48 protein-coding genes (2 of these 48 cut by a window edge) are annotated in these 57,671 nt (G+C 60.8%); 19 read left to right on the top strand and 29 right to left on the bottom strand.

The features are described from left to right. The 3 genes from P9L99_12995 to P9L99_13005 all read left to right on the top strand — a co-directional run. Positions 1 to 95, top strand: the 3' end of a protein-coding gene (locus P9L99_12995) for an Ig-like domain-containing protein (protein MDP8224273.1). 1,315 nt of this gene lie to the left of the window's left edge; 95 of the gene's 1,410 nt are visible here — the last part of the coding sequence; its start codon lies beyond the left edge, outside the window; its stop codon occupies positions 93 to 95. Between the two features lie 116 nt (positions 96 to 211). Further along, entirely contained in the window at positions 212 to 2,296 is a 2,085-nt protein-coding gene (locus P9L99_13000; GenBank protein ID MDP8224274.1) for a hypothetical protein, read from the top strand. After that, a complete protein-coding gene (locus P9L99_13005) occupies positions 2,293 to 3,360 on the top strand; it encodes an SGNH/GDSL hydrolase family protein (protein ID MDP8224275.1) in 1,068 nt (355 codons plus the stop codon). Before P9L99_13000 ends, P9L99_13005 begins: the two co-directional genes overlap by 4 nt. Before the next feature lie 13 nt (positions 3,361 to 3,373). Here P9L99_13005 and P9L99_13010 read toward each other — a convergent pair whose 3' ends face one another. Next, positions 3,374 to 4,525: a hypothetical protein gene (locus tag P9L99_13010; protein ID MDP8224276.1), complete on the bottom strand. Its 1,152-nt coding sequence runs from the start codon at positions 4,523 to 4,525 to the stop codon at positions 3,374 to 3,376. Positions 4,526 to 4,625: 100 nt separating this feature from the next. Next, complete coding sequence (locus P9L99_13015; protein MDP8224277.1) at positions 4,626 to 5,954, bottom strand: serine hydrolase domain-containing protein; 1,329 nt, start codon at positions 5,952 to 5,954, stop codon at positions 4,626 to 4,628. A gap of 153 nt (positions 5,955 to 6,107) precedes the next feature. Here P9L99_13015 and P9L99_13020 point away from each other — a divergent pair, with 153 nt between their 5' ends. Continuing rightward, positions 6,108 to 7,457 carry a hypothetical protein gene (locus P9L99_13020; GenBank protein ID MDP8224278.1) on the top strand — a complete coding sequence of 450 codons (1,350 nt, stop codon included), beginning with the start codon at positions 6,108 to 6,110 and terminating at the stop codon, positions 7,455 to 7,457. On the opposite strand, the gene P9L99_13025 is transcribed toward P9L99_13020, so the two are convergent. After that, positions 7,454 to 8,332, bottom strand: coding sequence for an alpha/beta hydrolase (locus P9L99_13025; GenBank protein MDP8224279.1), 879 nt, complete (start codon positions 8,330 to 8,332; stop codon positions 7,454 to 7,456). The two genes, P9L99_13020 and P9L99_13025, sit on opposite strands and share 4 nt — an antisense overlap. A gap of 77 nt (positions 8,333 to 8,409) precedes the next feature. Between P9L99_13025 and P9L99_13030 the strand changes: the two genes are divergently transcribed. Next, on the top strand, positions 8,410 to 9,069 hold the full coding sequence (locus P9L99_13030; GenBank protein MDP8224280.1) for an HAD family hydrolase: 660 nt from the start codon (positions 8,410 to 8,412) through the stop codon (positions 9,067 to 9,069). Positions 9,070 to 9,117: 48 nt separating this feature from the next. Here the strand turns inward: P9L99_13030 and P9L99_13035 are convergent, their stop codons facing one another. From P9L99_13035 to P9L99_13045, 3 genes are all read right to left on the bottom strand, one after another. Further along, positions 9,118 to 9,807 carry an outer membrane beta-barrel protein gene (locus P9L99_13035; GenBank protein MDP8224281.1) on the bottom strand — a complete coding sequence of 230 codons (690 nt, stop codon included), beginning with the start codon at positions 9,805 to 9,807 and terminating at the stop codon, positions 9,118 to 9,120. A gap of 85 nt (positions 9,808 to 9,892) precedes the next feature. Then, on the bottom strand, positions 9,893 to 10,495 hold the full coding sequence (locus P9L99_13040) for a hypothetical protein (protein MDP8224282.1): 603 nt from the start codon (positions 10,493 to 10,495) through the stop codon (positions 9,893 to 9,895). After that, positions 10,492 to 11,808: a hypothetical protein gene (locus P9L99_13045; protein ID MDP8224283.1), complete on the bottom strand. Its 1,317-nt coding sequence runs from the start codon at positions 11,806 to 11,808 to the stop codon at positions 10,492 to 10,494. Before P9L99_13045 ends, P9L99_13040 begins: the two co-directional genes overlap by 4 nt. Before the next feature lie 225 nt (positions 11,809 to 12,033). Between P9L99_13045 and P9L99_13050 the strand changes: the two genes are divergently transcribed. Further along, on the top strand, positions 12,034 to 13,455 hold the full coding sequence (locus tag P9L99_13050; protein MDP8224284.1) for a radical SAM protein: 1,422 nt from the start codon (positions 12,034 to 12,036) through the stop codon (positions 13,453 to 13,455). Here the strand turns inward: P9L99_13050 and P9L99_13055 are convergent. Beyond that, complete coding sequence (locus P9L99_13055; GenBank protein MDP8224285.1) at positions 13,367 to 14,344, bottom strand: hypothetical protein; 978 nt, start codon at positions 14,342 to 14,344, stop codon at positions 13,367 to 13,369. The genes P9L99_13050 and P9L99_13055 overlap by 89 nt on opposite strands. Positions 14,345 to 14,588: 244 nt before the next feature. On the opposite strand from P9L99_13055, the gene P9L99_13060 reads away from it, so the two are divergent. Further along, positions 14,589 to 16,877, top strand: a complete 2,289-nt coding sequence (locus tag P9L99_13060) for a hypothetical protein (protein ID MDP8224286.1) — start codon at positions 14,589 to 14,591, stop codon at positions 16,875 to 16,877. Here P9L99_13060 and P9L99_13065 read toward each other — a convergent pair. From P9L99_13065 to P9L99_13085, 5 genes are all read right to left on the bottom strand, one after another. Beyond that, positions 16,854 to 19,091: a thioredoxin domain-containing protein gene (locus P9L99_13065; protein ID MDP8224287.1), complete on the bottom strand. Its 2,238-nt coding sequence runs from the start codon at positions 19,089 to 19,091 to the stop codon at positions 16,854 to 16,856. The two genes, P9L99_13060 and P9L99_13065, sit on opposite strands and share 24 nt — an antisense overlap. 350 nt (positions 19,092 to 19,441) lie before the next feature. Then, on the bottom strand, positions 19,442 to 20,023 hold the full coding sequence (locus P9L99_13070; GenBank protein ID MDP8224288.1) for a sigma-70 family RNA polymerase sigma factor: 582 nt from the start codon (positions 20,021 to 20,023) through the stop codon (positions 19,442 to 19,444). Between the two features lie 196 nt (positions 20,024 to 20,219). Then, positions 20,220 to 21,257 carry a DRTGG domain-containing protein gene (locus P9L99_13075; protein MDP8224289.1) on the bottom strand — a complete coding sequence of 346 codons (1,038 nt, stop codon included), beginning with the start codon at positions 21,255 to 21,257 and terminating at the stop codon, positions 20,220 to 20,222. Between the two features lie 17 nt (positions 21,258 to 21,274). Beyond that, positions 21,275 to 23,401: an acetate--CoA ligase family protein gene (locus P9L99_13080; GenBank protein ID MDP8224290.1), complete on the bottom strand. Its 2,127-nt coding sequence runs from the start codon at positions 23,399 to 23,401 to the stop codon at positions 21,275 to 21,277. Next, complete coding sequence (locus tag P9L99_13085) at positions 23,401 to 25,302, bottom strand: GNAT family N-acetyltransferase (protein ID MDP8224291.1); 1,902 nt, start codon at positions 25,300 to 25,302, stop codon at positions 23,401 to 23,403. Before P9L99_13085 ends, P9L99_13080 begins: the two co-directional genes overlap by 1 nt. Before the next feature lie 226 nt (positions 25,303 to 25,528). On the opposite strand from P9L99_13085, the gene P9L99_13090 reads away from it, so the two are divergent. The 5 genes from P9L99_13090 to P9L99_13110 all read left to right on the top strand — a co-directional run bounded on the left by P9L99_13090 (position 25,529) and on the right by P9L99_13110 (position 30,590). Further along, on the top strand, positions 25,529 to 26,575 hold the full coding sequence (locus P9L99_13090) for an ABC transporter ATP-binding protein (GenBank protein MDP8224292.1): 1,047 nt from the start codon (positions 25,529 to 25,531) through the stop codon (positions 26,573 to 26,575). Next, on the top strand, positions 26,572 to 27,432 hold the full coding sequence (locus P9L99_13095) for a sugar ABC transporter permease (GenBank protein ID MDP8224293.1): 861 nt from the start codon (positions 26,572 to 26,574) through the stop codon (positions 27,430 to 27,432). Before P9L99_13090 ends, P9L99_13095 begins: the two co-directional genes overlap by 4 nt. Further along, the gene (locus P9L99_13100) at positions 27,429 to 28,226 is read left to right on the top strand and encodes a carbohydrate ABC transporter permease (protein ID MDP8224294.1); all 798 of its coding nucleotides are present in this window, start codon (positions 27,429 to 27,431) and stop codon (positions 28,224 to 28,226) included. The genes P9L99_13095 and P9L99_13100 overlap by 4 nt, the downstream gene beginning before the upstream one ends. Beyond that, entirely contained in the window at positions 28,216 to 29,409 is a 1,194-nt protein-coding gene (locus tag P9L99_13105; protein MDP8224295.1) for an extracellular solute-binding protein, read from the top strand. Before P9L99_13100 ends, P9L99_13105 begins: the two co-directional genes overlap by 11 nt. Positions 29,410 to 29,558: 149 nt before the next feature. Beyond that, positions 29,559 to 30,590 carry a hypothetical protein gene (locus P9L99_13110; GenBank protein MDP8224296.1) on the top strand — a complete coding sequence of 344 codons (1,032 nt, stop codon included), beginning with the start codon at positions 29,559 to 29,561 and terminating at the stop codon, positions 30,588 to 30,590. An 84-nt stretch (positions 30,591 to 30,674) separates the two neighbouring features. Here the strand turns inward: P9L99_13110 and P9L99_13115 are convergent, their stop codons facing one another. The 3 genes from P9L99_13115 to P9L99_13125 are packed head-to-tail and all read right to left on the bottom strand — an operon-like array spanning position 30,675 to position 34,381. After that, positions 30,675 to 31,214, bottom strand: coding sequence for an archaemetzincin family Zn-dependent metalloprotease (locus tag P9L99_13115; protein MDP8224297.1), 540 nt, complete (start codon positions 31,212 to 31,214; stop codon positions 30,675 to 30,677). Between the two features lie 6 nt (positions 31,215 to 31,220). Next, positions 31,221 to 32,591 carry a sigma-54 dependent transcriptional regulator gene (locus P9L99_13120; GenBank protein MDP8224298.1) on the bottom strand — a complete coding sequence of 457 codons (1,371 nt, stop codon included), beginning with the start codon at positions 32,589 to 32,591 and terminating at the stop codon, positions 31,221 to 31,223. Continuing rightward, positions 32,588 to 34,381, bottom strand: a complete 1,794-nt coding sequence (locus P9L99_13125) for an ATP-binding protein (GenBank protein ID MDP8224299.1) — start codon at positions 34,379 to 34,381, stop codon at positions 32,588 to 32,590. Before P9L99_13125 ends, P9L99_13120 begins: the two co-directional genes overlap by 4 nt. A gap of 245 nt (positions 34,382 to 34,626) precedes the next feature. Between P9L99_13125 and P9L99_13130 the strand changes: the two genes are divergently transcribed. The 3 genes from P9L99_13130 (at position 34,627) to P9L99_13140 (ending at position 40,490) form a co-directional block, all read left to right on the top strand. Further along, positions 34,627 to 37,386, top strand: a complete 2,760-nt coding sequence (locus P9L99_13130) for a zinc dependent phospholipase C family protein (protein MDP8224300.1) — start codon at positions 34,627 to 34,629, stop codon at positions 37,384 to 37,386. 118 nt (positions 37,387 to 37,504) lie between these two features. Next, on the top strand, positions 37,505 to 38,011 hold the full coding sequence (locus tag P9L99_13135) for a hypothetical protein (protein ID MDP8224301.1): 507 nt from the start codon (positions 37,505 to 37,507) through the stop codon (positions 38,009 to 38,011). Positions 38,012 to 38,027: 16 nt separating this feature from the next. After that, the gene (locus tag P9L99_13140; protein ID MDP8224302.1) at positions 38,028 to 40,490 is read left to right on the top strand and encodes a hypothetical protein; all 2,463 of its coding nucleotides are present in this window, start codon (positions 38,028 to 38,030) and stop codon (positions 40,488 to 40,490) included. Here the strand turns inward: P9L99_13140 and P9L99_13145 are convergent. Next, positions 40,466 to 40,597, bottom strand: a complete 132-nt coding sequence (locus P9L99_13145; protein ID MDP8224303.1) for a hypothetical protein — start codon at positions 40,595 to 40,597, stop codon at positions 40,466 to 40,468. The genes P9L99_13140 and P9L99_13145 overlap by 25 nt on opposite strands. A 6-nt stretch (positions 40,598 to 40,603) precedes the next feature. Here P9L99_13145 and P9L99_13150 point away from each other — a divergent pair, with 6 nt between their 5' ends. Both P9L99_13150 and P9L99_13155 read left to right on the top strand, forming a co-directional pair. Next, complete coding sequence (locus P9L99_13150; GenBank protein MDP8224304.1) at positions 40,604 to 42,481, top strand: TonB-dependent receptor plug domain-containing protein; 1,878 nt, start codon at positions 40,604 to 40,606, stop codon at positions 42,479 to 42,481. Between the two features lie 255 nt (positions 42,482 to 42,736). Next, positions 42,737 to 44,614, top strand: a complete 1,878-nt coding sequence (locus P9L99_13155; protein ID MDP8224305.1) for a glycoside hydrolase family 3 N-terminal domain-containing protein — start codon at positions 42,737 to 42,739, stop codon at positions 44,612 to 44,614. Positions 44,615 to 44,681: 67 nt separating this feature from the next. On the opposite strand, the gene P9L99_13160 is transcribed toward P9L99_13155, so the two are convergent. From P9L99_13160 to P9L99_13185, 6 genes are all read right to left on the bottom strand, one after another. Next, the gene (locus P9L99_13160) at positions 44,682 to 45,071 is read right to left on the bottom strand and encodes a hypothetical protein (GenBank protein MDP8224306.1); all 390 of its coding nucleotides are present in this window, start codon (positions 45,069 to 45,071) and stop codon (positions 44,682 to 44,684) included. Positions 45,072 to 45,215: 144 nt separating this feature from the next. Continuing rightward, positions 45,216 to 46,445: a hypothetical protein gene (locus P9L99_13165; GenBank protein ID MDP8224307.1), complete on the bottom strand. Its 1,230-nt coding sequence runs from the start codon at positions 46,443 to 46,445 to the stop codon at positions 45,216 to 45,218. After that, complete coding sequence (locus tag P9L99_13170) at positions 46,442 to 47,356, bottom strand: 4Fe-4S dicluster domain-containing protein (GenBank protein ID MDP8224308.1); 915 nt, start codon at positions 47,354 to 47,356, stop codon at positions 46,442 to 46,444. The genes P9L99_13165 and P9L99_13170 overlap by 4 nt, the downstream gene beginning before the upstream one ends. Positions 47,357 to 47,397: 41 nt before the next feature. Further along, entirely contained in the window at positions 47,398 to 47,865 is a 468-nt protein-coding gene (locus P9L99_13175; GenBank protein MDP8224309.1) for a cytochrome c3 family protein, read from the bottom strand. A 27-nt stretch (positions 47,866 to 47,892) separates the two neighbouring features. Next, positions 47,893 to 48,588 (bottom strand): glycine cleavage system protein H, encoded by a 696-nt coding sequence (locus tag P9L99_13180; GenBank protein ID MDP8224310.1) that lies wholly within the window; start codon positions 48,586 to 48,588, stop codon positions 47,893 to 47,895. 28 nt (positions 48,589 to 48,616) lie between these two features. Continuing rightward, positions 48,617 to 49,273: a glycine cleavage system protein H gene (locus P9L99_13185; GenBank protein ID MDP8224311.1), complete on the bottom strand. Its 657-nt coding sequence runs from the start codon at positions 49,271 to 49,273 to the stop codon at positions 48,617 to 48,619. A gap of 575 nt (positions 49,274 to 49,848) precedes the next feature. Between P9L99_13185 and P9L99_13190 the strand changes: the two genes are divergently transcribed. Next, positions 49,849 to 50,421: a sulfite exporter TauE/SafE family protein gene (locus P9L99_13190; GenBank protein MDP8224312.1), complete on the top strand. Its 573-nt coding sequence runs from the start codon at positions 49,849 to 49,851 to the stop codon at positions 50,419 to 50,421. A gap of 77 nt (positions 50,422 to 50,498) precedes the next feature. Here the strand turns inward: P9L99_13190 and P9L99_13195 are convergent, their stop codons facing one another. Together P9L99_13195 and P9L99_13200 are read right to left on the bottom strand one after the other, a co-directional pair. Continuing rightward, positions 50,499 to 51,380 (bottom strand): hypothetical protein, encoded by an 882-nt coding sequence (locus P9L99_13195; protein MDP8224313.1) that lies wholly within the window; start codon positions 51,378 to 51,380, stop codon positions 50,499 to 50,501. A gap of 107 nt (positions 51,381 to 51,487) precedes the next feature. Continuing rightward, positions 51,488 to 51,868, bottom strand: a complete 381-nt coding sequence (locus P9L99_13200) for a hypothetical protein (GenBank protein MDP8224314.1) — start codon at positions 51,866 to 51,868, stop codon at positions 51,488 to 51,490. Between the two features lie 455 nt (positions 51,869 to 52,323). Here P9L99_13200 and P9L99_13205 point away from each other — a divergent pair, with 455 nt between their 5' ends. Beyond that, complete coding sequence (locus P9L99_13205) at positions 52,324 to 54,069, top strand: thiamine pyrophosphate-binding protein (protein MDP8224315.1); 1,746 nt, start codon at positions 52,324 to 52,326, stop codon at positions 54,067 to 54,069. A 525-nt stretch (positions 54,070 to 54,594) separates the two neighbouring features. Here the strand turns inward: P9L99_13205 and P9L99_13210 are convergent. The 5 genes from P9L99_13210 to P9L99_13230 all read right to left on the bottom strand — a co-directional run. Continuing rightward, positions 54,595 to 55,257, bottom strand: coding sequence for an ABC transporter ATP-binding protein (locus P9L99_13210; GenBank protein ID MDP8224316.1), 663 nt, complete (start codon positions 55,255 to 55,257; stop codon positions 54,595 to 54,597). After that, positions 55,233 to 55,997, bottom strand: coding sequence for a cobalt ECF transporter T component CbiQ (cbiQ, locus tag P9L99_13215; protein MDP8224317.1), 765 nt, complete (start codon positions 55,995 to 55,997; stop codon positions 55,233 to 55,235). Before cbiQ ends, P9L99_13210 begins: the two co-directional genes overlap by 25 nt. Next, a complete protein-coding gene (gene cbiM, locus P9L99_13220; GenBank protein MDP8224318.1) occupies positions 55,994 to 56,605 on the bottom strand; it encodes a cobalt transporter CbiM in 612 nt (203 codons plus the stop codon). The genes cbiQ and cbiM overlap by 4 nt, the downstream gene beginning before the upstream one ends. A gap of 3 nt (positions 56,606 to 56,608) precedes the next feature. Beyond that, positions 56,609 to 56,947 carry a hypothetical protein gene (locus tag P9L99_13225; protein ID MDP8224319.1) on the bottom strand — a complete coding sequence of 113 codons (339 nt, stop codon included), beginning with the start codon at positions 56,945 to 56,947 and terminating at the stop codon, positions 56,609 to 56,611. 103 nt (positions 56,948 to 57,050) lie between these two features. Then, positions 57,051 to 57,671, bottom strand: the 3' portion of a protein-coding gene (locus P9L99_13230) for a hypothetical protein (GenBank protein MDP8224320.1). 243 nt of this gene lie beyond the right edge of the window; the window shows 621 of its 864 coding nt (coding positions 244–864); its start codon lies off the right edge, out of view; its stop codon occupies positions 57,051 to 57,053.

Here is a 57,671-nt window from a genome sequence, read left to right on the forward strand (position 1 = left end):
AAATCGAGGTCTACGACGGCGATACCTTCGCCTTCCTGCAGAGCTACGACATCAGCGCCTCCGGCTCCTCGCCCGGCGGCATCGCTTCCTGGTAGCTAATCTTCGAACGACGCAGCGGGCCCGGCTTCGGCCGGGCCTTTTCATTTCACGCCGGCGGCTGCGGATCCGGGTGAGGTCTCGCGCCTGATTGTGCTACTCTTTACAATGAACCATGAACACGTCATCGACATCACATCGACCCAAGGCGGTTACCGAGCGGCCCGCGCTGTGGTGGGCGGCGTTGTTCGTCTTCGCAGTGCTCGTCATGGTGCGCGCGCTCGGCCCCCTGCCGACGCAACTCACCTTTCCGCGGTACGAGGACGTCGACGCCGGCAATATCACCAAGGATATTCTCGACGGCACACTGGTCACCGGCGTGCTCGAATACGCCAACGCCCCGGCGTATACGCTGGTCAAAGGATTCCTGGCGCTGCCTCTGTTCGCCCTCTTCGGCAAGACAAACCTTTGCCTGATCGCTTTGACCTTTCTGATTTGCCTCGCGGCGCTCGCGATCATCTTGGCGCTGATTCGACGGCACGACCGCCCGACCGCGGCCCTTTGGGCGATGCCCGCCTTGGTTCTCATGCCCGACCTCATGGCGGCCAATTTCGTCAATTTCGACGCCAACCACTTGGAGCAATTATTGTGGACGGCGATGCTGCTCGCGTTGCTGTGGGCTTATTGGCAAGACGCTCGTCGCTGGTGGGCACCGCTGCTCTTCGGCCTGGTGGCAGGCCTGGCGTTGTTCAGCATCCTGTCAAACCTTGTGACCCTCGCCGTGCTCGCCGTCTTGGCGTTGGCCCTACTGGATAAACGGCGCGTCTTCCTATTCACGTGCTTCGCCGCTCCCGGCCTGGCGTTGTTCCTGTTGTTGCGGCTCGGCGTCGAGCGAAGCGCGTACGGGTTCCTGCCCGGCGACGTCGGCGGCTTGTTGACGAGGTTGACCACGACCGTCACGCAGGGTTTGCCCGCCGTCTTCGGCCGCGTGCCGACGCAACCGATCGCCGTGGCAGTGACTGTCGTTCTGGCCTTGTTTTGGCTGGCGCTGGCGGTGTTGCGCGGCCGCGACATACTGACCGCGCTCGGCAATCTCATTCGGCTGAAGCCCAAACCCATCGAAGCGTCAACGGCGATCGACCTGTTCCTGTTGCTTTTCGTGCCCGCCTGGCTTGCCGCCGGCGCCGTGCACGCCTGGGGCGTCGATTCCGCCAATGCCCGTTACCTGGTCCAAGCCGGTGTGGCATTGCTGATTATTCCGGGGCGGGTTGTGGCCCGCACGCGCTGGGCGGCGTTGGCGCTGGTTGTGCTGCTCGGCTTGCAGTTGGCGTCGATTCAAACCCGGCCCAGCGTGGCTGCATTCAACACGCCGGAGTTTCGGTCGTCCACACTTTTCGACGCGCGGGGCGTGCGCGGCTACTTTTACCCGCTGTACACCAAACGGGGCCTGGCCGCGCATATCGTGAGCGCCCACACGCCCGAGGAGAAATTGGCGGTGCTGCAGCGGGTTCCGGATCCGTGGAAAACCTGGGCGCTGCGCGACGCGGCCCATCGCGCCGCATTCGACGGTTACGAGCCGCTGGGCTTCGAATCCTTTGATCTGCCGCCCGCCTGGCAAACCGCTTGGCGCGAAGGCACGGCCGCCGGCGTTACCGAACGTGTCTTCGGATTTCGAAAAGGCGACGCCTGGCAGGTTCTGTCGGAAGTCGATCACTATCTCGGACGGTCGACCGCGACCGTCAACGGCCCCTCGGCGGCGGCGTATCAAGGGATGGGCTATGAATTAATGCGCAACGTTATCGGCCTGGGGTCTCCGGATGAGGCGATAGATTGGGCCGCGGGCGGGAGAACTTCGTCACGCTTCACCACCCACCTGGAGCGGGCCTCCTCCTTTATCGCCGCTTTGCCGCCGGACGGGCACGCTGCTCTGGCCATCGGCATGGGACGCTTCGTCGGCGAACGGCGCCTTGACGAATCGGTCTCCGCCGCACTGCTGGCCGCGTTTTTCACGGCGGCGGGCGGCCGCGTCGTCACAACGCCCTTTTACCGCGGCGTGGGTGTGGGACAGGCCGAGACGCAATTCACGCTGCGCCGTCAATGGACCGCACCCCTCGGGCACATGTGCGCCGATGTGCCGCCCGACGCGCAACGAGCTTGCGACGAAGCGATGCTTGACACCCTGGAGCGATACGGTTTCACGGTGTCGATCGAGGATACCCCGCCCGACCGATTCATTCGGCTGGAGGATGAGCCGCAATGAACGCCGCCGCCTACACGTTCCTGCTTGTTGTGTTTTTTCTCGCGTGGTCGGCGCTTTTGTGGTTTCGCCGCCGCCTGCGTTTTGCCGAAATCCTTCTGACCGCCGCCACGCTCGGACTGCTGCTTTGGCTTTCGGCCGGGTTCGACTGGGGCGTGTTCGACGAGGACGCCTACCCGGTGCCGCCGCCCGATCAAACCTGGAACATCGCCGCGCACACCGACCTGCTCAACAACCAGGCCGGATTGAAATTCCGGACGTTCCGCGGCCGCACCGTACGGACCGAAAAGCGAGGCGCGACGCGGCTGGTCGCGCTGGGATCCTCCAGCACCTTCGGATCGGGTTTGCCCGCGCGCGTGCCCGCCTACCCCGCCCTGCTGGAGCAGATCCTGGCTCGATCGGGCGGACGCTCTTTCGAGGTCATCAACGCCGGACTGACCGGCCACCACTCGTTTCAGTTGATGATCTTGCTGACCGAGGTGCTCGCGCACACCCGCCCCGACCTCGTGTTGTTTTACTACGGAAAAAACGAGGGGACGGGCAATTCCGTCAAGCGTTACTACCAGCACGCGGCGGCGATCAAACAGGCCTCGAGTTGCCGGAACCCCGCCTGCCTACGTTGGGCGATCGCGCACGGCACCGCCCACCCGTGGCTTTTGCGCATCGGTACGGCGCTGGAGCGCCTCGGCGGCTACCGATGGCTACGCAACCGCATTCTATCCTGGCGGCAGCGTTATCCGGCGGGCGTCGAACCCGCCCCGCAGGACATGGAACTGCCGCCCAACAGCGACGAAATTCTTGACCGCATGGCGACGGCCGCGCAAGAACACGGGTTTCGCCTCGTGCTCGTGCCCGAATTGCGTCGGGAGGGTGGTCCGGTCAATGGGTCGTACGCGGCGCGGATGGAAAAGCACGCTGCCGTCGCGGGCGTGGAGTTCCTCGACATCAGTGGCGCATTCGGCGTGCACCCCGAGCTATTTCAAGACGACATCCATCCCACCGGCGCGGGCCACCAACACCTGGCCGAGGTGCTGGCCGCGGCGCTGGCCGCCAACGAGTGGCTATAACAGAGTCAATGGATCAAAGGTCCGCGACGAACTTCTTGAGGTAGGAGCCGAGGCGCGCAATGCTCACCGAGTCTTTGCTGCGCCCGGCGAAGGCATAATCGCCGATGGTTTCCAGACGCCGCCGAAGCAAGCGAATCGCGGCTTCCTCCTGCGGATTATCCACGCCCAGATCGCGCGCCAAGCGCACGTTGAGGTAGAGCATCACGTCGGCGTTACCGGCCAATTTGTCCAGGTTCCGGTTGATGTCCGAGCCCATGCGAGACTTGACCCGCACTTGGTAGGCGCTGATGTCGAACGCGATATGAAGCAGATTGAAACGCCGCTGATCAACAAAATGCTCGGCCATTTTCAGGCATTGAAACAGCACGTTGCCCGCCAGCAAGTCATCCAACGACTCGCCGGCGCGACAAAGTTCGCGGTAAGTGTGCAGCGTGTCGTATAGGTCGGGGTAGTCTATGCGCGTGCGGTTGCGCTCCGCGGTGCGGCGATGCAGGTACAGCAAATCCGCCAATTGCAGTTCCATCATCGCACCGGCGAGCTTCGGGGAAATCAGCAAATCGCGCATGGCCGGGGCGACGATGTTCCATTCCAGATCGGTCGCCAGGGTGTGAAATACGCGGTAGGTGCGCTCGTGGTCCAAGGGCACGTTGTCGTTGGTAACATCCAGCAGATACCGCACAAGCGTTTCGATCTTATCGTATTGCAGGTCCGTGTCCTCGGGCGGCAGAATCTCCCGCGCGTCGAGGCTGCTGTATTGCAGCGCGCCGAGGAAAAAGGCGAGCCGCCGGCCGACTACCGCCTCGCGATCGGACTTCAAATACACGTGGCCCTTGTAGAAATCGTTGGGCGTCAAGTCGAAGCGGGTCCCCTTGCGCGTCTCGTGCACGTCGACTTTGCCGACATAACAGTACAAGTCATTCGTGCAAATATAGTTGTCCAGCAACGTGAGGTTGGGCAGCGCGGCAGCGCCTTCCACGGAATACCGGTCGCGCAGCACGGGCAGGAAAAGATGGCTGTAATCGATCTTCCCGGAAGGCAGGTCGACGAAGTAGCCCCGAAGAGTGTGTTCGCCACATACCGGGCAAGTAGCCGATTTCTCACGGATGTGCGGCTTAGGGTCCACCGTGTCGGGCGGGCGGCTTTGGGGCTTGTCCGGCTCGCTCATGTTGACGCCTCACTCGCCTCGGTAATCCTTCACTCCATCATTTGCCCTTATTATGCACAGTTTCTTCGTTTTTTTCTGTACGTGTCAATGCACGACGATATCAATAGTTCATTGTCTCCGGATCATACAGTTGTCGGCCGATGCGTTCGGCGGCCCGAAACAGATGGAACATCGCCCCTTCGATGATCAGCCGTTCCCACAATCCGCCCCAGGCACCGTTGGCCAACAAGACCACGCCCACACCGTCCTCCGGCCGATAAAACATCTTGGAAGCCACGCCCATGCCGCCGCCTTGGTGACCGAAAACTTCCCGACCGTCGTACGCGCCGTAGTACCAAAGCAGGCCCTGGTGCGGCCATCGCTCCGGGTACGGGCGGCGCATGATTTCCGCCACCGCCTCGCGGGAAAGTACGCGCTCACCGTCGATTTCGCCGCCGCCGTGCATCATGATCATCACGCGGGCGAGTTCCGGCGCGGTCGTGCGCACGGTTCCGGCCGGGTAGTACGGCATACCGTAATGCCCCAGCGCCAGGTAACCCGCCGGGAAGAACTCGTACTCGTAGGGCATGGCGACCATAGCCGAGTCCAGGTCACGCAGCCGATAGCTCGAATCGGTCATGCCCAGCGGGCCGAAAACAAATCGCTTGCAATAGGCGGCGTACGGCGTGCCGGTGATTTCCTCCACCACGTACGCGGCCAACGAGGCCCCGATGTTGCTGTACTTCCAGCGACCACCGGGCGGATAATCCCAGAAGTGGTTTTCCTTGTAGAGTTCGCCGTCCTCGGTCAAATAGGCGCGCAGGAAACCGCCCAACGGGAGATCGCTGTCGCCGGGCCCGATCCATTCGCGCATCGTGTCTTCTTGATCGCGGATGCCTGCGGTGTGGGTCAGCAGGTGCCGCAAGGTAATCGTCATCTGGGGAAAGCGTGGATGGCGCACGGCAAACGGCAGGTATTGATTCACGTCCACGTCGAGGTCCACCAACCCGGCGTCCCACAACTGCATCACAGCGGTGGCGATGATGGTCTTGGACAGCGAGCCGACCAGAAACAAGGTCTCGTCGGTCACGGGCCACCCGTTGTCCAAGTCGGCGGTTCCCAAATGAGTCGCCCAGACAACGTGCCCGTCGCGCAATAATGCGGCCGCCAAGCCGGGTAAATGGGTCCGCTCCATGATGTCCAACAGATACTGGTCAAGCGCATACCCTTCACGACGCGAAGTGCCGACGCGGTCGGTCGGCTCATCGTCATCGTCATCGTCGTCGACATTGTCGGTGATATCGTCCGGCGCGAACGGGTCGTCGTCGTCGCCGGTAACGGGCGAGTTGTGGTTATCGTCGGGCGGGGCGCACGCCGCAAGGGCGATCAGTAACATCATGACCAACAGGCATGACAGCGTTGTCTTTTTCCGTTTTCTCAGTTGTCGCACTATGTCATCCCCGGTGTTTCGGTGAGCACGTATCTTAACCCGGCTCATCGCCCCGCGCAATTTGGCCGCCGAAGATTTTGTGCGTCGTTGCTTTTCGGACTGAATATGATATGCCTTTTGTTAGATATTTTATGTTTTATAAAGGACTGAGCCATGATGGAAACAGTGCTGCGGTCCAACGGCCGCGAACTTGTGTGGAAGCGTTTGATTTTTGTTGTCTGCCTCACCCTATTGACCGTCGGCCTATCGGCCGTTCCCGCCCAAACCGAATCGATCTACGGCAACGTCGAGATCACCTGGGCCGACACGCTGTCGGGCGGTCTGAACTTCATTCACAAGGGCATTCGAGTAGTGACAGATCCCGACGGCAATGCCCTTGTCCTGAACCGCATTAGCGGAGCCTTTTTCCAGTTGACCAAATTCGCCGTGAACGGCGTGGAACAGTGGCGGCGGTACGGTGTGTTCGACGAGTCCTACATGTCTCGAGTCAACGATTTGGTAGTCGACAATGCGGGACGATCCTTCATCGTGGGCGAGGCGTTGACGAGTGACGGCATTTGGTACATGTCTTCCATGGGCGCTTCAGCCTACGACGCGGACGGCGACAGAATGTGGTCCGACGGTCAGATGTATGCGTTCGGTAAGACTACCGCTGCCGCACTGAATCCGGCGGGCGACTTGGTCGCCGTGGGTTCCGACGGCATTTTCAAACCCGGCATTCACGTTTTCACGATCCGTAACTACCGCGCCGACGATGGGCGGTTTCAATGGGAGGCGCAGCGCGACCGAAACTACCCGGCGCAGGAACTCGTCGTCGATGAAGCCGGGAATTCGTACGCGATCGGTGGTTACCGGGAATTCTATGTAGCAAAAGCCGACGCCGAAGGAAGCTGGGAGTGGACGTATACGCTCAACGACGGCGAAAAAGCACACCTCATTCCCGTCACCCTTGCCGTCACCGACGACCGGGTTTATGTCGGCGGCGAGGGCGGAGCTCCCAGCGGGCACTCCACGGGCGTTTTCGTCGCCCTTTCACCGGAAAGCGGCGCCGAACGTTGGCTGGTCTATTTCGTTTCGCCCGAGTACAGCGACACAACCATCGTGAAAGTCGCTGCGGCGCCCAACGGCGATGTGATTGTCGGCGGCATGGCAACCAAGTTGAACGGCGACCAGGACATCATGTTGGTGCGCATCACGAAATATGGCCAAACGGTGTGGAGTAAATACTACGACGGCGGCGAGAACGACACCGATACGCTCTCGGACATGATCGTCGGCGATGATGGTTCGATTTACTTGGTCGGCGGCACCCGGCGCGGTATGTACGACGATGCGATTACCGCGAAAATCGGACCGGCGGGCCGCCTGATCTGGGCAGCCGATTATGGCGGCAGCGCGCGCGACGCGAGGGCGTTGAGTATCGACCTAGTCGGCGAGGGCGGCGTGTATGTCACCGGCCGGGTCGCCGAACATGGCTTCGTGATTCGTTACGATGAGTACTAGTCGCTGAGCGCCGCGTCGCGGCCCATAAAGGCCATCAACTCGCGATACGTCTGGCTGAGCGGATCGCGGCCCACCTGCGCCTCGACGTGGTCGTGATCGCAATCGGGAATCTCCACAATCCGCACGTCGGCGCCGACCGAACGCATCGCCCGATAAAACTTGATGCTTTGTTCTTTCATCGACACGCCTACGTTCCAGTCGCGCTCAGCCCGCATGATCAGCATCGGCGGTGCCCCCGCGCGCACATGCCGAATCGGTGAGGCGTCGCGCCATACCGCGGTTCGGTTGGTGAACACCTGCCGCCCGCCCAGCGGTAGGTCGGCTACGTCGTACACGCCGGACATCACCACGACGCGGGTGAGGTCGCGATTCGGATCGAGCCCGACTTTCGCCAAGTGCTTTTTGTCCAACGCCGCCAACGCCACCGGCAGTGCGCCAGCGCTGTAACCGATGAGCGTGAAATCATCGACGTCGGCCCCGCGCTTGCCCATTTCCCGCTTGGTCCAGGCAACGGCTTGCACGACGTCGTTCACCTGCGCCGGATACCGATTCGCCGGGAACAAACGGTAGTTCGGGCACACCGTGGCGATGCCCGCCTGCGCAAACGCATAGCCGATGTTGTCGACTACGCTCTTGTCGTTGGTCACCCACCCGCCGCCGTGTATGACCACGGCCACCGGCCAGTTTTCGCCCTTCACCGGCAGATACACGTCCGCGCTGTGCCGCCACGCATCTTTTGCCTTGCCCTGAAAGTAGCGCACGTCGTGTTGCGGCGTGATGTTGTCGGGGTTGAGAATCGGCGCGAGCGCGGGCGGGCCACAAGCGATCATCCATACGCCGACCAGAGCCGCGGCCAGAATCAGGCGTAGTTGCATGGGATATCCTTCGCGTTTTTCTCTATCCGCTGATCGCGTGTTATATTGCGTCTTCCACCGACCCGGAGGCAAGTGAGATGTCGGGACGCCCGGCCGTTTTTTTTGATTTCGACAAAACCCTGCTGCGCACCGACAGCGGCTCGCTCGGCTTTCGCTACATGTGGGAACAGCGCGAAGTCTCCCTTTCGTTCTTGCTGCGGGTGATCGCCGCCAGCTACCTCTACAAATGGCGCCTGATTTCGGCCGAACGCCTGACGCAATTCGCCCTCGGCCATTACCGCGGCCAACCCATCGCCAAATTCCGCGAGGGGGCGAACGCCTTCTACCAAAACTTGCTGCGGCCCAATCTGTCGCCCGCGATGCTGGCCAAGCTCGAGGAACACCGCGACGCCGGACACGTGCTGGTACTGCTCTCCGCATCGATCGACTACTACCTCGAGCCGGTCGTCGAGGAGTTCGGTTTCGACCACCTCCTGTGCTCCCGCCTGGAAATGGTCGACGGCATTTGCACCGGCCGCTCCGCCGGTCCCTTGATCATCGGCCCGCAAAAGAAAACCGCGGCGATCGAACTATCGCGCGGGCATGAAATCGACCTGCAGGCGTCCTTCGCTTACGCAGACCACCTCTCCGACGTACCGCTGCTGGAAACCGTCGGCCACCCGGTGGCGGTTCGCCCGAGCGCGCCACTGCGCAAAATTGCCGTACAACGCAACTGGCCGATTATCGACGCGGAATAAAAAAACGGGCGCCGTAGCGCCCGCGTCACAACCTTGGTTCGTGAAGGCTTACAGGAAGCCCAACACACCGACTTTCAGGCCGAAGAAGCTTTCTTTGACGTCGAAGTCAACGTCGGACGCGCCACTGTCGGCGGTGCCCGAGCCGCTGTAGTAGCGGAAGAAAAGCGCGGCGTACAGGCCGACGTGCGTGTTCAGATGCCAAGCGCCACCGGCACGCGGTTCCAGGAAAAAGCCGCCGTGGTCCATCGTCTGCTTGCTGGCGCCCTTGGCGTCGGGATCGAATTCGCTGGTCGTTTTGGCATAACCCACGCCGAGCAGACCGAAAATCGAAAACTGACTTGCCACCGGGTAGAAATAACCCGCTTGCGGGCCGATCGCCCATTCGGTGGAAACCGTTTTACCTTTGTCTTCATCTTCGGATACGCGATCCACCATGAGCAGGCCGCCGATCTCCAGACTGTCCATCAGGAAGTAACCGCCCAGCGCACCCATCCCGAAACGGAAAATTTTGTTGTCGGCTTTATCGCCTTGGTCGGGGTCGGTCGTCTCGGTGCCCAATTCAAGCGAGAAATTCAAATCGCCGCCCAGCAGGATGTTGCCCTTTTCAACCGATGCCGCGGCCACCTGCCCGCCGCGAGCCCGCTTACCCTTCTTCTTTTTCTTGGCCATCGCCGGTCCCGCGCTCAAGATCAACAACGCGGATAACAGCACTGCCAGCACGAGTATGCTTCGTTTCATGCCACGACTCCTATTTTGTGTGATGTGCTTCGAAACGATCGTACCAAAAACGCCCGGCGGACCCAAAGGTTATTTCGAGTTGCCCCTATTTTAGTCCCGGCGAGGATTCCACAAAACGAATTTTGATGTCTTCGCCGTACTCGACGAATTTCAACTTGAAATCTTCGCCGTACTCGACGAAGTTCCACTCGCCGCACGAATCGGCGCTGTTGTCCACCTTCTTGACGCGCAAATCCTCGCCGTATTCCACGGCCCGCACTTTGATATCCTCGCCGTACTCCACGACTTTCACTTTGCCCCACAGCCGTTTGTTTTTAAACGTGCAGTCCGACGCAACCTCGTCCTCGGCCGTCACGCGACGACCGCTGGGTAGGCCGGGAAACGCCGTCACGAACTTCACTTTGACGTCGGCGAAGGCCTCCACAAACTGCACCTTCACGTCGCCGCCCGATTCGACCATCTGCCATTGGCCGCACTCGCTGGGAAACGAATTGACGATCTTCACGTTCAAGTCCGGAAAAGCCTCGACAACCTGCACCTTCACGTCGGGAGACGACGTGACGATCTGCACCCGGCCCCAAAGCTGCTTGCCGTTGAAACGACAATTCGAGGCCACAGTCTCACCCGCGCTCGCCGTCGCGGCCCAGCACAACATCACCGGCAAAATCAAAATCAACCACCGCTTCATAAATCGCCTCCGTAACTCTTAATGTTTAATCCACACAGCTCGGCCCACCACCGCGCCCGCCGACCCACATGACCGTAGCCGATCATCCAATGGTGGCCGAGCGCGTGACGCGCCACAAAATCTAAAAACTCACGCCCGCCGCCGGGCAGTCGCACCTTGGTCGGATTACCCGGGAAAACCATGTCCGTGCGCACGGCCTCGCCCTCCAGCACACCAAGCCGATAGCTGTCGCCGCCGCCTACGAGATTCAACAGCGTCACCGGACCGGGCTTGCCCGGGAACAGCACGCACAACCCCTCATCAGCCAGGCGCACCGGCGCCAAACGAATCTCCGCCGGCGATTCGGCCAATGACGGGTGCCCGCAGCCGCAGTGGGAAAACAGCGCCGTGCCCTCCGCCACATCGACATCGAGCAAATCCGTATTGTGCGTGGGGCCACCGGTCAAAAAGTGCGCCGCGACCTGCGCCACCGCGCCGTTGACATCGCCCTCGCACGCCACAACCAAATCTTCGCCCGCCAACTGCGAGGCCGCCAGGCAAAACCGGCCCATGAAGTCCGGGTAGCAATCCACGGCCACCGCGCCCAGGCGATGTTCCGCCATCCAGGCGCGCAAGGTCGCCAGTACACGCCCGGCGTATAACCCGGTTTCGTCGTCCACTTCCACGTTTGCGGCGGCTTGCGCCTGCCGCCACGCCTTGGTCGCCTCCGCCAACGGCGCTTGATCGACCGCCGTCACGAAACGTCGCATGGATAGCGGCACGACCTCCGGCCCCAACCGCCGCCGCAGCCCGATTTCATCGACCGCGATTTCCGTCATGCCGAAGGTGCGGTGTCCCAACAATCCGATCCGCAGCCGTCGCATCGCGGCGGCCAAAGCAGCGGCGAACGCGAAATCCGCCAACGCCGCGGCGGTTTCGGGATCGGCGATCTCTCCGAACCAAAACCGGTACGGTCGGCCGAGTTCCGCCAGCACCATGTCGAGTTGCTGCGTGCCGCAAAGCGAACCCGTTTCCACACCCCGCAACGCCCAGGTAAACACCGGCACACTCAGCCGCTCGACCAAACGCAAGGCGAGAAAATCGTCGCTCCACGTGGCGGTCAAAACCACCAAGCCGTCGATATCCGCGGCGCGCAAAACCTCCCCGGCCGCGTCGGCCGCCGCAATATCACTGATGACGTGGGGTATCAAGGAATTGGTAATCGGTAGCGTGGCGAGCACCGCCGCCGCCTGGTCGCGGCAACTTCCGGCGAGGTCGAAACCCACTTCGTTGGGGTGCCCGATTATCACCAGGCCGATGTGCGGTTTACGCATCGTTGCTTCCTTCTATCGCTGCACTGTGGTTCGCGCCCGACACGTTCATCAAGCGGTCGACATAGAGACTTCATACCAAAAATCACGGTCGCTTGTACATTCCGTGCAGCCGTTTATACTGGTTTTGTTACAGGATAGTAGAGCAACCAACCTTTCGACAGGGTAATATTCATGGCCAAAGCCCTTTTTGTGCGTGCCCATGCGCCATATTCTAGGTGGCAGGTGATGGCAACCTCGCCGATGGGCTTGATGTATTTGTCGGCGATGCTACGCCGCAACGGTCATGAAACCAAAATTATCGACGGCGTGATCGACCCGCATTGGATGGACCATCTGCAAAACCTGGTGAGTACCTGGCGGCCGGACGTCGTGGGCTTCTCCTTACTTAGTTTGGATATCGACTCGGTCGCCGAAAGCGTACGGCGCTTGCGGGAAAGCAGCGTCGACGCCCTGCTGGTGGGTGGCGGACCCGGGGCCGCCTTCGCCGACGAGAAGCAGCGCGAGTATCTGGATCTGGACGCCATCGTGCGGGGCGAGGGCGAGTTTGCGCTACCCGAGATGATCCAAGCCCACCGGCAAGGAGGCGGCCTACGCGGCGTCGCCGGGCTTTGGGTGAAGGCCGAAACGGCGTATGTCGATACCGGCCCCCGCCCCGAGATCGCCGACTTGGACGCCCTGCCCCTGCCCGATCGGGAAACGGTGGATCTGCCCCGGTATTTCGGCAAACCGTCGATGGACCTGATGTGGCGGCATCCGCGGTGGGCGTCGATTCTGACTTCGCGCTCGTGTCCGTTCAACTGCAGCTTCTGCGCCCACGCGATGGGTCGCGGCTACCGCACGCGCAGCGCGGAAAATGTCATGCGCGAGATCGATTGGCTTGTCGACCGCTACGGCATCGGCGAATTGCAGATTATCGACGACCTGTTCAACCTGGATCGCGAGCGCACCGCGGCCATCTGCCACGAGCTGCTCGACCGGCCGTACAAGCTGCACTTGGTATTCCCCAACGGCTTGCGCCTGGATCACCTCGACAATGAGTTGATCCGCCTCATGCGCCGCGCCGGTTTCGACCGCCTGCTGGCGCCGATCGAAACCGCCTCGCCACGTCTGCAAAAGGCCGTGGGTAAAAACCTGAATATCGACAAAGCGCTGGCCGCTATCCGTGAGATGTACCGGCTCGGGGTGTTCGTCCGCGTGACAACCATGCTCGGGTTTCCGACCGAAACCTACGAAGAGATGAAACACACATACCGAACGGCTTTTTCTGTTCCCGCGCAGTGGGTCAGCATCAACCAAGTCATGCCGCTGCCCGGCTCGCAACTGGCCAGGGATTTCGACGCCGAGGTGGCGAACGGCGATTGGCGATACGTCAATTTCGTGCGCACGACGATCAACCTGAGTACCGTGCCGCTGCGCAAAATCAATCGGCTCAAAAGAAAAGTGCTTTACCGCATGCTGTTGCCGCACCGTATCTATCGGTTGCTCCGCGACCTACCCCGAAACAACCTGGCGTTTTATGTGAAAATATTTCTGCTCAAGCTTTTCCAGCATACCGTAGTCAAGCATCCGGCAAAGAAGCTCGACGGCCGGTCGGTCGCCCCCCCTCAACCCATCGCGTTGGCTGCTGATCGTCGCCGAGCTCGATGATCGCGTCGACCGCTTCGCAGCGGCGATCACCCAACACCTGCAAGCCGTGTACGCCCGTGAGCAACATGTAGGGACGAATGAACTCGACCACCTGCGCGTCGCTCATCCCCTCGCCTTTCTGCGCCCGCAGGCTCCGCTCCTGCTTGATCCGCCACTCGACGATTTTCGCCAAACTCGGCACACGCAGCAGCACCAGAAAATCGATCAAACCAAAAAGCGACTCGTAGCCGGCCAAGCGGTCGTTGATGATCCGTCCCCAGTGACCGTCCGGATCGCGCTCGCGCTCGAAGGCCAGCGCCTCGGGCACGTTTTGCTTCAAACGCGCCAACTCCTCATCCTCCAGACGCGACATACCCACACACCAACCTTCCAGAATGAACACGTCCGGCCGGCCCCGCACGGTCGGCCATTGATCCGCCGGTAGAGGGTCACCCTTGCCTTGGTGCCGCGACTTATCGAACGCCGGGATCGGCGTGACGGCCGCCTCGTCCGCGGTGGCGAGATGGGCGATCGTCGCGGCGCCGAGCGCCACGTCGTGCGTGCCTGGGTTGCCGCGCGACACCTGATAGTAGGGGTTGTCCGGTTCCTGTTCCTGCAAGCGACGTCGTTGCGTCCAGGGTAAATAGATATCGTCGATCGACATCGGTACGACGCGCAGCCCCCGTTCTTCGAGGACGAATTGCAGGATCTTCGCCAGGGTCGACTTGCCGGACGCTTGGGAACCGCTGACGCCGACGGTGAGCATCCGGCCGGGCCGGTGTGTTTCCAGGATGCGCTCGGCCAGCGGCAGATGGAAGCGAAGGAACGCGTCGCTGAGGTCCGCGTCGATGCCCAGCTTCTCACGCTGAAAGCGCCGAAATGAGGCAAGCTGTGGGACGGTGTCGGTCATAGTGCGGACGCCTCCTCGGTCTTTTCCATATCTTGATTATTACAACTTTCGCGCGGGCGGTCGCCCCCTCGAGGTCGAGCGGGCAGCCACTTGGTCTTCCTTCGCACACGTGGGCGCGGATCCCCTGGATTCCAATGTAGTTTTCCAGCCCCACAGCGTCAAACCGCAAGTGGGATCGGCCTTTCTGTCGATTGCCTGTTTACATATGAGTATGGTATGTTCACGCCGACGGGAGGGTGTTGCCATGGATAAGGTGCTTACCGCTTTTGTGTTTGTGTTATTTATCGCGACCGCAATGTTGATGACAGGTTGTTTAGACGACGACGACGATGATGACAACGACGATGCATCGCCCGACGATGACGATGATGACGACAACGACGACGATGATAATGACGATGATAATGATGATGACGACGATGACGACGATGATGACGATGATGATGATGACGATGATGATGACGACGATGACGATGATGATAACGACGATGATGATAACAACGACGACGCCTTCGGACCGACCTTTCCAGTAACCCAAAACGGCGTAATGAGCGAAATGGTGGCCGGGGGCTGGTATTACCTCCACGACTTCGCCCATCTCGAGCAGTTCGGCGACTGCGCGCTGACGCTGCTGAGCCGGCGTGTCGTCATGGTTTGCGACGACGGCGCGAAAATCGAGGAGATCCTCGTCGCGCCCGCCGCCACCGAAGCCGACTTTGCGCAGGCGCCCGACCAGAGCGTCCACGTCGCATTTGTTGCCGGCCACGATGCCGACCTGTTTCACGTCGATAACGAAACCGGCGTATGGGACGTGACGAGTATCCCCGGCAGCTACATGAACGGGGACGTCGATATCGCCGTGGGCGAAGACGGCGAGCCGCACATCGCGCGAATCGCCGGCACAACTGGTTATCAAACTGTGCTCGTCGTCAGCCGCCGCGACCAGGATGATTGGACGTCGGAGGAATTGAGCTCGATCGGCGGTTTCAGCTACGTGCCCAATATCGTGGTGGACGGCGACGGCTATGAACACGTGGTGTTCGAATACATCACCTCCAGTCGACCGCCGCAGATGTACGTCGGCTACGCCACGACGGCCTCGAAAAGCTGGCGGTTGTCTTTGTTGCCGAAACGCATGGTCGAAAGCAAAAACGCCTTGGAGGTCGACGCGTCGAACAACGTTCACTACGTCGGCACCGCCCGCTGGCTACCGAATGTCGAGATGAACACCAACGACGGCGAAGGCTGGCAAACCGAAGTCGTAGCTGCCGGCGTCGGGTTCCAAAATACCGGCGCGACGATGGCCATCGCCGCCGACCAAAGCCGGCACGTTTCCTATTTCGCCGGCATCAACCTGCGCTACGCCTATGAAGACGGCGAGGACTGGTGCAACGAATCCATCGCGAACAGCTTGCCCGAAGTGCCGACACACATGATCGACACGGCCGACGGAACCCCCCGCGTTGCGTACAAAGTCTACGATGGCGACACGATCCACCTGGCGCGACGCACGGCCAAGGGCTGGCAGCGTACCACCCTGGCCCGCGACCGCTCCGCCCGCGGCAGACCCGACATCGCAGTCGACGCCGACGCCTTCGTTCACGTCGCGTTCACCAACGAGTTCACCGGCGATTTCGTTTACGCCACCAATCGCGGCGGCTCGTGGCTGCGCGAGGTGATCGACTCCGATCCGGACATGCCGCTCGAGCACGCGATCGCTGCCGATGCCGCCGGTCGGCCCCATTTGGTTTACCTGGATGCCGCCGACGCCTTTCACTACCTGACAAAAGACGGCGACGTTTGGACCCGTGAAGTCATCGAACAGACAACCAACACCGGCCATGACCCCTCACTGGCCTTTGACGCCGAGGGACGATTGCACTTGCTGTTCGCGCGGCTGTACGGACGCGACGTGCAGTACGGCATCCGCGACCAAGGCTCCTGGACCTTCGAGCAGGTTACCGACGATACGGTCTACGCCATGGGCAAAGATCTGGCGCTCGACGCCGAAGGTTACGCCCACATCGTGGAGCGCGACTCCTTCGGTAGCCGCATCCTCTACCTGCACAACCGCGACGGCGATTGGACGATGGAGGAAGTGGTCGCCGATCTCGGTTCCACGAACAGCCGCGTGCAAATCGGGGTGGACGCATCCTTCGCGCCGACCATCGTTTACTACGGCCTGTATCCCGACGGATTGATGCTGGCGGAAAAAGACGGCGACGTCTGGGGGACCTGGGAAATCGACGACGACGGCGAATACAACTTCGCCCTGGCCCTCGACGGCGACGGGAACCGGCACCTCGCCTATGCCACCTGGGATGCCAACTCCTTCCGCTACACCACCGATGCCGGCGGTTCATGGTCGCACACGGATTTCGAACCCTTCAACATCACCTGGGCTTATGCCGGCGAAAACTGGGTCGATATGGTGCTGGGAAGCGACCAACAGGTCCACGTTGTCTACTACATTCACGGCGCCATTTGGCACGCGGCGTTCGCGCAAGGCTCAGTCGTCGCCGGGAACAAGTAACGCCGCCAAGCGCTCCGGGTCGGTCGTGGGTTTCTTGCACACGTACTTCTCACAGACGTACGCCGCCGCGCTGCCGTTTACCAAACCGTAGTCTCGAACGTACGGGGCGAGGTCGGCAATCGCCGGCGCCTCGTCGTCAGTCGGGCGAAACACCACGACCATCGCCGGTTGATACACCTTCCGCGCGGCCTGCAACAACGCCTTGGTGTCCGCCGCTCCTTCGCGGCCCGCAATCACAACTTCAAACGAGGGCCCGTAGGCGAAATCAACGGCGCTGAGAAAGTGCGTGAACTCCCCCGGTGTGCGCTTCACCGAAGATGCGAAGGCGTCGATGGTCTCGGCCGCAACCGCTTCGAGCTTGGCGTCGCCGGTCAAGCGGGCCAGCTTCACGAGCACGAACAGTGCCACGGAATTACCGGCCGGTAGCGCGCCGTCGTTGAGATCCTTGCGACGCACGAGCAGCGACTCGGCATCATCGGCGCTAAAAAAGAACCCGCCGTTTTCGGCGTCGTGGAAATGCGCCATGATGTGGCCGGTCAATTCCAAGGCGCGTTGCAAGTACGCCGTATTGAACGTGGCTTCATACAATTCGAGCAGCCCCCAGGCATAAAACGCGTAGTCGTCCAGAAAGCCGGGGATGTCGGCTTCGCCGTCCCGATAACGGTGCCGCAGGCGGCCGTCCGGTTCGCTAAGCTTCGCCTCGATAAACGCCGCGGCCCGCCGGGCGGTGTCGGTCAGTTCCGGCTCATCCAAAACCTGACCGCCGCGCGCGAAGGCGGCGATCATCAGCCCGTTCCAATCGGTGAGCACCTTGTCGTCCAAATGGGGCCGCACGCGCTTGGCCCGCGCCGCAAACAGCCGCTTACGAATGCGTTCCATGCGGGCTTCCAACTCCGCGTGATCGAGCCCGGTGCGCTTCTCAATTTCCTCCCGGTGGAAGGGCTGGTGCAGAATGTTCGTGCCCGTGGGACCGCCGGCGGCCTCGTCCACAAAATTCCCGCCGGGCCGCGCGCCGAATACTTCGGCGGCGAACGTGGCGTCTTCCTCGCCTAAAATCTCCTGCAATTCCGAGTGGGTAAACACGTAGAACTTGCCCTCTTCCCCCTCGCTGTCGGCGTCCTCGGCGCTATAGAAACCGCCGTCGGGCGAGCTGAGGTCACGCCGCACGTACGCGAAAATTTCCCGCGCCGTTTGCGCGAAATCCGCGCGGCCGGTCGCCTGATACGCCTCAAGATAGGTCGGGGCCAACAAGGCCTGGTCGTAGAGCATTTTCTCAAAATGCGGCACCAACCACTGGCGGTCGGTCGAATAACGATGAAAGCCGAAACCCACTTGATCGAACAAGCCGCCGGCGCGCATTGCTGACAGCGTTTTATCTACGATTTCAAGCGATTGAGCATTTCCAGTGCGCCGCCAATGGCGCAGCAAAAACGTGTATTTGTGGGGTGTGGGGAACTTCGGCCGATCACCGAATCCTCCGTGGAGGGTGTCGAAACGTTCCCACAGCACCCGCGCGCTCGCTTCGAAATGCCGCCGATCGAGTATCTCCGTGCCGTCAGATTGCCCAACCGCCGTCGCGCTTTGCAGATGAACGACGATTTTCTCCGCAGCCTCGTCGGCCTTCTCCCGCTCGTTACGCCACAGGTCGACGATACGTGGGATCAACTCGATCATCCCCAAGCGCCCGTAACGGTTTGCCTTGGGTATGTAAGTGGCTGCAAAAAAAGGCTTTTTATCCGGCGTCATGATGATCGTCAACGGCCAACCGCCGGAGCCGGTCATCATTTGGCAGGCGGTCATATAGAGGTCGTCGATATCCGGCCGCTCCTCGCGGTCAACCTTGATATTGATGAAAGCCTCGTTCATCAGCGCCGCGACCTGCTCGTCTTCAAATGACTCGTGCGCCATCACGTGACACCAGTGGCAGGTCGAATAGCCGATGGAAAGAAAGACCGGCTTGTCCTCGGCACGAGCGCGGGCGAACGCCTCCTCGCCCCAGGGGTACCAATCCACCGGATTCTCCGCATGTTGCTGCAAATAGGGGCTTTTTTCATCCGCCAGGCGGTTTTTTACTTTTCGTTGGAGCTTTTTTTCGTCCATTTCGGTATCCGTTTCCGCAGCTTCGGAAGCTTTTTTCGCGATTAACAGCCCGCCAAGGATCGCCACAATGACAAATACCCCGAGAAGACCGCTCACGATTTTTTTTCTGTTCATTTTTTTCTCTGAGTAAAACTAAGAACCCGCGCCGGCCGGAGCAAGCACGGGTTCGAAAAGAAAATTCTTCCTAATGGGGACTTTTATTTTTCTTGTTGAACGGCAATCTCAATACTTTTCCGGGCTTGATCCGACAAGCAAGGACCCTCGTGGCCGTTATCGGAAATGTGTTCATCCATGTGCGACACAATCGTATGCAAGTCGTGCAACTGCTTGTCACACTCGACGCACGGAGGACAAATTAATTCATGTATTTTCAATGAAATACGCTCCATAAGAGTGAGCGGTCTTTCCATTCCTTCGGATACAAGTTCCGAAGCTCTACGACACGAAATCCACATAGTATCCCCTCATACATTGTCCCTACCGAACCAGTTTTTCTCTAGACACCGGCGCAAGCCCATTCGCGCGCGGTGCAACCGAACCCATAGGTTATTCGGCGTAATATTCATTACCTTACAGATTTCTTCACTGGATAACCCGTCCACTTCCCGCAAAACGTAAGCTTGGGCCGTTTCTTTCGGCAGACCTTCCAGGCAGCTCTGAAGCGTTTCCCAGAACTGCTTTTGGTTGATCACTTCCATGGGATCGGTGTCCCATTTTTGCGGCCCGTCCGCCCAATGGCCGTCGGAGCGGAACTCGCCCTCGAGCGTCACGTCGGTACCCAACTCCTCCACGAGGGCGCGCTCGCGGTAGATTTTGCGCAGGTGATCGATGATCTTGTGCTTCAAAATCCCGACCAGCCAGGTGCGTTCGGAGGATTTTCCCGAGAAATTTTCACGACTTTTAAGCGCTGCGATGAAGGTTTCCTGCACGAGTTCTTCGGCGGTGTCCGGGTTGCCCAGTCGATACATGGCGTACCGGTACAGGTAGTTGCCGTATTGATCCAACCATCCAGAAGGATCGGTCATCGGCACAGGACTCTCGGTCACGTTGCCCTCTCTTCCGTAAAACGGTGCAGCACTGTTGTTGGGTAAATAATAGATAAGTCGCCACGGACCCGTTTTCAAGGAAAAACGCGCGGCGATGACTTGGCTGACTCGCGCTGAAGAAAAATGAGGTTAGCCGATCGCAGAGCGATTCCGGGCCGAAAACCCGCTGTGTGTGCTTACGATACTGACCGGCAACCTAACCGAATATCGCCTCGATGTTGACGTGTTTCTTCACCAGTTCGCAGACGATGTCCATTTTCGGCTTGTCTTCGATCGTCAGCAAGGCTTCGACCTGCTCGATCTTTTGCACGGTCGTGAAGGTGTCCCACGGTACCAGCAACACCGGCACCTTGGCTTCGGACGCCTTGGCCAGGATGTTGCCCGGCGGCAGCAGGTTGTTGGTCAACACGATGCACGAAGTGCCCGACGCGATCGCTGCCAGAATCATATCGCTGCGGTCGCCACTGGTGATGATCAGCTTGTTGCTCTTCTCAAACGACGGATGCCCCACCGCCGAGGATACGCTCATCGCGCCCAGGAAAATATGCTTGACGACATTGTTGATGCCGTCTTCACCGGCCACCACGCGGGCGAAAAGACGCTCGACCAAAAAACGCACCGGCAGGGTTTCCAGTTCCTCACTGCGGGGGATGATGCCCAGGATCGGCAGACCCGTTTGATCCAGTTCCTCTCGGTAGGTCGCTTCGAAATCCTCGAGGTCGGCAACGCGGTTGATCACGAAACCGGCCAACCGAGCGCCTTCGTCGTTAATGTAATTCTTGTAGAAATGGATTTCGTCCAGCACCGACGCTTCCCCGCCGCCGAGCACCAACACCAGCGGGGCGTCGGCGAATTTGGCCAGGCTGATGGCGTCCAAGTGAACCGACGAGCCGAACGCCAGGTTGACCCCCGCTTCGACGAACGCCGTGTCGCGGTCGCCGCCGACGGCCTGAATCATTTCCTGCACCTTGGCTTCGGTGGCGGAGCGGTCGTACATATAACGCAGCTTGCCGTGCTCGAAGCCGATGGTGATATCCTCGGGCTTGGCTTCCATCTTCCACATCTGTGCAAAGAGCGCGGCGTCATGGTCCCACAACCGCTTCTTGCGATACAGCAATCTATCGCCGATGGGTTTGACGTAGCCGCTCGAGCCGCCCATCACTTGGGCCAAGCCGACGATCAGGCTGGTCTTGCCGGCGCTTTTTCCAGTTGAAGCAACGACGAGCTTTTTCATCTTCAGGCTCCTTTAGATCACTGGCGCAACAGGATGCGGGCATCCACGGTCTTCGCGCCCAAACTCTGATCGTACACGACCAGGGGGTTGATTTCGATGTCACCGATATCGTCGAAGGTCTGTAAAACGGCGCCGACACGCAAGATCGTGTCCAGCAGCGCGTTAACGTCTTTCTGCTTTTCGCCGCGCACGCCCATCAGCAACGGGAAGGCGCGGATTTCCTGCACCATGCGCCTGGCCTCTTCCAGCGAAACCGGCAGCGCGCGGAAGGTAACATCTTTCATCACCTCCACGTAAATGCCGCCCAGGCCGAACATGACAATCGGCCCGAAGGACGGATCGCGGCGCGCGCCGATAATCGTCTCGACACCCTCTCTGACTTGTTCCACGACCTCGACGCCCTCAATGGCCGCATCCGGATTGTGCTCGCGGACATTGTGCATGATCGCCTCGAAGGCGTCGAGAACTTCGGCCTTGTTTTCCAAATCCAGGGCGATACCGCCGGCGTCGGATTTGTGGATGACGTCTTTGGAGACGATCTTCATCACCACCGGATACCCGATCTTCTCCGCCGCGATCACCGCCTGGTGAATGTTGCGCGCCAAGAGGCTCTGCGGCATGGAAATCCCGGCCGCGGCCATCAGCGCGCTGGATTCATGGGCCAGCAGGAAGCGACGATCGTCCGCCCGCACCTCGGCGAGAATGCGCCTGATCTCTTGCTGGTCGAAACCGGCGGCCAACTCGGCAATGACGCCCGGGTCGCCCGGTTCGATCTGGCGGTTGCGCCGAACGCCGTAGGCCGCGCCCAAACAGGACACCGCCTCGTACACCTCGTCGAACACCGGCTTAGCTTGCCGGCGCATTTGATCGGTGGCCGTTTCGATGTCTTTGCCGCCGAGAAACGAGAAAACCATCGGTTTGCGGCCGTCGTTGTAGTCCAGGGCTTTATCGATCGTGCGGGTCAAGTTTTTGCCGTCCAACACGGCGGTCTGGCAGCCCAGCACGATGATCGAATCGATCTTCTCATGATCGATTGCCGCGGCGATGGCTTTGTCGTAATCCTCCAGGAAGGCGCCGCCGGTAATGTCGATCGGGTTTTTCATCGACCCGAAATCCGGCGTCGCGTCGCGAAAGATTTTTTCCATTTCCGATACGTCGTCATAAAGATCCACGCCGTATTTTTCGCACGCGTCGGTGGCCAGTACGCCCATGCCGCCGCCGTTGGTGATAATCACCGTGGCGTCACCGGGCGGCGGTGCGGATGTGGCCATGAATTTGCACCAGTTGAGCGCGTCTTGAATGTTCTCGGCCCGCAACGCGCCGCATTGCCGCATGATGGCCGAAAAGACTTCGTCGGCGCCCGCGAGCGAACCGGTGTGCGACGCGGCAGCCGCGGCGCCGCGCTTGGAACGACCGCTTTTGAGTACGACGATCGGCTTTTTTCGCGTGGCTTCCGACAGAACGCGCACGAACTTGTCGCCCTGCTTGACGCCCTCGATGTACAACAGGATCGCCTTGGTATTCGGATCCTCCACCAGATGCTCAAGCAGGTCGGCCTCGTCCAAGTCACACTTGTTGCCCACCGAGACCACCGCGGACAGGCCGATGTTCTCCGACTTCGTGCGCCCCATCATGGCGATGCCCAGCGCGCCGCTTTGGGTGACGATCGCCACGCCGCCGGGCTGCACTTCGCGCGGGCCGAAAGACGCGTTGAGGTCCACCGACCGGCTGTACACGCCGAAGATGTTGGGCCCCAGCACCCGCATGCCGGCCTCGCGGGCGATTTCGACGATGCGCTGCTCGTCCTCCAGGTTGCCCACTTCCGAGAAACCGGAGGTGATGATCGCCACGTGCTTGACCCCGACCGCCGCGCATTCTTTCACCGACGCGATTACGTACTTCGCCGGAATGCAAATGCACGCCAGGTCGATCGGGCCGTCGGCGGCGGCCAAAGAGGGAATCATGGGTACGCCGCAGCACTCGCCGGGCCTGGGATTGATGGGGTAGAAGCCCCCCTTGTACCCGCTGGCCAAGATGTTCGCCACGACCTTGCTGCCGATCTTGTCGGGGTTGGTCGAGGCGCCGACTACCGCGACGCCGCGCGGTTCAAACAAATACTTCATCGAACTGCTGTCGCTGTCCATCATTGATCCTTGAACATCATCTTGAGTTCGTAAACGCCTTCGATCATATGCTTGGAAAGATCGAAGCCGGCCTTCTCAAACAGATGCATCATCGGCTTATTCTCGACCAACACTTCGGCCGTGAAGCCCAGGAGCCCCTGTTTCTTCGCCAAGTAGGTCAGATAGCTGAGCAACTCGGTGCCGATGCCCTTGTTGTGGTAATCGTCCCGCACGACGAAAGACACTTCGGCCGTGTGGCTCAACTCTTCGATGCAATATTGTCCCACTCCCGCGACCAGATCGTAATCCTTGTCCGGGTCAAGGGCGAGAATCACCAACTCCCTCGTGTAATCGATGATCACGAATTCCTGCAACCGCTCGTGCGGCATGTCTTTGCGGACGGATATGAAGCGCCGGTACAGGCTGTTGTCCGATAGATCGTAGAAGAAATCCTTGAGCAGCGTTTCGTCGCTGATTTTCACCGGCCGGAAGAAATACTCGTGCCCCTTGCGCGTCATGCGGAACGATTCGAGATCCTCCGGATATTCACCGCGCTTGCCCGATAGAAACGCCTGGTCCTTGTAGATGATGTGGTTCGCCTTGGCTTCCCGAATCAGCCACGGTCGAAACTTCGGATGGGCGATGGCAATCAACGCCATAGCGCGGTCGCGCACGTTTTTGCCGTGCAGATAGGCAATGCCGAACTCGGTCACGACGTAATGCACGTCGCCGCGATTGAGCGTAACGCCCGCGCCTTCGGGCAACTGAGGCACGATCCGCGAAATCTCGCCGTTCTTGGCCGTGGCGGGAATGGTCAGAATCGACCGCCCGTTGCGCGCCAACACTGCGCCGCGCATGAAATCGGCTTGGCCGCCGATACCGCTGTAGAACGAAGAACCGATGGACTCCGCCGTAGCTTGCCCGGTCAAGTCGATCGACAACGCGGCGTTGATCGCCACCATGTTGTTGTGCTGGGCGATGATCGACGGATTGTTGGTGTAGTCGATACCGCGGAACATGACCATCGGGTGGTCGTGCATGTAGTCGTACGTGATGGGGCTGCCCATGGCGAAACTGGCGACGGTTTTGCCGGGATTCAGGGTCTTCTGCGAGTTGTCGATGACCCCGGCCTTCATCAGCTTGACCAAGCCGTCGGAGATCAACTCGGTGTGAACGCCCAGGTGCTTGCGATCGCGCAGGGCTTCCAGGATGGCGTTGGGCGTCGCGCCGTAACCCACCTGGATCGTGTCCCCGTCATTGATCAGCCGCGCCACGTAATGCCCGATCTCGTGCATCGTTTCAGTATCGCCCGCCGGGGTATAGGTCAGGAGCGCCTCGTCGTACGGGACGCCGTAATCGATGTCGCTGATGTGAATGAAACCCGAGCCGTGAACCCGCGGCATATAGCGGTTAATCTGCGCAATGACGATGTCCGCCGCGCGCGCGGCGGCTTTGACGATATCCAGGCTGATGCCCAAACTCATGTAACCCTGGGCGTCGGGAGGCGACACCTGAATCAGCGCAACGTTCACCTCCACCAGGCCGCGCTTGAACAGACGGGGCACTTCCGACAAAAACACCGGCGTGTAATCGGCCAGGCCTTCGTTGACCGCGCCGCGTGACGGCGAGCCGATAAAGAAACTGTTGTGGCGGAAATTGGCCTTGAACACCGGCGCGGTGTAGGGAGCCACGCCCATCGTCCACACCTGAAACACTTCGGCGTCGAACACGGCCTTGGGATTGTCTTTCACCCATTCGGTCAGAGCCCGGATCAAATACTGCGGTTCGCCGCAGGCAGTGCCGACGAAGATTTTCGCGCCACGATGGATTTTAGAGAATATTCGAGCTTCGGAAACGAATTTGTCGGGATATTTCTGCCGCATAGCGTCCAGACGCTCGGGCTGTCTTGTCTCAACACCCATAACCCATCCTTCCCGGGTCACGTCGTTCGATTTCTTCCCGCCCTCGCCATCTGCAATAGCCACGACGGGTTTAATCGGAACAGACCCTCTTGTCAACCAAAACATAGCGAATTGTTCCCGGTATTTTCGCACCGTTATGTTGGGGGGTCACGTTCCTTTTTCTTCTTTTCGCATTTCATCCGGCAACCGATTTGCTTTTATGTGCGCTTCCGCATAAATTCGCGCCATGGCGAAATCGGTACTCGTTCTGCATGACTTAACCAAGCGTTACGGCGCCCTCGCAGCCGTCGACCGCGTGGCCCTGGAAGTGCGCGAAGGCGAATTGCTCGCCCTGGTCGGCCCCTCCGGATGCGGCAAAACAACGGCCCTGCACCTGATTGCCGGTCTGCTCGCGCCCGATCAAGGCGACATCGTGTTCAACGGCGAAAGCTGGCGCGACCGGCGGCCGGCCGACCGCAACGTCGCGCTTGTCTTCCAAGACGGTGCCCTGTACCCGCACCTGACCGTCGCCGAGAACCTCGCCTTTCCCTTGCGCGCCCGGCGGCGTCACGACGACACAGCGGTCGACCGCATCGCACAACGACTTGAATTGACCGAGCTGTTGCACCGCTTTCCGGACGAACTCTCCGGCGGCGAAAGCCAACGCGTCGCCCTGGGACGCGCTCTGATTCGCCAGCCCAACCTGCTGCTGCTGGACGAACCGCTCACCAGCCTCGACCTGCCGCTGCGCGAAAGACTGCGCGGCCTGGTCCGCGACCTCGTGGCCGAAATCGGCGTCACGACGATCTTCGTCACCCACGATCAGGGCGAGGCGATGGCCGTGGGCGATCGCGTAGCCGTCATGCGTAGCGGTCGCTTGATGCAGATCGACGCGTCGCAGGAGATCTACGACCACCCGCGACACGAATTCGTCGGCCGCTTTTTCGGCACGCCGCCCATGAACATGCTGCGCGGACGCGGCGAGGCGGGGCGCATCGTCGGCCCGTGGGGTTCGCTGCCCGCTCCGGAACGAACCGCGGGCCGCGAAGTGCTGTGCGGCTTCCGGGCCGAGGCGGCTTCGGTGCACGAAGACGACAAAGGCCTGCCGGGCGAACTGGTGCGGGTCGAACCGCAGGGACCGATCAAAATCGCCACCGTGCGCCTGCCGGATCATGAGGTGCGCCTGCGCCTGCACCGAGACAAGAACCTGCCGAGCGTTGGTTCGGCAGTAACGCTGGTGGTCGACGCGGAAGACCTGCATTACTTCGACGCCGTCAGCGGAGATCGGTTGTGATCGCCCCCACGTCGGGCTTCCCCACGAGATGGCTAACCCCGGCGCTCGTGTTGGCGCTGCTGGTATGGGGCTTTCCGCTGGCGTACGCGGTCGGCCTGTCGATGACCGACGCCGGACCGGGCGTAGGCGGAAGTTTCCTCGGCCTGCAAAACTACCTGCGCGCGTTCGCCGATCCGACTTTCGGCCGTTCGCTGGTGGTCAGCGCGATTTTCGCCAGTGGAGAAGTACTGCTCGGCGTGGGGCTCGGCTTCTTTCTGGCGCTGGGTTTTTATCGCGGCAAGCGGACGCGCAACTGGTTGCAGGTGGCGCTGCTGTTGCCGTGGGCGGTTTCCGAAATCGCCGTGGCGCTGGTCTGGCACTCCTTTCTCGGCGAGCAGACCGGGCTCGTCAATTGGTTCCTGGGTGGCCTCGGCCTGGCGCCGATCGCCTGGAAAACCAGCGCAGTGGGGGCGATGACCGCCTTGTGGCTCGCCTCCCTATGGCACGGCCTGGCGTTTTCCGTACTGTTCCAAATGGCCGGCCTGGCCTCGCTGCGCACCGAATTGTTGCAGGCTGCCGAGCTTGACGGCGCCTCGCGCTGGCGCATCCTGCGGCACATCGTGCTGCCGCATCAGCGGCCGACCCTCGTGGCCAACGCCCTGCTTGTCTGGATGAGCGGCATCATCGCCTTCAGCCTGCCCTTCGCGCTGACCGGCGGCGGTCCCCTCGGCGCGACGGAATTGGTGTCGCTGTATTCCTACAACGTCGCCTTCGGCGGCCAATACGAACTGGGCTACGCGGCGGCGTTGGGTATGATCGTCCTGGCGCTCTACGCCGTATTCGCGTTTTGGTACATCCGGCGGCGGAGGGCGGCATGAACCGGATGCAGCGCGTAACGGTCGTGGCGGCGGTGACGCTTTTCGCACTGACCCCGCTGCTGTGGTTGGCACGGCTGTCGATCACCCCCGAGGCGGATATCCACCACTGGCCGCCGACGCTCCTGCCCGCCATGCCGACGCTGGGCCACTACGCGGACATCCTGTCGGCGACGCCGTTCTGGCTGCAGTTGGTCAATTCGTTGGTCGTGTGCGTCGCCTCGACGGCGCTGGCCCTGACGTTGGGCGCGCTGGGCGCTTACGGCTTGGCGCGGCATCGCTTTCGTTGGCGGGACGTGATCCTGACCGGCTGCCTGGCGCTGCACCTGATACCGGGCGTGGCGAACATGACGGCGATCTACCGCGTCGCGGAAGGCTTTCACCTGTTCAACAGCCTGCTTTTCGTCTCGCTGCTCAAAGCGGGCGGCGTCACGCTGGCGATGTGGATCCTGGTGGCGACCTTTCGCAACGTGCCGGTGCGCCTGGAGCAAGCCGCCGAGCTTGACGGTTGCAGCCGCGCGCAGGTGCTCTGGCGCGTCACGCTGCCGCTGGCCGGACCCGGGCTGCTGGCCACCGGCCTACTCTTGTTCATTCAGGCTTGGAACACCTTCTTCCTGCCCTTTTTGCTGTTGGAAAGCCCCCGCAAAATGACCCTGACCGTCGGCGTGTACCGCTACTTCAGCGAACACGGCTTCCAGCCGGGCCACGTGGCGGCCTTTATGGTGCTCTCCATTTTGCCGGTGCTGGCGCTCTTCCTGGCGTTCCGCCGCCGCCTCTGGAGTCGTCTTGCGTTATAGAATGTTCGCCATCGCCCTGCTTCTGTGCCTCTTCGGCTGCAACCGGCCCGCTTCGCCGCCGTCCCACCTAACCGTGGCACTGCCCAGTTGGTACGCGCCTGACCGCGTGCCCGCCGTCGGTGCCGCCTTGGCCGAATTGGGCGACGCGGTCGAAGTCAAGGTGCTGTTCGGCAAGCGCGAGGCCCTGCAGCAAAAAATCCTGCTCGGCGCGCAACGCGGCGATTTCGCCGATGTGGCCCTGGTGCGCAACGAATGGCTCGGTCCGCTCGTGCGTTCCGGCGGCATTCTGCCGCTGCCGGAAAAAACCGCCGCCGCCGCCCGCGAACAAGCTTTACCCGCCCTGCTGCCCGCCATCACACACGAGGGAAGAATCTACGCCCTGCCCTTCGATGCCGACGCCATCGTCGTGTGGTACCGGCAGGATCTGGCCCGGCAAGCCGGGCTGGAACCGACGTTGGATTGGACGATCGATGAGTTCCTCGCCCTGGCCAAGGCGCTGTCGAAAGACAAGCCGATGGTCGCCTTTGCCGGGCAGCGTTACGCCAACGCGGCCCTGACATTTTTGCCCTGGCATTTTTCCTTCGGCGGCACGGTGACGCAGCAGAAACGCCTCGCCTTGTCGCCCGCCGCCGCCACACGCGCCCTCGCCTTTCTGGCTTCGTTGCCTAAGAAGAATCTGGCGCCCCGCGGCGCGGGGGGGATGGCGCAAAACGAAGTGTTTTCCGGTCTGGCAGGCGGTGTCTACGGGCTGACCGTCGGCGGCTCTTGGTCGCGCGGCATGATCGAAAAACAAAGCCGGCTCGCCGATCGGATTTCCTGCCTGCCCTTCCCCGGCAACGGCGAGCACCCCGGCGGGACGGTTGTGGGAGGTTGGTCGCTGGTGCTGTTGGCCGGAGGCGATCCGCAATCCAAGGAATTGCTGGAGCTGTTTTTCAACCCGAAAATCCAACGCGACAAGCTTACGCAAGGCGGATTGCTGCCCGCGCGGCGTGATCTGCTTGATGACCCCTGGTTTGCCGATCACCGCGACGGCCCGACGCTGCGGCGATCCCTGGAACGCGGCCGGGCCCTGCCGCTTCACACCGGTGTCGACGACTTTCTGAACCGGGTTGCCACGGCCCAAACCGAAGTATTGCTGGGCCGCAAAACGCCCTCCGAGGCCGCAGCCGCACTCGCGCCTTGACGATTTCCGGCCCCACGAATCGACCCTCTGCCGTCGCTTTTTTCACTTACCTGCTTGCCTTGACATAAAGGGCCGCCCGACCATAATGTGCATGCCGTAACATATATAACGATGACTCGTTTTATTGAACGATAACCAAGGAGATTCCCATGAAATGGAACCGCGCATTGTTGGTGCTTTTTGTTTTGATGTTGGCTTTCGCGTTTGTGGTCGCCTGCGGTGACGACGACGATGACGACGATGCCGCCGGCGACGATGATGATGACGACACGGCCGGCGACGACGACACGGCCGGTGACGACGACACGGCCGGCGATGACGACACCGGCGGCAACATGTGGGCCGGGACGCAGGAACTTACACTCTCGACCCCGGACGGCGACATCACCGTGTCGCTCAACGGACTGCCGATGACCACCTACACCGACCCGGAAACCAGCGACGTTTTCGACGCCGTGGCGATCCGTGACGTGGTCGAGCCGGCGTTCGCCAAGGCCTTCGACCCGGCTGACTACAAATTCAACTTCATCGCCAGCGACGGCTACGATATCTTGGCATGGAAACTCGACGGCGACTTCCGCGGCCTGCCCGGCTACGACGACTTGACCCTCGGCTGGTTCATTCTGTGCGGCGAAGATTGCGACGAAGACGACGATATCAAGGCCGTGTGGGATGAAAGCTTGGAGTTCCCGAGCCTCCTGAACGCGCGCTTCATGAAAAACGGCACGATGGCGATGGTCGAGGAAATCCTCTTCGACGAATCGGCCACGATTACCGTGCAATATGCGGCCACGAAGGCCAAAGCCACGGTCGATCTAATGGGTCTGCCCGCGTTCTACGATGGGGAAGATTTGGCCGTGTACGTGCACCACATCATTTTGGAAGCGGCTCTGGAAGAATTCGACCCGAAGACCTTTACCTACGCCTTCAACTTCATTGCGAGCGACGATTACAGCCTCCTGGAGCACATTGAGGGATACGGCGACGACGTGACGGACCTCCCCTGGTGGGAAGATTTCGCCGCAGGCAAAGACGTGCATCACGGCTGGATCAAAAACACGACCGATAGCGGCTTCCGCGTGTTCTGGGACGAAGCTTCGGCCCTCCCGAGCAGCTACGGTGTCGGTTACCTGGACGGCGGCTCGATTGAAGCGCACGACATTACCGATCTGATCGAATAACCTCGCAACGACCGATCCTCCCACTCAAGGCGGCCCCCACGGGCCGCCTTTGCTTTATCGGCGACCGTCGCGGCGGGACCGGATTTATCGTCTCGAGAATCGTTCGGAAAGCTTGGTGCGGCAGGAACTGCAAAATTCGGCGGATTTCTGGTCGACGTCTTCCACGTAGGTGGATGAACGCATGACGCAAACCGGGTCGTAGCAGTGAACGAGGCCGAAGGTGTGGCCCAATTCGTGCACCGTCTCCTTCTCGATGCGCTCGGCATAGAGCGGCGGGTCGTGGCGCAGCCCATAGAACTCGTTGTGCAGTCGATAGGTCGAAAGGATGGCGCCGAGGCCCTGTAGTTGGGCCTCCCCGAACACAAATGTGAAGATGGGCAGGAAGAGATCGGCTTCCGTCACGCCGACGATACGCCGGGCGTCGGACGGGGGGTCCTTGATGATTTCCATCAGCAGTTTGGAAACATGGTACTGGTTGCGCGTGCGGTCGAAGGCGTAGGCAATGTCGCGCAGCCCCGGGCCGATGGTGCTCGGCAGGCCGAAGGCGCGCTCGATGGCGGCGCTCATGACGTCCAGTACTACCGGCGCCACCTGCCCCAACGGCATCAGGTAGACAAGCGTCATCGGCCTTTATTCATCCTCGTCGCCACGCAATCCGTATTTTTTGATTTTGTTGTACAACGTGACTCGGTCGATCCCGAGCACCTCCGCCGCTTTCGAGATGTTCCAGTCCAGTCTTTCAAGCGCTTCGGTGATGTGTTCCCGCTCCATGTCGCGTAGCGAACGCAAGTCGGCGTTCTCCGGCGGATCCTCAGGCACATCGGACTCGATGTTGAACACGAAATCGCCCGCGTCGATCGTTAGCGACTTGGCCACGACCATGGCGCGCTCGATGGCGTTGCGCAGTTCGCGCACGTTGCCCGGCCAGGAGTGTCGCATCAGCTTCTCCATGGCGGCCGGGGTGAAGTCCTCGAACTGCTTGCTCATGGACATCGAGTACTTCTTCAGCAGGTAGTGTGCCAACAGCGGAATGTCGGCGCGGCGATCGCGTATGGGAGGCAGCACGATCGAAAACACGTTGAGGCGGTAGTAAAGGTCTTCGCGGAAGGTACCTTCCTTAACCATCGTTTCCAGGTTGCGGTTCGTGGCGCTGATGACACGGAAATCGGTGGAGATTTCCTGCGAGCCGCCGAGGCGGAAGAAGGTTTTGGTCTCCAACACACGCAGCAGGTCCATCTGCATCTTCTGCGAAATGTCCCCGATCTCGTCGAAGAAAATCGTCCCCTTGTTGGCCATTTCCAGCTTGCCCTTGCGGGCGAATTGCGCGCCGGTGAAAGCGCCTTTTTCATGGCCGAACAGCTCGCTTTCCAACAAGCCTTCGGGGTAGGCGCCGCAGTTGATCGAAATCAGCGGGAAGTAGCGCCGCCCGCTGTTTTTGTGGATGGCGCGCGCCACCAACTCTTTGCCGGTGCCCGATTCCCCGCGGATCATCACCGTCGCGTCGGTGCCGGCCACCTCGGCCACCATCGTGAGCACCTTCTTCATCGCCGGGGTTTCGCCGACGATCTCCTCGCTCTCGAACAGTTCGTTGACCCGCTCTTTGAGCGCCAGGTTTTCCGACAACAGCCGCATGCGTTCGATGGCGTTGCGCACCAGGTGGCTGAGTTCGTCGGGGTCGATGGGCTTGCAGATATAGTCGAAGGCGCCGTCCTTGAGCGCTTGGATCGCCGTATCCACCGACGCGAACGCCGTGATGATAATGGTGATGATATTGGGCGCGATTTTCTTGATGTGCCGCTGCAACTCGATACCGTCCATGCCCGGCATTTTGATGTCGAGCAGGATGATATCCCAACTCTCGTTTTGCAGCTTCTTCAGCGCCTCGTTGGCGTCGGCGGCGGTATCGACGTGATACCCGTCGGCTTGAAACCAACTGCACAGCGAATCGCGCACCGAGTACTCGTCATCGACGATCAAGATGCTTACGTCCTCGGGATTCATTCCTCGGCTCCTTCGTTAGAAGTTGGCGGTGAGATCGCTTCTTCCGGCGCCACCAGACCGCTCGGGACGGCGTCCGGCCCACCGATCTCAAACTTTTCGGTGGGTCCGCTGCGCGGCAGCGTGATCACAAACGTGGTGCCTTCGCCCACACGGGATCTCACCACGATGTCGCCGTCGTGCGATTTCACGATTCCGTACACGACCGAGAGCCCCATACCGATGTTCTTCTTCGTGTCTTTGGCGGAGAAGAAGGGCTCGAAAATGCGGGGCAGCACGTGTTCCGGGATACCCTTGCCGGTGTCGACCACCCGCATGGTCACCGCGGCCTTGGCGTCGAAGTCGACTTCGATGGTCAGCTTTCCGCCTTTGGGCATGGCGTCCAGGGCGTTGACTATCAGCGCGACGAGCATTTGCTGCAAGCCGCTGGCATCGCAATAGATCTTGTCGTCGCCGTGGCGAACGATTTCCTTGGTCAAGGCGACGCTTTTCATGTCGGCGGTGTGTTTGATCAGGGCGATGCTCTTATCGATGATCGCCGAAACGCTTTCCCACCGGAACTCGCCGAACGATGACTTCGAAAACATCAGCAGGTTCTTGACGATCTCGCCGCAGCGCTTCACCTCCCCGGCCGAAAGGTCGAGATACTGGTGAATCTTCTCGCCCTGGGTGGGCGGCGTTTCCTCGCGACCCAGCAGCTTCATGGTGAGCTTCAAGTAGCTCAGCACGCCGGATAGCGGGTTGTTGAGTTCGTGGGCGACCATCGCCGAGAGCTTGCCCAGCGACGCCATTTTTTCGGAAATCAACACGCTTTCGTGCGCCTTTTCCAACTCCTCGGTACGCTCGAGCACTTTTTGCTCCAGCGTGCGGCTCCATTCCAGAAGCGATTCCCGCGCCTCGGAAACCCGCTGCACCATCAGGCGGAACGACTTGGCCATCTGGCCGATTTCGTCGTCGGACGCGGTGGGTAGCTCCACGCTGAAGTCACCCTCGGCGATGGCCGTGGTGGCACCGGTCAGTTGCTTGATGGGCCGCATGAGGTAGCGCGAGACGATCAGCGCGAAAACCGCCACCGCGAACACCGTGACCAGCAAGAAGATCACGAGGAACCACAAATCGGCGTAGAAGGGCGCGAGTATTTCATCCTCGAAAACCGCCACGACGATGATCCAGTCGTAGGGTTTGAAGTAACCGAATTTCGCGATTTTACCGCGAGGCGTGCCGTGTTCGTCCGGCCACGGATAGCGCAGGGTCTTGACCGCGCCGGGTTGCATGCCGCCGGTCCGGTCCCGGATTTTCAGCAATTCGGAAATGCCCGTGTCCAGCTTGAATAGGTTCATGCGTTCGAGCTGCGGGTGAACCTGGAACACGCCCTTGGAATCCAGCACGTAGGCGTAACCGGTGTCGCCGACCTGGATGCTGCGGATCAATTCGCGCAACGTCAAGAACCGGTCGCCTTCCTGCCAGGCGGGCGAAGCGCCGGTTTGGGTATCGACTTGCGCCACCGAGGTCTCGCGAATGCGGTCCAACGCCTCCTGCGCCTCGCAAGCCAGCGCGATCATCTTAATAATGCGCTCGAGTTCGCTTTCGGCGCTGCGCAGGCTCACCTGGCGCAAATCGCGCAGGCTCCACGCCGCAAAGCCGATTATGGGCAGCAGCGACACGAGTAAAAACATCAGCGTCAGCTTTTGCCCAAACCGCCCGCGCGGCAATCCGAGTATCTTTTTTCTGCCTTTTTCTTCCGTCATGTTGATCCGGCGACGTTGCGCATACACCACGCGTTTCCAACCCAAAAACCTTCTTTTCGTACCACAGTTAGAACCCTATGGGTAGGCGCTCCGCGACGCGGACTGCCTAGATGAGGCCCGTTTGGCACCTGTCGAAATGATGTCCGTCGCCGCCAAGGCCATCACGCCTAACAACCTCAACAACGCACCGTTTTTGAGACGTCATGTTTTTGCCGATTCCGGAAAGCGCGTCGCTATACTATCATTCGGTGTTTCGCGCATCCGGCTGTTGCACAAGGAGAGTTCGGAGCATGCACATCTTCTCACCGCGAAGTTGGACGGCGGCCATCCTGATCGTGACGGCTTTTGCCGCCATCACCCAAGCCGCCGGAATGAGCGTTCACTGCGAAGTAAGCACCCGCGCCGCCCACTATTTCGACTTCGACCAATACCCCGCCTATCGCGATATCGTGCAAGCGCACCCCGAAGCCTATCAGGCCGGATCTCCCTTCCCCGATTGGGGCTACGCCTTCGGGTATCACGACCCTTCCGAGGACGCCCATTGGCCTCCTTTTCTGATCACCTTCGCCGAATACATTCACGATACCTATCCCAAGCCCTGGGACGAAGATACGAAAAAACTCGTGGCATTCCTCGCGGGCGTAATTTCCCACGCCAATGCCGACCTGGATTGGCACGGGCTCGGCGGCGTGGACGAGGGCACCATCGACGTGATGTCCGAGCAGGAATTCCACGGTGACTGGAACGCCGCGCACGGCATCGCCGACACCGGCGGCGAATTCATCGACCGCTACGAGCGCGACATGGACTGGCTGGAACTGCGCTGGTATTTCCCCTTCGCGGACATCGTCGCGGTGTACGAGCGCTACGGCTACGAGCCCGGGTACATCACCGAAGAAGTGTTGCGACCGCGCACCTTCATGCTCTTTCTCGGCGCGCTGGCCAATCGCCTCGGCGGCTGGCTGCTCTACCCCGATTACGCGCGGCAGTCGCCCTTTTTGGTCGAGGAACTCAACGATTATTTCATCGGCGGCCTCGACGGCATGGCGATCCGTGTGATGTGGCAATGGTGGGATTACTTCACGATCATCGAGGAAGGCGGTTCCGACGCGCTGTCGCCCGCCGTGGCGTGGGGGGAAGTGGAGCGACACGAAAACCCGCTGCTGCCTCCTCTCGAACAACTGCTCTTCGTCGCCAACCTCGCCGACATCGAAATTGAACGAGGCGAGCGCGGCGTGACTTACATCGCCCGCTTGCCCCGCCCCCTGGTGCGCAACGACCAGATCGATAAGCCCGACATCGAGCCGGTAACGCCGGCCGTGTCTTGGTTCGCCGACGAACCGTACCGCTACGTGGGGCACCGCTTCGCGCGCGGCGATTTCAACGGCGACGGCACAGCCGATCTGGCCCTGGGCGGACACGGCTACGGCGAGCCGGGCCTGCCGCAACTGGGCGAGGTGTACGTGTTTTTCGGCGGTGCGCCGCTTCTCGGCGAGGTGTCAATCGAGGAAGCCGATCTCGTGCTGCAAGGTGGTGAATCCCACGGCCGCTTCGGCTGGCAATTGGCCGTCGTCGATCTCAACCGCGACGGCGTGGCCGACCTTGCCGTCTCGACGCCCACCACCCAAGCCGACGCTACGGAATACCGGGGCGAAGTGTCGGTGTTCTTCGGCGGCGGCGATTTCGGCGGCGAGCCCGACATCATCGTGGCGGCGGCGGAAACCTACGCCAACCTCGGCCACAGCCTCGCCGGGGGCGACCTTAACGGCGACGGGTTCGCGGATTTGATCGTCGGTTCGCCTTATGCGCGAAGCAGCGGCTCGCAAAACGGGTTGGCTCTCGTGTTTTTCAGCGGCCTGGCGGCGGGGACGTACTCTCCTGCCGACGCCGATTGGCTTGTCTTTGGCGAGCAGCCCTACGATTGGTTCGGGTACGCCCTCGGACACTACGAAACGCCGACCGGCAGGCGCATGCTCGTGGTCGGCGCGCCGGGGTGCGACACCGACGACCGGCAGGCCACCGGCACGCTCTACGCCTACGACTTCACCGGCGCGATCCCGACGGAAGCGTTTCTGGAACTCAGCGGCCGCGACGAATTCGACAAGGTCGGAAGCGCCTTCACCTTCGGCGCGTACTACGGAGACGGTGAGCCGTGGCTCGCGGTCGCCGCCCCAACCCGCAGCGACGGAAGCCTGACCCACACCGGAGCCGTGTATTTGCTTCAACTCTCGTGGCTCGCCGGTGCGCAATCGATCGACGACTTCGCCGGCGCACAAATTCTGTTCGGCGAAGCAAACTGGTCGCGGCTCGGCCGCCGTTTGGTCACCGGCGACGCCAACGCCGACGGCACGGACGATCTGTTGATCGTCCAACCGTGGCACGGCACATGGACCAAACGCATGGTCGGGACCGCCTATCTCTATCTTGGAGGGCCGGGTTTTCTGGGCGACCACACTCTCGCCGACGCCACGTGGACGATCCCCGGCCAAACCCATCAGGCAATGCTCGGCGACGCGGCGCACATGTGGGATGTCGACGGTGACGGCCACGACGATGTGCTGCTCGGCGCCCCCCGCGATTCCCGCCACGCCAGGCACGGCGGCACTGCCAATATCTACCTCGCCCCGGTGCCGCGCCCGGCTGTCCTCACCCCGGCCGTGGCCTCTCCCGGCGACGAAGGGCGCTTCACGTTGACGGGAGCCGGCTTCTTCAACGGAGAGCTGACCCTGACCTTGGGCGGCGGCGACGTCCTGAAGCCGCGCAACGTGCAGATTGAAAACGTCGAAACCGTATCCTTCGATTTGCGGATTCCCGCCCGCGCACCGCTGGGCGCGTACGAACTGACGATGGAAAACGTCTTCGGCCAAGGCTTGCTGCCCGACGCCCTGACCTTGGTGGACGACCCACCCGCCGATGATGATGACGATGACGACGACGATGATAACGACGATCATGATGACGACGATGACGATGACAATGACGATGACACGGTCGACTACACGATTCACGGCGGAGACGAAAACAACAAGGAAGACGGCTGCGGTTTCTGAGATGGACGCGCCGCCGCACACTCGCCGCGCGCTCGCTGCATAACATCGCCTGATTGACGCAACGCATGTGCTCGCCTAATATGCCCGCCGAGACATAAATACACAAAACGGATGGCGCATGCGTCGCGTATTGATGATCTGCATAACCCTGGCCTGGTTGGCGGCCCTACCGGCGTGCGGGCCCGGTTGGGAAGGGTATGACGACCAATACTCCGACCCCGGTCCGGTTCCCGCCGAGCCCTGGGAAGGCGAGGAAAGCATCTTCGTCGAATTGGCTGATACCAGCGTGGAAGTGCCGCTGGCGGGCCTGGATACGCGCGACTACCTCGGCGTGCGTGCCGTGCTGATGGCTGATTTGATCGTCGCCTCCGGCCTGACGCCGAATCCCGAATCGTACTGGTACGATTTCACCGCCACCGACGGTTACAACCTTTTTCGCAAGCGTTACGAGGACGCGACGTTACTGCCGAGTTGGGCGGAAATGACGGTCGGATACTTGTACTTCGACGCACGTTACGACGATTTAGCCGCGGGCTGGAGTCAATACCCCTGGGGCAGCGCGCTTTCGGCTTATCAAATCAAGTGGATGAACGGCGGCACGATCACGCTGCTGCCCGTCGAGTAACATCATGAGGTATGCAATGAGAAGCTTGGTTCGGTTGTTCTTGATTCTCTCGCTGTGTTTCGCCCTCGCCTTCGTATTGGGCTGCGCCGAGAAAAGCTCCGGCAACGACGATGACGACGACGAAGGCGACGACGACACGCCGCCCGAATCCGGCGTCGGCTCCTACACCATCCACTTGAATATGGTCGCCACATTGATCGGTGAAAGCCTCGAGCCCACCGGCCGCGAAGTCTACGACGCCGCCGGCGACACGGCCAACGTGGAGGCCATCGCTCTGCAAGATTACCTCGCCGCGCTGACGCCTTTTGCCGAAGATGCCGACGGCTTCGACTACCTCTTTCTAACCGAATTCGAAGACGAGCAGGTCGGCCCGATTTCCTATGCCGACCTCGCCGATGCCGTCTTTTATGAAGACACCGCGGCCGCCGCGCTCTGCCTGGGCTTCCTCAGCGCGGGCCACGAGACGCAAAGCCTGTGCGGGCTCGAACTCGGCTGGATCGTCACCGTGCCGCAAACCGACGCCTTCGATTTCGTCGCGCTGTCCGACCTCAACACGCGCACCGGCGAGACGCCCGACCATTTGGGCGAGACCGTCGCCGTGCAGGCCATCGTGCATACGGGCACGAACACCGTGGTGTCGGGAACCTACGTCAAAGCCTATCTGCAGCAGGACGGCTACGGCGTGAAAGTGTTCGCCGACGCGGGCGCGACCGAAACCAACCAGGGCTACGACGGGCAACTGGTGACCGACATCGAAACCTTCATCGGCGACGAAGTGTTCGTGCTGGGCCGCGTCACGGTGCACGACGGCATGATCGAACTCGTGCCCAAAAGCGGCTACCACCTCGCGGTGGTGTCGATCGGTAATGACGTCGCGGCCCCGTCAACATTGACGATCGACGAACTCGCGGCCGATCGCTATCGCTACGCTGCCGCGTTGGTGCGACTCAACGACGTGGAGATCGTCGACGTCAATCCGGACATCCCCACGACCGACTGGCCGATGTACGGCACGAAGTCGAAGGACATCTCGATTCGCCACACGAGCGGCGGCGCGAAAATGGTGCTGCCGGTTTACGAGAACACCGGCCTGCCCGGTTCGGACAAACCGGCGGCGGGCTTCGATCTAGCCGGCGCATTTGAAGTGAGCGGCAGTTCGAATCAGGTCTACCCGCGGCGCATCGAGGATATCAATCCCTCGGCCGAACGCCTGGCGGGACAGATCAAAGTCAGCATCAACGGCGAAAACAAAAGCGCCGTCCTGCAACTGGACGACTTCCCCACGGGCTTGCAGCCCATCGGCGACGGCGGCGCGTTGGTGCCGGTTGTGTCGCTGGCCGAAATCATCCGCACGGCGGGACTGACGCGCAACCCGCGGGTCATGACCTTCAAACCCGTTGCCTACGACGACCGCCAACCCTTCCAAACCGCCATCTGGGAAGAGATGAAAAGCGGTATGGTGTACCAGGGCACGCGGGGAAGCGCCGACCAGCCGGACCCGATGCTCAACAGTTACTTCTGGCCACAGATGGGCCTCTCGGATATCTACTACCTCAACGGCGTCAACCGGGTCGCGGGTTTCCGGACCGTCGAACCGCCCGAAGAAGGCGAAGCGGATTACGGCGAGGGCATGACGCTGATCATCAACGGCACGTCCTTCGCCGTCCCCTTTGAAGGGTTGACCAAAACCGAATACGACGGTCAGGAAGCCATCGCGGTTTCGCAACTGATCAGCGACGGAGTGATCGAGCTGTTCACCATGAGCGGCAGCTTCACGACCGATCAAATCAAGCTGCTGTACGACTACCGCTTCGTGAATCAAGGTGGCAACGAAGACGTTGTGGTGCGCTTTGCGGACCTGGCCGGCGGCTACTTGCTGCTCGGCGACGACCCGCGGATCGTCTTCCCCGAACTGGGCGATTCCTACACGCTGGATGAGGTGCTCACCGTCGATATGATGCGCTACATTCAGGTGGAATTCGGTGACGGCAGCGACCCCGTCGTCGTTTACTTGCGCGATTGCGACACCGAATCGGTCGAAAACGACGCCGGCGAGACGGTCGAAGCTGTCTTCTACGACACAGTTGCCGTCGCGGCCGGCATCGAAGACACCGATTTCAACAAGTATCTCTACGATTACTGGCTCGTCTCCGCCGACGAATTCGTCTCCACCTGGAGCTACGGCCACGGCCACTTCGACCACCTGTACATCATCCCGTATGAGAATAGCGGCTTCACCACCGACTTCGGCGAGCACAGCGTCGGCGCCTACGGCGGCCGAGCTTCGACCAAAGCCGTGTACGAAATCCAACTCGCCGAGGTGCCGCGGGAAGCGCCCTCGATTCCGGTCGTCAGCATGCTCGACGGCGAAACCGTTATCTGGGGCACCGACGCCAACACCTGCGAAGGCTGCCACTGGAAAAGCGGCGAACTGCACTTGGAGGAAATCAACTGCTACTCCTGCCACGCCGAACCCTGAGCGCGGCGCTTAAAGCGCTGCTGATCGTCCTGCTTTTCGCCCTGCCCGCCGTCGCGCAGGACGACAAGGAAGACGACTCCGCCGACGACGCGCCCGTCTTCACCCAAGGCGAGGTGATCGTTACCGGCAAGCGTTCGCCCGCGGAATTGACCGCCTCCAGCCAGGAGATCACCGCAGACGACATCCGCGCGCTGGGCGCAAAAAATGTCGCCGAAGCCCTGCAACTGGCCACCGGCATGCGCGTGGACACCGCGCCCAACGCCCTGTCGGCCAACGGCAAACAGGAAACGCTGGCCGGGCTGCGCGGCTTCGACCCCCGCAACGTGATCGTGCTCATCGACGGCATCCCCGTCTACGAACCCTATTTCCGCGTGCTCGACCTGCGGCAGATCCCGGTCGGCGATGTGGCAAAAATCAAAATCATGAAGGGCCCCACCAGCGTGCTGTACGGCCCCAACGCCTTGGGCGGGGTGATCAACATCATCACCAAGCGCGGCGCCGGACCGGCCCGCGGACACGTCGACGCCTCCTACGGCGACGTGGAAAACTTCGCGGGTAACGCCTCGGTGCGCGGCGGGGCGCGCGGCTTTGAATACTTTCTGGCGCCCGGTTTCGCCAAGAGCGAGGGCTACCGCGTCTCCGACGACTTCGAGCGCACGCGCAACGAAGACGGCGGCCTGCGCGAGAACTCCGACTTCTCCGACTACTACGCCTCGGGCAAGGTCGGCTACTTCCGCGGCTTGACCGGCCTGACCCTCGCGGCCAACCACTACGAATTCACCGGCGGCGTGCCCTTCTCGATGGAAGCGGTCGAACCCTCGACGCTGTGGCGCAAGTTCTGGCGCAAAACCGGCGTCGCTATCTATGGCGACTGGGCGCCGGTCGACTTCCTCTACCTGCGCGGCAAGGCTTTTTACACGCGTTTCTACAACACGATCACGACCTTCGAAGACACGGCGCTCTCCACCATCGCTGCCGACGGCGACGCACTCAGCACCTACGATAACGACGTCTTCGGCTACCAGCTCATGCCCGAATGGCTGCTGGGGCCGGCCGGTTCGATCACGATGTCGCTGCTCTACAAGCAAGATCGCGTCGGCATTCAAGACGAAAAGGGCGGCGAGTGGACCGACTATGCCGCCGAAACCTACTCCGGCGGCGCCGAGTACGGCGTGTCGGCGTGGAAGCTGTGGCTGACCACCGGGGCGGCGTATCACTTTTTCCGCCGCGTGGAAACGCCCGGCGACGATTTGGGTAAAGACGACGGTGTGGCCGATTACCAAGCGGGCCTAGCTTTCGTGCCCCACCCGGCCATCGAACTGCACGCGGGCGCCGCGCACAAAACGGCCTTCCCGGATCTAAAATCGCTCTACGGCTCGCAGGGCAATCCGGAACTCAAGCCCGAGGCGGCGCTGAACGTGGACGCGGGATACCGGGCCTTCCCCCTGCCGCAGCTTTCCTTCGCTTCGACGTGGTTCTACTCCGACATCACCGACCTGATCGGCAAACGGGAACTGGGCAACGAGTTCGTCCTGGAAAACATCAGCGCGGCCACCATCACCGGCGTGGAAAACACGCTGGACCTGACTTTCTTCGACGACATCCTCACCGGTGGCTTCGCCTACACCTACCTGAACACCCGCGACGAGCGCGACGAACGCCACCTCGAGCGCCTCGATTTCCGGCCCGAGCACACCGCCTCGTTCGACGGCCGCGTCACCGCGCCTTTCGGTACTTCGCTCGCGGCGCAGTTCGTGTGGGTAAGTGAGCGGCAGTACGAAGAGCCGGGAAAGGACCGCGACAAGCAGGCGCTGCCGGAATACGGCTTGCTCAGCGCCCGCCTCGCGCACCGCCTCACCTGGGACGCCGGGCGTACGACGGCCGAGTTTTTCCTCGAAGGCAAGAATCTGCTGGATGTGTATTACGAATCCGCGCCGCAGAAAGCCGCCTCCGGCCGCATGCTGAACGGCGGCGTCGCCGTCGATTTCTAACGGGAAATATTCCCACCTCCCCCGACCGTGACAACACCGGCGCCGAACTCGTCAGGCAACGATCGAATCGTCGAGATATTTGATTCGTAACCGCAAATCGCCTACCGTTCGAGGGATCAGAAAAACCCACCTGGTCGAGGTGGATTCGGCATTATGAGATCGCTTTCTTTACCATTATGCTGTGACCTGTCGCCTTCCATCTCACGACGTGTAAAGGGGACCGCCATCAAGACTTTTTCCATCAAGATGATGTGGGTGTTGTCGCTTTGCCTTTTCGCCTTCTGTTTCGCTTGCGGCGGAGCGGACGACAATGACGATTCCGCCGAAATTACCGGCGACGACGATACCGGCGCAGAGAACGACGAAATGGAAGCGAACGATTTCGGCCCCCGCTTTTGCAAAGTCGACGAAGAGAAGGTGGAAGACGTCCTCGCGGGCATGACCCTGCGCGAGAAAGTCGCGCAACTCTATTTCGTCGGCATGCAATTGACTCCCTGGTTCGATTTACCGGAGACGCAAGCCTTGGTCCGTGACTTGGGCGTCGGCGGCGCGTACATCCAGGCGGTCATCGGCGTGGGGTTCTCCACGGAGTGGAGCGTCGCGAACATCAATCGCCTACAATCTATGGCTCTTTCGCGCGAAAACCCGATTCCTCTTATCATCACCATCGATGACGAAGGAGGCATCCCGCAAGCGCTAAACGCGATGATGGGCGGCACCGACGAGCCCGGCAATATGGGTCTTGGTGCGACCTTCGACCCGGACGCGACCTACGCCTCCCACCGGACCATCGGTCAGGAACTGCGGGCATTGGGAATTAACGCCAGTTGCGGGCCCGTCGCCGAACTCATGAACCGTCACGACGAATACTCGATGTACACCCGCTGCTTCGGCGAATCGTCGGAGGAAGTTTCGCAACACGTCGCGCAGGCGGTGCGCGGGCTTCAGGGACGTCTCGTGATGGCCACTGCGAAGCATTTTCCCAGCCATGCCACCGCACCGGGCGACGAGCATTTCATGCTGCCGGTGAACGACGCGGATGAGGAAACGGTGCGCCGCGAGTATCTGCCCCCCTTCATCGCGGCCATCGAGGCGGGAACCGACGCCATCATGACCACCCACGCCGTCTATCGCGCCTGGGAGGATACCCTCCCCTCCACGTTCAGCCGCCGCATCGTGACCGACCTTCTGCGGGATGAACTCGCTTTCGACGGCCTCATCATGACCGACGACCTCAACATGGGGTCGATCACCCTCACGGAATGGGACGAAGCGCCCGACGTACTGGCCTTCGCCGCGGGCGTTGACGTGATCCTTGACTGTTTTGGCAACGGTGAGTCCATGTTCGGCTACGCGAACGGCAATCTCGCATGGCCTTATCGAGTTGCGGAGCAGGTGGACACGGTGGTGGCCGCCGTGGAAAGCGGGCGTCTGAACGAGGCGTCGATCGACGAATCGGTGCGGCGCGTGCTGCGCACGAAGATGAAATATTGCCTCTTTGAAAATCCCTTCCCCGATAAAAACGAAGCCAAGCGCGTCGTGGGGAGTCAGGATCACGCGGCGGAATCGCGCCGCCTCCACGAGCGGGCAATCACTCTGGTGCGGGACGATGCGCATCTGCTGCCCCTGCCGGACGACGGGTCCGCCCGCGTGCATGTGGTGTGCCCCGCATTTGCCCAACTCGAGATGTATCCCGATGGGGCTTGGGGCAACATCGCTTCGACGGATCTGCTGCAGGAAATGAAGCGCCTTGCGCCTGACACGACCGGTGACGTGTTTCTCGTCAGCCCGTGGCCCCTCAATGCCGACCGCATCGTGGAGCGGGCGGAAGAATCGGACGCGGACGTTCTCGTCATTGGGACCTATAACGCCGCGAGCTACGAGTCGCAGATTGATCTCGTCCGCCGCCTGCTCGATCTGGATAAGCCGACGGTTGTCGCCGCGCTGGCCATGCCCTACGACCTTGTGGCATTCCCCGATGCTCCGACGTACATTGTGACCTACAGCAATCGGGATATGGCGCTGGCGACACTGGCTCGGATTCTTCTGGGCCGGTCGGAAGCGGAAGGACGGCTACCGGTCTCGATCCCCGGCTTGTACGACATCGGTTGGAGTGTCGGATACGCGCCTTGAAGCTGCCGCGGTTTTATTTCGCTTCCGCACGGTTTTTCCGACAAAGTGTGGGTAGGCTGGAAATTTACTAAAAAATTATCGAATCGCGCCACATCAATATCGCAAACATCATAATATTGATAAACATCAACGGAATAAGAGCAAGCAGCAATAAGCGGAACCGCCACCGATTGTGGCGGATATATCCAAATAGCACCGTGATGCCGAGAATCAGGACGAGGCCCAACGCACCGGCCGCCGTCCAGATGTGATTCGTCGTCCATACGGCTACGTGCGTGGTGAGCGGCCACATGCCGCCCCAATCGCCCATCATTTTTCCGTAGTACGATCCCCATCCGACGAAGGCGAAAAAGCCGATGGCAACGAGTAGCAAATCGACCCACATCAGCTGCACGCACCCCGGGCTGACCGGCTCGCGATTCGGCGGATTCAACAAGCCTCGGTAATCACTTCGCATGTCACAGGCCCCAGGTTGGAGTGACCATGGCCCCTCGTTTCTCTTCATGAGGATTGTTTCTCATTCCGTACCACACCGCAAACCATACATAAAAAACCCGAAGCCAGGCGGCTCCGGGTTCGTGAAGGTATCGCGTACGAGGATCTAGTGATCTTCTTCGGGGAAATCCGGCAGGCGGTAGAGCACCGGCATGCGGTTCATCACCCACTTGAACACGAGGACGCCGACCGTCACCAGCGTCAGCGAGACGACGATCTCCATCCAATGCGGCACGTAGACTTCCGGCGCGTCCCAGTTCAGGCAGATGATCACGACGTTGAAGCGGTTGAGCAAGATGCCCAGCACCGCAATGCCGCTCGCCCAACGTACCAGCGAAGCGCTTTCGCGGCGGACCGCCATCGTGTAAATCACCAGCGGCAACAGCACGCCGAAGCCCACTTCGAAGAGCTTCCACCAGCCCCAACCGGTGCCGAAAAGCATGCCCCAGTTATAGCCGCGCACCATCGAAAGCACCAGGAAGGCGAAGTAGGCGAACAGCAAAAACGCCGCCGCTTTGCCCAACCCGAGGGTGAGGCGGTCTTGCGTTGCGTGATCGGCTTTCTCGACGTGTTGGCCGAACACGCGGTGCGACAGCATCGACTCGAGCACCAGCATCGCCACGCCGCCGACCAGACACGAAACGAAGAAGAGCCACGGCAGCAGGTCGGTGTACCACAGCGGGTGCAGGCGCGTGGGCATCAGCAGGAACATCGCCCCCAACGCCGACTGGTGACCCATCACCAGCACGCTGCCTAAAATGACCAGCGCAATGTGTATCTTGCTCAGGAATTTGTGGATCCAGCGCAGGTTCAACCATTCCACCACCGCGGGTAGGAATTCGAAAAACTGGATCAACAGATACAGCGCCAAATGCTCGGCCACCAGGAAGAGCACCGACGCCGTACCTAGATAATAGAACGGCAGCGGCAGTGCCCAGTAGCGGCCCAAGTCCATCGCCAACCCGGCGATCGCGAAAAAGTAGCCGAGAAAACCGGTCAGAATCGCCGGGCGCACCATCGGCTGGTAATCCTTGCGGCCGAAGATGTAGACGCCCACGACCATCGCGAAACCGCCGGTGGCCACGGCGACGCCGAAGAACATGTCAAAGCCCAGCCACATGCCCCAGGGGTTGATGTCCGACAGGTTCGTCGTGGCGCCCAGGCCCTTGATGAAGCGCAGGGCGAAAACCGGTATGCCGACAGCCAGGATGGCGGCGGCGACCAGGTTCCACGGTGTGATCAGGCTGCGCACGTAATCCTTGACGGTCATGTCCAGCAGGATGTTTTTCTTGAACCAGGAGGATTTGCCTTTATCTATCGTCGTGCTCGCACTCATTGGCCGCCCTCCTGTTTCGCCTTGGCGGCCTTGGCGATCCCGCGGGTCATCACCCAGAAACCGGCCAGCAGCACGGGCAAGCCCATGTGCATCACCGGAATCGTCTTGAGGTAACCGTAGGTCAGTTTCGGCATGGCCGTGGTGCCCACATGCGTGTTGAAGCCGATTTTTTCAAAGGGCACCTTGGAGATGTACATCCAGCAGGTGCCGCCGACTTCCTTCTCGCCGTAGATGTGGTCGACGTAGCCCGAATCCTTGCGCCCGATGCGTTCGCGCGCGACTTTGATCAGGTAGTCGCGCCGTCCGAAAATCAGCGCGCCCGAGGGGCAAGCGTCGACGCAGCCGGGCACTTGCCCTTCGGTGAGTCGCGAGTAGCACATCGTGCACTTGCTGACCCGCGGCGTGAAGGCGTCGTGGTACTCGTACGTCGGGATGTAGAACGGGCACGCCTGTATGCAGTAGCGGCAGCCGATGCAGTGCCCGGCGTCGTACACCACCGCCCCTTCCGGGGTTTTGGTAAACGCCTTGGCCAGGCAGGCCGCGAAACACGCGGGTTCGTCGCAGTGCATGCACTGGGTTTTCACGAACGTCACCGCGCCGCCGGTTTCCTCTTTCCCATACCGATTGACCACGGTGTAGCGCGAGTAGTCGTTGCGTCGCCGGGCGTCGAATACGCTTTGGTCGTCGAAGGGTTTCTCCTGCTCCGGAAGATCGTTGACTTCGTTGCAGGCGGCCTCGCAACTGCGGCAACCGATGCACAAGCTGCTGTCGAACAATACGCCGAAGCGGTCGGGGTATCCCTCGAAGTCGTGCGCCGCGTCGGCTTTGCCCGGCACCCCGGCTGCGGCGGCTGCGCCTGCCGCGCCGGTTCCGACGGCCAGTTTAAGGAAGTTTCTGCGCGATATAGACATGATCTCTGGCTCCCTTGTCGACTCAGGGTTTCATTTTGGAATTACTTGGCTTCTTTCTTTTTGGCCGGCTGCTTTTTGGCGTGGCAGTCGGTGCAACCCATCGGTCCGCTGCCCATATCTTTGTGACAAGCCATGCACTGCTGATGGAATGCCGCTTTCAAGCCGGGCGATTTGTCGTCGCTCCGTACCCCGTTCTGCCCCTGGGCGGGTTTCAGAATTTTGCGGGATGAATGGCATTCGCTGCAGGCGGGATATTCACCGGCCGGGCTGTGGTGGTGGCACTCGGTACAATTCCCGGTGTACTCCACGTGGGCCTTGTGCGTGAACTCGGCGGGTCCGTACAGATTCTCCAGACCGTTAATTGATATTTCCTCCAGACCCATCTCAGTAAGGTCCGGAGGATTATCGGCCTTTTCGCCTTCGGCAACGGCTGCCACCCCGTAAAGGAGCAAGGCCGTTGCGAGAAGGAGGAGGATAACAACGGGCCGGCCACGGTTTGACGATCTCATGGCGCCTCCTCAACTTTCGAACAGTTGTTACTTAGTCAGGAAATACTCCTTGGCGATTTCATCCCAGGCTTTGACGTCGATCACTTTCGCCATGCCGCTGATCGGCGCACCGCCATCGGCCGCGACCGCGCCGAGTTGCTGGTTGGCGCGCGAAAACAGCGCGTCCACCGCGTGCTCGGTCCACGCCTTGGCCACAATACCCGACAACAGGTTCTTGAGATTGGTGGCCATGGACGGGGCCTCGATCTTCATCATCCAACCGGCGCCGAAGGGATCGTCCGCCGCGGCTTTCGCAGCCGTCTCGTTGATCGCCACGACCTTGCCGCTTACCGGCGCGAGCATTTCGACGGCTTTGCCATCGGCATACAGCGTCCAGGCGGGCTCACCCTGTTTGAGCTCTGTGCCGATCTCGGGCAGTTGCACACGATCAATCCGGCCGACCAATTTCGCCGCGAAGTCATCCATGCCGACCGTCGCCATCGCGCCCTCGGGCCGCGCCCAGGTATGGCCGGGATGGAAGGAAATATCCTCGGGTACCAGGATGCCTTTGACCTGCTCCAAAGCGCGGTCGAAAACCGACGCGCGGGCCACCGCGATTTGCGGCTGCGGTTTGTGGAGCACGCGGTAGAAAACCGCGAAGGCCGCCATGAACAAGAAAGCGACGCCGTATTCGAGGATCTTGGAGTCGCGGACAAAATCTACGAAGGTATGAAATTCAGTCATCGTTCTGCCCTCTTCGTACCTGTGTCGGTCACTTCGAACCGAACAGTTTCTTGGCAATCGCTTCCCACTTGTCGTCGTCAAGCTGGCTGGCCGCGCCGTTGATCATCTGCGCGCCGTCGCCATAAGCCATGCCCAGTTCAGGGAAGCTTTCCTGTACCAAGCGGGCTTTTTGCATGTCGATCCACTTGAGAAAGCGCGACGGAGTGTACAGATCAGGTACTTCGCTCGCAAGGGCTTCCGGCAAAATTTTCACGACCCACCCTTGGTAGGGCGCGTCGGCCAGCATGCCGGGGTTTTCCAGCAACTCGTGATTGACTTCAATCACCCGCCCGCTGATCGGTGCCATCTGCGTCAGGCTGCGCTCGCCGAAGTGAATCGTCCAGGCGCGCTGTCCCTTCTCGACCTTGGCGCCGACTTCCGGCACGTCGATCTTCGTGATTGCGCCCACGAAGCGATTCGTGAAATCGTCCAGCCCCACCTCGACCACGGCCCGCAACACGCGCACCCAAGTGTGTCCCTGGTGGAACAACAGATTCTGTTGCTCTTCGACCTTTGGGGCGAGGTACTGATCGATCGCCTCGTTCTTCGCAAGCTCCTTCGCTTTCCTTTCCGCCAACCTTTTGATGACCAATGCGTCCACCGCAATGGCCACCAGGAATGTGGCGAAGATCAGTGCGAATACCATGGCTAGTCCTCCTTATTTTTTCTGCGCGTGTTCATCACATAACTTCTGGTCAAAAGCGCCGCCGAGAATCATTCCCGCCGCTACCGTTACGAAAACCAGGATGGCAACCATTTTTAGCCTCCTTCACTGCGTCGTTCTGCCCCTCTGTAGTACAATGACCGTGCCAAAAAATGCGTTTCTCGAGTTCGCGGGAGAATTACATCAACAAATACAACCTTTTCAATGGCTTACACTGAATGGCCATTCACCCGGGTTTGTTGTATTTTTCTACACACAAAACTCGCTGTGTGTAGAATTTCAACACACTTTCAGAAAGCCCGCCGAAATCAGGTCGTAAGGCACTGTATTCGCTATGCTTTTCCCCATGTGATGAATTTATCAACACACTGTTGAAGTATTCTACACAAAAACCGGGTTTCTTGAGCGGTTCGGTAAACGAGAACTTCGAGCCGGAAAACGAGTGCTTTCGGCCTCAAATCGACAAATTCATCCTTTAATTAAAGGAAGGCACTTTTCCGATAACTCTTTGGCCGTTTCTTCGGTTGTGGCACGATTCGGCTGCCGGTGTTCGGCATTTGGCGCAAATTGCCCTACTTTCGAGGCTGTTTTTCGACTTTTTGGCGCAGTATCCGCAGTTTATGCAGTTACTCGGCGTCGGTTTTGTCTGGATCAGCCTACATTGCGCCGAAATGTGCGGCCCCATCGTGCTCGGCCTCGACCTCGGCGACAGCATGGCTTACCGCGAGTGGGATTCCCTTCGTAAAATCGATAAGTTCCGCCATTCAGCCAAGCATATTACCGCCTACCAAGTCGGGCGCTCGATCACCTACGCGATCATCGGCACGGCGGGCGGCACGGCGGTGCTCGTCTTGGCCGGGCGGGGTTTCGATTTTCGGCGCGAGGTCGGCCTGGCTGAGCGCGGGCTGGTCGTCGGGTGTTTGCGGGATGATCCCGCAGGCCTGCATTTGCTTGAAGATGTCGTCCTGGCGGAATGCTTCGGGGTCGCCGTCGCCGACGACTTCCACGAGCATGGCGTGGACGGGCCGGCACCCCGGGCAGCAGAATTCGCCCTCCCCCCGCACCGGCAACCCGCACAGCTTGCAGGGGCGAGCTGTCCTAGGTTCTGTAAGATCGCCTATGAATCATGAGTATCGTTTTCTTCTTCAATGCGGGCAAGCGGATATATTCCTAACAGGCGTCCAGACTTAGCATCGAGTAAGAGTCGCTACTCATCAAACTGGTTGCGATATGCCGCCTCGAATAGTTCGCGCAACAAGTCCCGGTTTTTTCGGGCGGCGTCTGTTGAAAGCTGAAAGGAGAGCCGCGGTTTTGCTTTCGCGCTCTCCAATACGGGGATGTTCTCGTCTTCAAGCCGGGATTTCCATGCTGCTTTATCTACGAGCCTTACTTCGACGCGCGCAAATGCCTTTTTCGCACGGAAAAGGACGAAAATCACGCTGCGCCCACCGATTGTCAAACCGATGTAATATTTGTTGAACTTGATTTGAATGTCCGCATCGATTTCTCGAAGTATGTCGAAACATTCATCAACGATCTTCAACGATTTCTTTGATCCTTTGTCCTCCCAATACTTTCGGTCGACTTGTTGACCTCCATTGTCATCGTCTTCGTCGTCACCCAATACGATCTCGTCCAAGACCTTCGTAAAACCCAACGTAATGTTGTCGCCAATCTGTAATGCGTTCACTTGAAGTGCAATCAACGGAATATGGCTATTGATAATATTGATGACGTTTAAGAACCGGGAGGTGATTTCCTCTGCCACTAGGACGGCGCAATGATCGAATTGAGGATAACGTTTTCTTTCGATATCCCAGTATTCGATGGTCCTAATGATATGGCTTTCATCAACCGCGCCCAGCATGATTTCCACCTCGTAGCGCTTCCCGCTGTCGGGGTCCCGAAGCAGAAGGTCTAATCTGCCGGCCTTCGGATGACGTCGCTCTACATCTTTGACTTCGAGGTCACCTAAACCGAGAATCGTAGGATCTTCAACTATTCGCTCCTGCAACCACTTTTCACTAAATAACGGATGATCTTTCAACTGAACCTTCGTTGGTTTTACATAACTGAGTTTTTGAGGCATCTGGGTCACCTATAGGTTTGTTATCGACTTGATAATTGTTCTTACTAGATACGACTTGTTGATTAGATGCGCAATGGGATTTCTTGGTCGCGTTTTCGGTGTATCCCTCACCCCCCGAATTTCTTATCGGCGGCGGCGCGGTTGCGGGCGCGGTAGGCGTCGAGCTTGAGGTGGCGGGTGGTGGTGTACTCGGGGTAGTAGGTTTTGATCATCTGTTGGCCAGCGGCGGTGCGGCGCATGCGCTCGAAGTCGATCGACAGCCACATGAGAAACGAGGTGACGGGCGATTTTTCCAAGTAGGCGGTGAAGTAGCCGTGCGTGGAGTAGGCCGAGCCGCCGGGCACTTCGTTCACGCCCCCGTAGTCCCAGGCGGCGGGCGGGCGGATACCGACGAAGAGGAAGGCCACCGCGCCGTAGGCCAGCACAAAGCCGCAGATCAGCATCACGACCAGCCACGTTTGCGATTTGGGAGTTTTGTGTTCGCTCATATCCGGATCCCCATCTTGGCCACGATGATCGTGACGGCGACCAGCCAAATGATGAAGCCGAGGTACAAGCCCTTGAGCACCAGCGGGATGCCCGGCTCGGCATGCTCGTCGGCGGCGCCGCCCTCGCCGGTCGGCTTGCGTTAGTGGCGCACGCCTATCTATTTCAAATAACTACGTTTTGTTTTTACAATAAGGTCGCGATCAAGTTATGTGCCCCATCAATAACCTTTTGTACTCAGCGCTCGTTATCTCAGCAAAATAATCGTTCCCGGATTCGCCCCAACGTTTCCCCTCCCGGAACAAGAAGCCAAATAATTTGCGTTTTCGAGACTGCATCTTACTTTTCATGCATGCCCCACGGGGGATGGCAACCACAAAAGAAACGCGATTCGGCCGGCGCTATGCCGACCCATCGCCCATGCAAAGCAAACTGAAGAAAACGAAAGGAATCGACCATGGCCTACGGCGGCAAACTCGTGGCCGACGTCTTACGCAACCAGCGCGTCGAATTCCTATTCACCCTGTGCGGCGGGCACATCTCGCCGATTTTCATTGAGGCCAAGCGCGCCGGACTCCGCGTGATCGACACCCGCGACGAAAAAAACGCCGTGTTCGCCGCCGACGCCGTGGCGCGTCTCAGCGGGACCCCCGGCGTGGCCGCGGTGACCGCCGGGCCGGGCGTGACCAACGCGCTGACGGCCCTGAAAAACGCGCAGATGGCGCAGTCGCCGGTGGTGCTTCTCGGGGGTGCGACCGCCACCTTCCTTAAAGGACGTGGTTCGCTGCAGGACATCGACCAACTCGCGGTCGTCAAACCGCACGTGAAATGGGCGGCGACGTGTAAGACCGTCCGCGAACTCGTGCCCACCCTGGAGCAAGCGTTTCAGCGGGCCGTCGACGGAGTGCCGGGGCCGGTGTTCGTCGAGTTGCCGGTCGATCTGCTGTACGACGAAGCGCTCGTGCGGCAGTGGTACGGCGACGCCAAAACCAAGGGACGCGGGCTCGTGGAAAAAGGAATCAACACCTACCTCGACTACCACGTCAATCGCTTGTTCAGCGGCGGCGATCCAAAAGCCGTCGGACCGGCGGCGCAGCGGCCGCACGTCACGCCCTCGGCCGGTCAGGTGCGGCGGGCCGCGTTGATGCTCGCCCAAGCCCGGCGGCCGGTGCTGCTGGCGGGCAGCCAAGCCATGCTCTGCGCGTGCGAAGCCTTCGCGATGGACCACGCCGTCGAGACGCTGCAAATCCCCGTCTACCTCTCGGGCATGGCGCGGGGTCTGCTCGGTCGAAATCACCCGCTGCAACTGTTTCACAAACGCCGCGAAGCCCTCAAAGAGGCCGACCTGGTGATTCTGGCCGGCGTGCCCAACGATTTCCGGCTCGACTACGGCCGCCACATCAGCCGCCAAGCGAAGGTCGTCGCCGCCAACTTCGACCGCGCCGAAATGAACCGGAACCGCCGCCCTACCCTCGGCGTCCAGGCCGACCCGGGGCTGTTTCTCATCGCCCTGGCCGACGAAGTCAGCCGTACGCGCCACGACCACGCCCGCGCCTGGCGCGACTGGGCGCGCACGCTGCGCGAACGCAACGATGCCCGTCAGGCCGACATTGAAAAGCGCGCCGCGGACCCGGTGCCGGGCATCAATCCGCTGCATCTGGCGATGGAAATCGATAAGGCCATGGACGATGACAGCGTGATCGTCGTCGACGGCGGGGATTTCGTGGCCTCGGCCTCCTACGTGATGCGACCCCGCGGGCCGTTTCGGTGGCTGGACCCCGGCGTGTTCGGCACCCTGGGCGTGGGGGGCGGCTTCGCGCTCGGCGCGAAATTGCGGCGTCCCGAAGCCGAAGTGTGGCTCATGTACGGCGACGGCTCGGCGGCCTACAGCGTGGCCGAGTTCGACACCTTCGTCCGGCACGACACGCCGGTGATCGCCGTGGTCGGCAACGACGCCTGCTGGTCGCAAATCGCCCGCGAACAAGTGGAGATCTACGGCGACAGCCTCGCCTGCGACCTGCGCCGCAGCGATTACCACCTGGTCGCCGAAGGCTACGGCGGCAAGGGCCTGCTGCTGAGCGATCCGCAAGACATCCCGCGCGTGCTCGCCGAAGCCAAACGCATCGCGAAATCCGGCACACCCGTGCTCATCAACGCCCACATCGGCGCGACCGACTTCCGCAAAGGCTCAATCTCCATGTAACCGCCAGGCTGAGCCTGGACCCAAAACCGAGAGAATCCGCCGACGATGTTGTCACAGCGACCGCTCCCGTTGGTCGCTCGGCGAGCTTCACACCAAACCGTAGGAGCGACTTTAGTCGCGACCGGGCAAGGCCCGGTGCTGAAAACGCCAGGGTGGCATAGTCTCACCGCCATCGGCGGGGAGGCTGTGCGGCTCAGCCTTGGAAAACGGGGACATGTACTTGTTACGTGTCCCGGGTTTTACCGCTCAACCCCGGCCCCTCTTACCCAAAGTGTACTCAACATGGGGGGTCGGGCACGGGGCGCACGCGGATTTTAACGAAATACTAAGCGATGATGATCCCGCCAAGAGTCAACGCGATCAGCAACGCCCAAATGGTTCTTTCAATTAGATTGTTCCAGGTCATGATATTTTCCTCCCGGTTGCAACAACTCGAATCGGCGCCGCGACGGGCGCATCTTCTATCTATTAGACGTACGGCGACCACCATACATTTCACTCAAAAACAAAAAATGCGGAAGAATCTCAAGAAGCGGCGGTAATTTCGCCGTTTTGCATCAACACGACCCGCGAGGTGAGACTCGCCAGATCTTCCCGGCGATGGGAGATCATCACCCAACCCACTCCGGTGCGTTCCAGCGCTGCGGCGACCCGCTCGCGCGCCTCGGTATCCAGACCGGCGAAGGGTTCGTCGAGCAGCAGAATTTCGGGTTGCATGGCCAGGATCGTCGCCAGCGCCGCCAAGCGCTTTTCGCCGCCCGATAGTTGATACGTAATGCGATCCTCGTAGCCGGACAGCCCGACCGCCTCTAGGGTGTCGCGCACGCGCCGCTCAACCTCCGGGCGCGGCAGGCCCAGGTTCAGCGGCCCGAAGGCAACGTCTTCGGCCACGGTGGGCGAGAAGAGCTGGTCGCCCGAATCCTGAAAAAGCAGGCCGATGCGGCGGCGCACTTCCAGGAAGTCCGCTTCTTCGCGGCGCTTGCGGCCGAAAATCTCGACGCGTCCGGCCTGGGGTTGCAGCAGGCCGACGATGATGTGGAAGAGTGTCGTCTTGCCGCAGCCGACCGGCCCCAACAGCCCCACGCGCTCGCCAAGCGACACGGCGAAGTCCAGGCCGTTGAACACGACGCGGTCACCGTAGGCGAAGCACACGCCTTGTAGATTTATCGCCCGAGCGGGCTCGTCCATTCCCAAACTCCCAGCGCGGTGACCGCCGCCATGAACGCAATGAACGCCGCCGTATCGGCCCGCCGCCAATGCGGATGGCGGTAGGCCGGTAGCGTGCCGGTAAAGCCGCGCAGCACCATGGCGTCATACACGCGGGCGGCGCGGTCATGGCCGCGCACCATCAAGGTGCCGACAAGGTACGCGTAGCTGCGGTAGGTGTGCAAGTTCGAACGCGGCACAAAGCAGCGGACTTTCATGGCCCGCCGCAGCCGTTGAAATTCCAGCGCCGCGTCGTGCAGGAAGCGCCACGTAAAAAAGAAGAGTTGGACCAGCTTGTGCGGCACGTGCAAGTGGGAAAGCCCGTGGGCCACGTTGAAAATCGTGCTCGTGGCGATCAGCGCCGTCAGTGCCAGCAGAATCGCGTTCGCCTTGAGGCTGATGTGCCACGCCAGGCGCACGCCGTCGGCGCGAACGGTCAGCGGCCCCAGCGAGTAAAGCGACTCGCCCACACCGCTCAGCGGCAGCATGACCCAAAGCAACACGATGAACACGTTGAGGGCGACAAGCCGCCGTAGCAGGTGCCGCAGGGGTGGGCGCGCCGCGATCAATAGCGCAATCGCCGCACCCATGGCGGCCAGCAACACCGGTGCGGCGTCGGACCCGGCCACGACGACGGCGAATGCGATCGCGGTCAGCAATTTGGCGCGTGAGTCGAGGCGATGCAGCCAGGTATCGCCGGCGGCAAAAGGTTCGGCAATCATGACGCCGCGGCTCCGGCCAGCATCTGCGGGCGCACTTTGCGCAGGAAGGCCACGAGGAACAACGTCAGCACGCCCTCCGCGCCGGCCAAGGGCAGGTGCGCGAGAAACACGACCTTGGCGGTGGCAACGAAGGCTTGTCCGGTGGTGATCAACACGAGCATAAGGAGCGCCGCGGCCGCCACGACGCCGACGACACCTGCCGCAAACGCCGCCGCGAGCGCAGTCGTGCGGTTATCGCTCGCGACCCAGCGGCGCAGCAGATAGTACACCGCGATACCCGGCAGGCCGATCACGCAGGTGTTGACGCCTAAGGTCGTCCAGCCGCCGTAACCGAAGAGAATCGCCTGGAAGGTCAGCGCCACGAGTACGGCGGGCAGGACGGCGCGCCCCAACAACAGGCCGACCAGACCGATCAACATGAGGTGCATGTGCACCGGGCCGACGGGCACGTGCACGAAGGAGGCGAGGAAAAAGACCGCCGCCGTCATCGACATCTTGGGTATGTCGCGCGGTTCGGTGGCGGCCAGGCCGAGGCCTACGCCGACCAGCGCCACGACGCCGCCGATCACCAAGGTCGGCGCGCCCAATACGCCGTCGGAAATGTGCAACGGTTACTCCTGCGTTTTTGCGTCGTCGGGCGTGAGAGTGTATTCGCAGCGGTGTCCCAGCAGATCTTGGATGACGATTTTTACACCGTACGGACTGCCCTCGACCTCGAACGCAAACTCGCCTTTGTCGTCGGTAACGCCCCGGACCATGGTTTTGCCGTGGATGTCCACGATTTTAAGATTGGTTTTCTTCATCGGGCTGCCGTCGTTATAGCATGCCGCGACGCGCACGGTTTTGCCGTCGATCGCCACCTTCATTTTGGCGGCGTGAGCTAAAGCCATGGTAAACACCGCCATTAATGCCACGGCTACAATTAACCACGTGTGTCTTTTGCTCAGCATCAACCCCCTCTTCGCTCCTGGCGGCTACGTTATCCGCAACCAAAGGGAAGGAAAAGAGCCGGCCAGGTCGCTTCGGGCAAAATTGCCGACGAGTGCCGAGCCACTATTGCGCTTCGTATTCGTTGTAGTTGCAGTGTCCCTCCCCCGAGTGCCCCAGGGTGAACAGCGCCGCGACAAACGTTGCGTAGTCATCCGGATCCATCTGGGCGGCCATTTCGTCCTGATCGATCTCCAGCGCTCCGGCGGCGGCGAGATCGGCGAAGGCCTGGAAGCCGAGTGCTCCGGGATTAACGCCTTCGGGATTACCTAGGTCTTCGTAGTCGCCGAAGAGGTGATCGGAGTGAAAGGTTGTTTCCAGCGTGCCGTTGCCGCCCGCGTCTACGACGCCGGCGAATTCGTCATTGACTTCCTGATGGCAACTGGTGAACGTCATCTGTTCGTTCAGTTTGATCGTAAAGGCGATCGCATCGCTGTCTTTGGTCGCGACACCCTGCATAACGATCGAGTAGCCGGGGAAAAAGTCGCCTTCGCTTTGCACCATGTTGAAGGCTGCGTAATTGTAATTGCCGGCTGGCGCGGCCAGCGAGCCCACTTCCTGCGGACCGTCGCCTTCGGTCAGGTCCAATGTGTGAACACCGTCCAATGCCACGTGGGCCGCACCCTCCGGGATATCTTCGTGTGGATGGCCGGCGTGGGCGACGGTCAGCGCCTGTTCGTCGGTTTC

It is taken from the genome of Candidatus Lernaella stagnicola (genome assembly GCA_030765525.1).
Lineage (GTDB): Bacteria > Lernaellota > Lernaellaia > Lernaellales > Lernaellaceae > Lernaella > Lernaella stagnicola.

Coding starts and splice junctions, on each gene's coding strand:
- P9L99_13000 (MDP8224274.1), top strand. CDS start 212: ATGAACACGTCATCGACATCACATCGACCCAAGGCGGTTACCGAGCGG.
- P9L99_13005 (MDP8224275.1), top strand. CDS start 2,293: ATGAACGCCGCCGCCTACACGTTCCTGCTTGTTGTGTTTTTTCTCGCG.
- P9L99_13010 (MDP8224276.1), bottom strand. CDS start 4,525: ATGAGCGAGCCGGACAAGCCCCAAAGCCGCCCGCCCGACACGGTGGAC.
- P9L99_13020 (MDP8224278.1), top strand. CDS start 6,108: ATGATGGAAACAGTGCTGCGGTCCAACGGCCGCGAACTTGTGTGGAAG.
- P9L99_13025 (MDP8224279.1), bottom strand. CDS start 8,332: ATGCAACTACGCCTGATTCTGGCCGCGGCTCTGGTCGGCGTATGGATG.
- P9L99_13030 (MDP8224280.1), top strand. CDS start 8,410: ATGTCGGGACGCCCGGCCGTTTTTTTTGATTTCGACAAAACCCTGCTG.
- P9L99_13035 (MDP8224281.1), bottom strand. CDS start 9,807: ATGAAACGAAGCATACTCGTGCTGGCAGTGCTGTTATCCGCGTTGTTG.
- P9L99_13040 (MDP8224282.1), bottom strand. CDS start 10,495: ATGAAGCGGTGGTTGATTTTGATTTTGCCGGTGATGTTGTGCTGGGCC.
- P9L99_13045 (MDP8224283.1), bottom strand. CDS start 11,808: ATGCGTAAACCGCACATCGGCCTGGTGATAATCGGGCACCCCAACGAA.
- P9L99_13050 (MDP8224284.1), top strand. CDS start 12,034: ATGGCAACCTCGCCGATGGGCTTGATGTATTTGTCGGCGATGCTACGC.
- P9L99_13055 (MDP8224285.1), bottom strand. CDS start 14,344: ATGACCGACACCGTCCCACAGCTTGCCTCATTTCGGCGCTTTCAGCGT.
- P9L99_13060 (MDP8224286.1), top strand. CDS start 14,589: ATGGATAAGGTGCTTACCGCTTTTGTGTTTGTGTTATTTATCGCGACC.
- P9L99_13065 (MDP8224287.1), bottom strand. CDS start 19,091: ATGAACAGAAAAAAAATCGTGAGCGGTCTTCTCGGGGTATTTGTCATT.
- P9L99_13075 (MDP8224289.1), bottom strand. CDS start 21,257: ATGAAAAAGCTCGTCGTTGCTTCAACTGGAAAAAGCGCCGGCAAGACC.
- P9L99_13080 (MDP8224290.1), bottom strand. CDS start 23,401: ATGGACAGCGACAGCAGTTCGATGAAGTATTTGTTTGAACCGCGCGGC.
- P9L99_13085 (MDP8224291.1), bottom strand. CDS start 25,302: ATGGGTGTTGAGACAAGACAGCCCGAGCGTCTGGACGCTATGCGGCAG.
- P9L99_13090 (MDP8224292.1), top strand. CDS start 25,529: ATGGCGAAATCGGTACTCGTTCTGCATGACTTAACCAAGCGTTACGGC.
- P9L99_13100 (MDP8224294.1), top strand. CDS start 27,429: ATGAACCGGATGCAGCGCGTAACGGTCGTGGCGGCGGTGACGCTTTTC.
- P9L99_13110 (MDP8224296.1), top strand. CDS start 29,559: ATGAAATGGAACCGCGCATTGTTGGTGCTTTTTGTTTTGATGTTGGCT.
- P9L99_13115 (MDP8224297.1), bottom strand. CDS start 31,214: ATGACGCTTGTCTACCTGATGCCGTTGGGGCAGGTGGCGCCGGTAGTA.
- P9L99_13120 (MDP8224298.1), bottom strand. CDS start 32,591: ATGAATCCCGAGGACGTAAGCATCTTGATCGTCGATGACGAGTACTCG.
- P9L99_13130 (MDP8224300.1), top strand. CDS start 34,627: ATGCACATCTTCTCACCGCGAAGTTGGACGGCGGCCATCCTGATCGTG.
- P9L99_13135 (MDP8224301.1), top strand. CDS start 37,505: ATGCGTCGCGTATTGATGATCTGCATAACCCTGGCCTGGTTGGCGGCC.
- P9L99_13140 (MDP8224302.1), top strand. CDS start 38,028: ATGAGAAGCTTGGTTCGGTTGTTCTTGATTCTCTCGCTGTGTTTCGCC.
- P9L99_13160 (MDP8224306.1), bottom strand. CDS start 45,071: ATGCGAAGTGATTACCGAGGCTTGTTGAATCCGCCGAATCGCGAGCCG.
- P9L99_13165 (MDP8224307.1), bottom strand. CDS start 46,445: ATGAGTGCGAGCACGACGATAGATAAAGGCAAATCCTCCTGGTTCAAG.
- P9L99_13170 (MDP8224308.1), bottom strand. CDS start 47,356: ATGTCTATATCGCGCAGAAACTTCCTTAAACTGGCCGTCGGAACCGGC.
- P9L99_13175 (MDP8224309.1), bottom strand. CDS start 47,865: ATGAGATCGTCAAACCGTGGCCGGCCCGTTGTTATCCTCCTCCTTCTC.
- P9L99_13180 (MDP8224310.1), bottom strand. CDS start 48,588: ATGACTGAATTTCATACCTTCGTAGATTTTGTCCGCGACTCCAAGATC.
- P9L99_13185 (MDP8224311.1), bottom strand. CDS start 49,273: ATGGTATTCGCACTGATCTTCGCCACATTCCTGGTGGCCATTGCGGTG.
- P9L99_13195 (MDP8224313.1), bottom strand. CDS start 51,380: ATGCCTCAAAAACTCAGTTATGTAAAACCAACGAAGGTTCAGTTGAAA.
- P9L99_13200 (MDP8224314.1), bottom strand. CDS start 51,868: ATGAGCGAACACAAAACTCCCAAATCGCAAACGTGGCTGGTCGTGATG.
- P9L99_13205 (MDP8224315.1), top strand. CDS start 52,324: ATGGCCTACGGCGGCAAACTCGTGGCCGACGTCTTACGCAACCAGCGC.
- P9L99_13210 (MDP8224316.1), bottom strand. CDS start 55,257: ATGGACGAGCCCGCTCGGGCGATAAATCTACAAGGCGTGTGCTTCGCC.
- cbiQ (MDP8224317.1), bottom strand. CDS start 55,997: ATGATTGCCGAACCTTTTGCCGCCGGCGATACCTGGCTGCATCGCCTC.
- P9L99_13225 (MDP8224319.1), bottom strand. CDS start 56,947: ATGCTGAGCAAAAGACACACGTGGTTAATTGTAGCCGTGGCATTAATG.